The organism is Burkholderia torrens, from assembly GCF_984668525.1.
Genome location: NZ_OZ480212.1, coordinates 3,139,769 through 3,192,903, shown reverse-complemented (window position 1 = coordinate 3,192,903; position 53,135 = coordinate 3,139,769). Strand labels below are relative to the sequence as shown.

At 66.9% G+C, this 53,135-nt stretch carries 59 protein-coding genes (2 of these 59 running past the window's edge); 23 read left to right on the top strand and 36 right to left on the bottom strand.

From position 1 onward, the window contains the following. On the bottom strand, positions 1-397 hold the 5' portion of the coding sequence (locus AC5LXX_RS30580; RefSeq protein WP_493404352.1) for a helix-turn-helix domain-containing protein. Its footprint begins 215 nt before the window's first position; the window shows 397 of its 612 coding nt (coding positions 1-397); its start codon is at positions 395-397; the stop codon falls past the left edge of the window. 161 nt (positions 398-558) lie between these two features. On the opposite strand from AC5LXX_RS30580, the gene AC5LXX_RS30575 reads away from it, so the two are divergent. Beyond that, positions 559-1,758, top strand: coding sequence for a glycine C-acetyltransferase (locus AC5LXX_RS30575; RefSeq protein WP_124450682.1), 1,200 nt, complete (start codon positions 559-561; stop codon positions 1,756-1,758). A gap of 13 nt (positions 1,759-1,771) precedes the next feature. Then, a complete protein-coding gene (gene tdh / locus AC5LXX_RS30570; RefSeq protein ID WP_047902093.1) occupies positions 1,772-2,800 on the top strand; it encodes an L-threonine 3-dehydrogenase in 1,029 nt (342 codons plus the stop codon). A 383-nt stretch (positions 2,801-3,183) separates the two neighbouring features. On the opposite strand, the gene AC5LXX_RS30565 is transcribed toward tdh, so the two are convergent. Together AC5LXX_RS30565 and AC5LXX_RS30560 are read right to left on the bottom strand one after the other, a co-directional pair. Next, the gene (locus tag AC5LXX_RS30565; protein ID WP_493412253.1) at positions 3,184-3,600 is read right to left on the bottom strand and encodes a hypothetical protein; all 417 of its coding nucleotides are present in this window, start codon (positions 3,598-3,600) and stop codon (positions 3,184-3,186) included. Further along, on the bottom strand, positions 3,597-4,235 hold the full coding sequence (locus tag AC5LXX_RS30560) for a GNAT family N-acetyltransferase (RefSeq protein WP_493412252.1): 639 nt from the start codon (positions 4,233-4,235) through the stop codon (positions 3,597-3,599). The genes AC5LXX_RS30565 and AC5LXX_RS30560 overlap by 4 nt, the downstream gene beginning before the upstream one ends. Positions 4,236-4,403: 168 nt before the next feature. On the opposite strand from AC5LXX_RS30560, the gene AC5LXX_RS30555 reads away from it, so the two are divergent. Together AC5LXX_RS30555 and AC5LXX_RS30550 are read left to right on the top strand one after the other, a co-directional pair. After that, the gene (locus AC5LXX_RS30555; RefSeq protein ID WP_322081882.1) at positions 4,404-5,009 is read left to right on the top strand and encodes a TetR/AcrR family transcriptional regulator; all 606 of its coding nucleotides are present in this window, start codon (positions 4,404-4,406) and stop codon (positions 5,007-5,009) included. Between the two features lie 63 nt (positions 5,010-5,072). After that, positions 5,073-5,552: a nuclear transport factor 2 family protein gene (locus AC5LXX_RS30550; RefSeq protein ID WP_124450672.1), complete on the top strand. Its 480-nt coding sequence runs from the start codon at positions 5,073-5,075 to the stop codon at positions 5,550-5,552. Positions 5,553-5,947: 395 nt separating this feature from the next. Here the strand turns inward: AC5LXX_RS30550 and AC5LXX_RS30545 are convergent, their stop codons facing one another. Beyond that, a complete protein-coding gene (locus AC5LXX_RS30545) occupies positions 5,948-7,033 on the bottom strand; it encodes a tartrate dehydrogenase (protein ID WP_493412251.1) in 1,086 nt (361 codons plus the stop codon). A 115-nt stretch (positions 7,034-7,148) separates the two neighbouring features. On the opposite strand from AC5LXX_RS30545, the gene AC5LXX_RS30540 reads away from it, so the two are divergent. Continuing rightward, positions 7,149-8,072 (top strand): LysR substrate-binding domain-containing protein, encoded by a 924-nt coding sequence (locus tag AC5LXX_RS30540; protein ID WP_493412250.1) that lies wholly within the window; start codon positions 7,149-7,151, stop codon positions 8,070-8,072. A gap of 111 nt (positions 8,073-8,183) precedes the next feature. Here AC5LXX_RS30540 and argC read toward each other — a convergent pair whose 3' ends face one another. Continuing rightward, positions 8,184-9,125, bottom strand: coding sequence for an N-acetyl-gamma-glutamyl-phosphate reductase (argC, locus tag AC5LXX_RS30535; protein ID WP_493412249.1), 942 nt, complete (start codon positions 9,123-9,125; stop codon positions 8,184-8,186). A gap of 121 nt (positions 9,126-9,246) precedes the next feature. On the opposite strand from argC, the gene AC5LXX_RS30530 reads away from it, so the two are divergent. After that, on the top strand, positions 9,247-10,125 hold the full coding sequence (locus AC5LXX_RS30530) for a LysR family transcriptional regulator (protein ID WP_124450664.1): 879 nt from the start codon (positions 9,247-9,249) through the stop codon (positions 10,123-10,125). 43 nt (positions 10,126-10,168) lie between these two features. Here the strand turns inward: AC5LXX_RS30530 and AC5LXX_RS30525 are convergent, their stop codons facing one another. The 4 genes from AC5LXX_RS30525 to AC5LXX_RS30510 are packed head-to-tail and all read right to left on the bottom strand — an operon-like array spanning position 10,169 to position 13,486. Beyond that, positions 10,169-10,633 (bottom strand): signal peptide protein, encoded by a 465-nt coding sequence (locus AC5LXX_RS30525; RefSeq protein WP_493412248.1) that lies wholly within the window; start codon positions 10,631-10,633, stop codon positions 10,169-10,171. Between the two features lie 60 nt (positions 10,634-10,693). After that, on the bottom strand, positions 10,694-11,911 hold the full coding sequence (locus AC5LXX_RS30520; RefSeq protein ID WP_493412247.1) for a patatin-like phospholipase family protein: 1,218 nt from the start codon (positions 11,909-11,911) through the stop codon (positions 10,694-10,696). Then, entirely contained in the window at positions 11,908-12,693 is a 786-nt protein-coding gene (locus tag AC5LXX_RS30515; RefSeq protein WP_174433619.1) for a 3-hydroxybutyrate dehydrogenase, read from the bottom strand. Before AC5LXX_RS30515 ends, AC5LXX_RS30520 begins: the two co-directional genes overlap by 4 nt. A 52-nt stretch (positions 12,694-12,745) precedes the next feature. Continuing rightward, the gene (locus tag AC5LXX_RS30510) at positions 12,746-13,486 is read right to left on the bottom strand and encodes an acetoacetate decarboxylase (RefSeq protein WP_124456771.1); all 741 of its coding nucleotides are present in this window, start codon (positions 13,484-13,486) and stop codon (positions 12,746-12,748) included. A gap of 426 nt (positions 13,487-13,912) precedes the next feature. Here AC5LXX_RS30510 and AC5LXX_RS30505 point away from each other — a divergent pair, with 426 nt between their 5' ends. Next, a complete protein-coding gene (locus AC5LXX_RS30505; protein WP_493412246.1) occupies positions 13,913-14,494 on the top strand; it encodes an undecaprenyl-diphosphatase in 582 nt (193 codons plus the stop codon). Positions 14,495-14,520: 26 nt separating this feature from the next. On the opposite strand, the gene AC5LXX_RS30500 is transcribed toward AC5LXX_RS30505, so the two are convergent. The 3 genes from AC5LXX_RS30500 to AC5LXX_RS30490 all read right to left on the bottom strand — a co-directional run bounded on the left by AC5LXX_RS30500 (position 14,521) and on the right by AC5LXX_RS30490 (position 16,498). Next, the gene (locus AC5LXX_RS30500; RefSeq protein ID WP_493412245.1) at positions 14,521-14,745 is read right to left on the bottom strand and encodes a hypothetical protein; all 225 of its coding nucleotides are present in this window, start codon (positions 14,743-14,745) and stop codon (positions 14,521-14,523) included. A gap of 182 nt (positions 14,746-14,927) precedes the next feature. After that, positions 14,928-15,749 (bottom strand): siderophore-interacting protein, encoded by an 822-nt coding sequence (locus tag AC5LXX_RS30495; protein WP_493412244.1) that lies wholly within the window; start codon positions 15,747-15,749, stop codon positions 14,928-14,930. Positions 15,750-15,787: 38 nt separating this feature from the next. Beyond that, positions 15,788-16,498, bottom strand: coding sequence for a PadR family transcriptional regulator (locus AC5LXX_RS30490; protein WP_034189770.1), 711 nt, complete (start codon positions 16,496-16,498; stop codon positions 15,788-15,790). Positions 16,499-16,787: 289 nt separating this feature from the next. On the opposite strand from AC5LXX_RS30490, the gene AC5LXX_RS30485 reads away from it, so the two are divergent. After that, entirely contained in the window at positions 16,788-16,991 is a 204-nt protein-coding gene (locus AC5LXX_RS30485; protein WP_493412243.1) for a hypothetical protein, read from the top strand. A 13-nt stretch (positions 16,992-17,004) separates the two neighbouring features. Beyond that, the gene (locus tag AC5LXX_RS30480) at positions 17,005-17,493 is read left to right on the top strand and encodes a hypothetical protein (RefSeq protein ID WP_493412242.1); all 489 of its coding nucleotides are present in this window, start codon (positions 17,005-17,007) and stop codon (positions 17,491-17,493) included. A gap of 46 nt (positions 17,494-17,539) precedes the next feature. Here the strand turns inward: AC5LXX_RS30480 and AC5LXX_RS30475 are convergent, their stop codons facing one another. From AC5LXX_RS30475 to AC5LXX_RS30450, 6 genes are all read right to left on the bottom strand, one after another. Further along, on the bottom strand, positions 17,540-18,079 hold the full coding sequence (locus AC5LXX_RS30475; protein WP_493412241.1) for a cytochrome b: 540 nt from the start codon (positions 18,077-18,079) through the stop codon (positions 17,540-17,542). A 208-nt stretch (positions 18,080-18,287) separates the two neighbouring features. Continuing rightward, complete coding sequence (locus AC5LXX_RS30470) at positions 18,288-19,382, bottom strand: porin (protein WP_493412240.1); 1,095 nt, start codon at positions 19,380-19,382, stop codon at positions 18,288-18,290. Positions 19,383-19,560: 178 nt separating this feature from the next. Beyond that, positions 19,561-20,283: an SDR family NAD(P)-dependent oxidoreductase gene (locus AC5LXX_RS30465; RefSeq protein ID WP_493412239.1), complete on the bottom strand. Its 723-nt coding sequence runs from the start codon at positions 20,281-20,283 to the stop codon at positions 19,561-19,563. After that, positions 20,261-21,382 (bottom strand): 2,3-butanediol dehydrogenase, encoded by a 1,122-nt coding sequence (locus AC5LXX_RS30460; RefSeq protein ID WP_493412238.1) that lies wholly within the window; start codon positions 21,380-21,382, stop codon positions 20,261-20,263. The genes AC5LXX_RS30465 and AC5LXX_RS30460 overlap by 23 nt, the downstream gene beginning before the upstream one ends. Before the next feature lies 1 nt (position 21,383). Then, positions 21,384-22,691 (bottom strand): MFS transporter, encoded by a 1,308-nt coding sequence (locus AC5LXX_RS30455; protein WP_493412237.1) that lies wholly within the window; start codon positions 22,689-22,691, stop codon positions 21,384-21,386. A gap of 18 nt (positions 22,692-22,709) precedes the next feature. Continuing rightward, on the bottom strand, positions 22,710-23,243 hold the full coding sequence (locus tag AC5LXX_RS30450; protein WP_124456759.1) for a 2,4'-dihydroxyacetophenone dioxygenase family protein: 534 nt from the start codon (positions 23,241-23,243) through the stop codon (positions 22,710-22,712). A gap of 176 nt (positions 23,244-23,419) precedes the next feature. Here AC5LXX_RS30450 and AC5LXX_RS30445 point away from each other — a divergent pair, with 176 nt between their 5' ends. Then, positions 23,420-24,400, top strand: a complete 981-nt coding sequence (locus tag AC5LXX_RS30445) for a helix-turn-helix domain-containing protein (protein WP_493412236.1) — start codon at positions 23,420-23,422, stop codon at positions 24,398-24,400. Positions 24,401-24,486: 86 nt separating this feature from the next. On the opposite strand, the gene AC5LXX_RS30440 is transcribed toward AC5LXX_RS30445, so the two are convergent. From AC5LXX_RS30440 to AC5LXX_RS30420, 5 genes are all read right to left on the bottom strand, one after another. Beyond that, positions 24,487-26,052 carry a GMC family oxidoreductase gene (locus AC5LXX_RS30440; protein WP_493412235.1) on the bottom strand — a complete coding sequence of 522 codons (1,566 nt, stop codon included), beginning with the start codon at positions 26,050-26,052 and terminating at the stop codon, positions 24,487-24,489. 149 nt (positions 26,053-26,201) lie between these two features. Beyond that, entirely contained in the window at positions 26,202-27,170 is a 969-nt protein-coding gene (locus AC5LXX_RS30435) for a helix-turn-helix domain-containing protein (protein WP_493412234.1), read from the bottom strand. Between the two features lie 203 nt (positions 27,171-27,373). Next, the gene (locus AC5LXX_RS30430; protein ID WP_493412233.1) at positions 27,374-28,162 is read right to left on the bottom strand and encodes a hypothetical protein; all 789 of its coding nucleotides are present in this window, start codon (positions 28,160-28,162) and stop codon (positions 27,374-27,376) included. A 183-nt stretch (positions 28,163-28,345) separates the two neighbouring features. Then, the gene (locus AC5LXX_RS30425; RefSeq protein WP_493412232.1) at positions 28,346-29,293 is read right to left on the bottom strand and encodes an aldo/keto reductase; all 948 of its coding nucleotides are present in this window, start codon (positions 29,291-29,293) and stop codon (positions 28,346-28,348) included. Positions 29,294-29,639: 346 nt separating this feature from the next. After that, the gene (locus AC5LXX_RS30420; protein WP_124456754.1) at positions 29,640-30,260 is read right to left on the bottom strand and encodes a LysE/ArgO family amino acid transporter; all 621 of its coding nucleotides are present in this window, start codon (positions 30,258-30,260) and stop codon (positions 29,640-29,642) included. Between the two features lie 110 nt (positions 30,261-30,370). On the opposite strand from AC5LXX_RS30420, the gene AC5LXX_RS30415 reads away from it, so the two are divergent. After that, on the top strand, positions 30,371-31,264 hold the full coding sequence (locus AC5LXX_RS30415; RefSeq protein WP_085038216.1) for a LysR family transcriptional regulator ArgP: 894 nt from the start codon (positions 30,371-30,373) through the stop codon (positions 31,262-31,264). A 48-nt stretch (positions 31,265-31,312) separates the two neighbouring features. Here the strand turns inward: AC5LXX_RS30415 and fnr are convergent, their stop codons facing one another. The 3 genes from fnr to AC5LXX_RS30400 form a co-directional block, all read right to left on the bottom strand. Further along, the gene (fnr, locus tag AC5LXX_RS30410; protein WP_493412231.1) at positions 31,313-32,059 is read right to left on the bottom strand and encodes a fumarate/nitrate reduction transcriptional regulator Fnr; all 747 of its coding nucleotides are present in this window, start codon (positions 32,057-32,059) and stop codon (positions 31,313-31,315) included. A gap of 102 nt (positions 32,060-32,161) precedes the next feature. After that, the gene (locus tag AC5LXX_RS30405; protein ID WP_493404314.1) at positions 32,162-32,629 is read right to left on the bottom strand and encodes a universal stress protein; all 468 of its coding nucleotides are present in this window, start codon (positions 32,627-32,629) and stop codon (positions 32,162-32,164) included. Between the two features lie 462 nt (positions 32,630-33,091). Continuing rightward, positions 33,092-33,499 (bottom strand): DUF3005 domain-containing protein, encoded by a 408-nt coding sequence (locus tag AC5LXX_RS30400; RefSeq protein WP_493412230.1) that lies wholly within the window; start codon positions 33,497-33,499, stop codon positions 33,092-33,094. A gap of 279 nt (positions 33,500-33,778) precedes the next feature. Here AC5LXX_RS30400 and AC5LXX_RS30395 point away from each other — a divergent pair, with 279 nt between their 5' ends. Further along, positions 33,779-34,012, top strand: a complete 234-nt coding sequence (locus AC5LXX_RS30395) for a hypothetical protein (RefSeq protein ID WP_059238184.1) — start codon at positions 33,779-33,781, stop codon at positions 34,010-34,012. Between the two features lie 137 nt (positions 34,013-34,149). Next, positions 34,150-35,070: a serine O-acetyltransferase EpsC gene (gene epsC, locus AC5LXX_RS30390; protein ID WP_124456750.1), complete on the top strand. Its 921-nt coding sequence runs from the start codon at positions 34,150-34,152 to the stop codon at positions 35,068-35,070. Positions 35,071-35,119: 49 nt separating this feature from the next. Here epsC and AC5LXX_RS30385 read toward each other — a convergent pair whose 3' ends face one another. From AC5LXX_RS30385 to AC5LXX_RS30375, 3 genes are all read right to left on the bottom strand, one after another. After that, a complete protein-coding gene (locus AC5LXX_RS30385; RefSeq protein ID WP_493412229.1) occupies positions 35,120-35,923 on the bottom strand; it encodes an SDR family oxidoreductase in 804 nt (267 codons plus the stop codon). Further along, a complete protein-coding gene (gene folE / locus AC5LXX_RS30380) occupies positions 35,923-36,558 on the bottom strand; it encodes a GTP cyclohydrolase I FolE (protein ID WP_493412228.1) in 636 nt (211 codons plus the stop codon). Before folE ends, AC5LXX_RS30385 begins: the two co-directional genes overlap by 1 nt. 96 nt (positions 36,559-36,654) lie before the next feature. Continuing rightward, positions 36,655-37,581: a LysR family transcriptional regulator gene (locus AC5LXX_RS30375; RefSeq protein WP_493412227.1), complete on the bottom strand. Its 927-nt coding sequence runs from the start codon at positions 37,579-37,581 to the stop codon at positions 36,655-36,657. Between the two features lie 117 nt (positions 37,582-37,698). On the opposite strand from AC5LXX_RS30375, the gene pobA reads away from it, so the two are divergent. The 7 genes from pobA to AC5LXX_RS30340 all read left to right on the top strand — a co-directional run bounded on the left by pobA (position 37,699) and on the right by AC5LXX_RS30340 (position 44,667). Further along, the gene (gene pobA / locus AC5LXX_RS30370) at positions 37,699-38,931 is read left to right on the top strand and encodes a 4-hydroxybenzoate 3-monooxygenase (protein ID WP_124456746.1); all 1,233 of its coding nucleotides are present in this window, start codon (positions 37,699-37,701) and stop codon (positions 38,929-38,931) included. A 145-nt stretch (positions 38,932-39,076) separates the two neighbouring features. After that, positions 39,077-39,793 carry a 3-oxoacid CoA-transferase subunit A gene (locus tag AC5LXX_RS30365; RefSeq protein ID WP_493412226.1) on the top strand — a complete coding sequence of 239 codons (717 nt, stop codon included), beginning with the start codon at positions 39,077-39,079 and terminating at the stop codon, positions 39,791-39,793. Between the two features lie 19 nt (positions 39,794-39,812). After that, positions 39,813-40,469: a CoA transferase subunit B gene (locus AC5LXX_RS30360; RefSeq protein ID WP_124456744.1), complete on the top strand. Its 657-nt coding sequence runs from the start codon at positions 39,813-39,815 to the stop codon at positions 40,467-40,469. 88 nt (positions 40,470-40,557) lie between these two features. Continuing rightward, positions 40,558-41,931 (top strand): 3-carboxy-cis,cis-muconate cycloisomerase, encoded by a 1,374-nt coding sequence (locus AC5LXX_RS30355; RefSeq protein WP_493412225.1) that lies wholly within the window; start codon positions 40,558-40,560, stop codon positions 41,929-41,931. Next, positions 41,931-42,716 carry a 3-oxoadipate enol-lactonase gene (pcaD, locus tag AC5LXX_RS30350; protein ID WP_059556389.1) on the top strand — a complete coding sequence of 262 codons (786 nt, stop codon included), beginning with the start codon at positions 41,931-41,933 and terminating at the stop codon, positions 42,714-42,716. Before AC5LXX_RS30355 ends, pcaD begins: the two co-directional genes overlap by 1 nt. Positions 42,717-42,726: 10 nt before the next feature. Continuing rightward, entirely contained in the window at positions 42,727-43,113 is a 387-nt protein-coding gene (gene pcaC / locus AC5LXX_RS30345; protein WP_006480129.1) for a 4-carboxymuconolactone decarboxylase, read from the top strand. 195 nt (positions 43,114-43,308) lie between these two features. Continuing rightward, entirely contained in the window at positions 43,309-44,667 is a 1,359-nt protein-coding gene (locus tag AC5LXX_RS30340) for an MFS transporter (protein ID WP_493412224.1), read from the top strand. 57 nt (positions 44,668-44,724) lie between these two features. Here the strand turns inward: AC5LXX_RS30340 and AC5LXX_RS30335 are convergent, their stop codons facing one another. The 7 genes from AC5LXX_RS30335 to AC5LXX_RS30305 form a co-directional block, all read right to left on the bottom strand. After that, positions 44,725-44,973, bottom strand: coding sequence for a hypothetical protein (locus tag AC5LXX_RS30335; RefSeq protein ID WP_493412223.1), 249 nt, complete (start codon positions 44,971-44,973; stop codon positions 44,725-44,727). 110 nt (positions 44,974-45,083) lie between these two features. Beyond that, positions 45,084-45,701, bottom strand: a complete 618-nt coding sequence (locus AC5LXX_RS30330; RefSeq protein ID WP_124456739.1) for a LysE family translocator — start codon at positions 45,699-45,701, stop codon at positions 45,084-45,086. Positions 45,702-45,996: 295 nt separating this feature from the next. Beyond that, the gene (locus AC5LXX_RS30325; RefSeq protein WP_493412222.1) at positions 45,997-47,016 is read right to left on the bottom strand and encodes a CDP-6-deoxy-delta-3,4-glucoseen reductase; all 1,020 of its coding nucleotides are present in this window, start codon (positions 47,014-47,016) and stop codon (positions 45,997-45,999) included. 74 nt (positions 47,017-47,090) lie between these two features. Beyond that, positions 47,091-47,597 carry a disulfide bond formation protein B gene (locus AC5LXX_RS30320; protein ID WP_493412221.1) on the bottom strand — a complete coding sequence of 169 codons (507 nt, stop codon included), beginning with the start codon at positions 47,595-47,597 and terminating at the stop codon, positions 47,091-47,093. Beyond that, positions 47,594-48,994 carry a pyridoxal phosphate-dependent decarboxylase family protein gene (locus tag AC5LXX_RS30315; protein WP_493412220.1) on the bottom strand — a complete coding sequence of 467 codons (1,401 nt, stop codon included), beginning with the start codon at positions 48,992-48,994 and terminating at the stop codon, positions 47,594-47,596. Before AC5LXX_RS30315 ends, AC5LXX_RS30320 begins: the two co-directional genes overlap by 4 nt. A 37-nt stretch (positions 48,995-49,031) precedes the next feature. Beyond that, positions 49,032-50,258 (bottom strand): MFS transporter, encoded by a 1,227-nt coding sequence (locus AC5LXX_RS30310; RefSeq protein WP_493412219.1) that lies wholly within the window; start codon positions 50,256-50,258, stop codon positions 49,032-49,034. Positions 50,259-50,370: 112 nt separating this feature from the next. Further along, positions 50,371-51,324: an iron-containing redox enzyme family protein gene (locus AC5LXX_RS30305; RefSeq protein WP_493412218.1), complete on the bottom strand. Its 954-nt coding sequence runs from the start codon at positions 51,322-51,324 to the stop codon at positions 50,371-50,373. A 343-nt stretch (positions 51,325-51,667) separates the two neighbouring features. Here AC5LXX_RS30305 and AC5LXX_RS30300 point away from each other — a divergent pair, with 343 nt between their 5' ends. The 3 genes in view from AC5LXX_RS30300 to AC5LXX_RS30290 are tightly spaced (at most 55 nt apart) and all read left to right on the top strand, a layout consistent with a single transcriptional unit that may run on beyond the window. Then, complete coding sequence (locus AC5LXX_RS30300; RefSeq protein ID WP_493412217.1) at positions 51,668-51,955, top strand: 2Fe-2S iron-sulfur cluster-binding protein; 288 nt, start codon at positions 51,668-51,670, stop codon at positions 51,953-51,955. Positions 51,956-52,010: 55 nt separating this feature from the next. Continuing rightward, a complete protein-coding gene (locus AC5LXX_RS30295) occupies positions 52,011-52,763 on the top strand; it encodes a hypothetical protein (RefSeq protein ID WP_493404292.1) in 753 nt (250 codons plus the stop codon). 13 nt (positions 52,764-52,776) lie between these two features. After that, positions 52,777-53,135, top strand: the 5' end (the start) of a protein-coding gene (locus tag AC5LXX_RS30290; protein ID WP_493412216.1) for an ATP-grasp domain-containing protein. It continues 967 nt past the right edge of the window; the window shows 359 of its 1,326 coding nt (coding positions 1-359); it begins with the start codon at positions 52,777-52,779; its stop codon lies beyond the right edge, outside the window.

Here is a 53,135-nt window from a genome sequence, read left to right as displayed (position 1 = left end):
GCGTCAGTTCGTACCATTCGAACTTGCCGGCGAGGTCGATCGGGCCCCATACGCGCAACTGGTACCGGCCGTCGTGGCCGGCGAGCGTCGGGATGTCGTGCGGGCCGTCCACCCGGATCGTCTCGGGCGCCTTCGGCTGCGAAAACAGCTCGTCGAGCGTGATGCCGAGCGCATTCGTCAGCCGCCACGCAACGGCGATCGTCGGGTTGGCCTTGTCGCGTTCGATCTCGGAGAGCATCGATTTCGATACGCCGGCCGCGCGCGACAGGTCGTCGAGCGTCAGCTTGCGCTCGTTGCGCAGCCGCTGGATCTGCTCGCCCACACGCGGCGGTGTGATGGCCGGCGGCTGCGGCGCGGCGCCGGCAGGCGTGCGCCGCGGCCCGGAGGAACTTGCCATTTGGATTCCGTTCGCTTAGAGTTGTTCGATATTTCGAATTCTAGTTCGGAATATCGGATAAATGCGGTCAACCGAACGACCGACTATAACAGTAGCAGGCCGTTGCGCCGCCGCCACGAGCGGTGCGCCGCGGAATGCGAATCCCTGTCAGGAGCTTTGCGATGCGTGATGCCTTTCTCGCCCAGGTGCGCGGGACGCTCGACCAGATCCGCGCGGACGGTTTTTACAAGACCGAGCGCGAGATCGCGAGTCCCCAGGCGGCAGCCGTGCGGCTCGCCGGCGGTGCCGGCGTGCTCAATTTCTGCGCGAACAACTATCTGGGTCTGGCGAACGATTCGCGCCTGATCGCGGCGGCGAAGGCCGGCCTCGACCAGGACGGCTTCGGCATGGCATCGGTCCGCTTCATCTGCGGCACGCAAACCGTCCACAAGCAACTGGAAAGCGCGCTGGCCGCGTTTCTCGGCACCGAGGACAGCATCCTCTATTCGAGCTGCTTCGACGCGAACGGCGGGCTGTTCGAGACGCTGCTCGACGAGAACGACGCGATCATCAGCGACGAGCTGAACCACGCGAGCATCATCGACGGCATTCGCCTCTGCAAGGCGAAGCGCTTCCGCTACAAGAACAACGACCTGGCCGACCTCGAGGCGAAGCTCAAGGAAGCCGATGCGGCGGGCGCGCGTCACAAGCTGATCGCGACCGACGGCGTGTTCTCGATGGACGGCATCATCGCCGACCTGAAAGGCATCTGCGATCTCGCCGATCGCTACGGCGCGCTCGTGATGGTCGACGATTCGCACGCGGTCGGCTTCATCGGCACGCACGGTCGCGGCACGCCGGAGTACTGCGGCGTCGAAGGCCGCGTCGACATCATCACGGGCACGCTCGGGAAGGCGCTCGGCGGTGCATCGGGCGGCTATGTCGCCGCGCGTCGCGAGGTGATCGAGCTGCTGCGCCAGCGCTCGCGCCCGTATCTGTTCTCGAACACGCTCACACCGAGCATCGCCGCGGCATCGCTGAAGGTGCTGGAACTGCTCGGCAGCGACGAAGGCGCGAAGCTGCGCGAGCGCGTGCGCGAGAACGGCGCGCGGTTCCGCCAGCAGATGACCGAAGCCGGCTTCACGCTCGTGCCCGGCGCACACCCGATCATCCCGGTGATGCTCGGCGACGCGCAGCTCGCGACGAACATGGCCGACAAGCTGCTCGGCGAAGGCGTCTACGTGATCGGCTTCTCGTTCCCCGTCGTGCCGCGCGGCCGCGCGCGCATCCGCACGCAGATGAGCGCCGCGCATACGCCCGAGCAGATCGACCAGACGGTCGCCGCGTTCGTGCGCGTCGGCAAGTCGCTCGGCATCATCTGACGGAGGCGCGACCATGAAAGCACTGGCAAAGCTCGAACGCGGCCCCGGCCTGACGCTCACGCGCGTGAAGCGTCCCGAAGTCGGCCACAACGACGTGCTGATCAAGATCCGCCGCACGGCGATCTGCGGCACCGACATCCATATCTGGAAGTGGGACGACTGGGCGCAGAAGACGATTCCCGTGCCGATGCACGTCGGTCACGAATATGTCGGCGAGATCGTCGAGATGGGGCAGGAAGTGCGCGGCTTCGCGATCGGCGATCGCGTGTCCGGCGAAGGCCACATCACGTGCGGTTTCTGCCGCAACTGCCGCGCGGGGCGCCGGCATCTATGCCGCAACACGGTCGGCGTCGGCGTGAACCGCGAAGGCGCGTTCGCCGAGTATCTGGCGATCCCGGCGTTCAACGCGTTCAAGATTCCGCCGGAGATCTCCGACGATCTCGCGTCGATCTTCGACCCGTTCGGCAACGCGACGCACACGGCGCTGTCGTTCAACCTCGTCGGCGAGGACGTGCTGATCACTGGCGCGGGTCCGATCGGCATCATGGCCGTCGCGATCGCGAAGCACGTCGGCGCGCGCAACGTCGTGATCACCGACATCAACGACTACCGGCTCGAGCTCGCGCGCAAGATGGGCGCGACGCGCGCGGTCAACGTCGCACGCGAGTCGCTGCGCGACGTGATGGCCGACCTGCACATGACCGAAGGCTTCGACGTCGGTCTCGAGATGTCGGGCGTACCGAGCGCGTTCACGAGCATGCTCGAGGCGATGAACCACGGCGGCAAGGTCGCGCTGCTCGGCATCCCGCCCGCGCAGACGGCGATCGACTGGAACCAGGTGATCTTCAAGGGGCTCGAGATCAAGGGCATCTACGGCCGCGAGATGTTCGAGACCTGGTACAAGATGGTCGCGATGCTGCAGAGCGGTCTCGACCTGTCGCCGATCATCACGCATCGCTTCGCGGCCGACGATTACGAGAAAGGCTTCGCCGCGATGCTGTCCGGCGAAAGCGGCAAGGTGATTCTCGACTGGACGGCCTGAGTCGAGTGTCGAGACGGGGCAGCGCGGCACGTTGGCCGCCTGCCCCGCTTTCGTTTACGTGCGTACCGTCGCACCGAAGCGCGTGATTCAACGCTTGAGGTGAGATTATTCGGGAGCTGTGTTTGCGCGCCGAATCGCGACGCGATTCCGCATCGGTGAACTGCAATCGCACGTTCGCTTCACCTGTCTGCCTTTGCTTCGCATAGTCCCTTCCGCACCCTTCCACGCTCTTCCACATGCATCGCTACTTCGCTGGCCAGGCGATCGTTCGCGACGCACCGCACGCGACGCCGAGCTGAATCGGAACATCAACCGTGAGCCCGCGAACCTCGTTGCGACTCACTCGTGCGCATGACGCACTTCGTCCAACGGTGCGCGGATCGCTACTTGCTCCGTTCACCCTTCATCCATCGCGGTTCGAGCTGAAGATTCAACACGACGAGCCAGCGCTTCGGGCACTGCGGCACAACGTCGACCGGATCGCCATGCGTGCCGGGAATCGTGATGAACCCGTGCTGCGCCGCGTGCTGATACGCACGCAATGCATCGGCCTGCAGCCAGAAGCTGACGAGCGCACACGTCACGAAGCGGAACAGCAGCACCGCCGCGGCGTCCGGCGCGAATCCGGCCGCGACCAGCAGGCTTTCGAACGCGAACGCCAGCGCCTGCGCGACCGCAATCGTGACGATCGTCAGCTTCATCACGCCGCGCAGCCGCAGTGCGGCACGCACGCGGGCCTGCCGGGCGTCGAGCCGGGCGCGGTCGCCGTCGTTGTCGCGCTTCGGCACCTCGTGTCTCATGACGCCGCACCGGCTTGCCGTGCGACCTCGATCTGCACCGTGCCGACCGCGCGCACGCGGTCGTTCGCGATGCTGACGGCCTTGCACAGGATCGCGCTGTCGTAGTTGTGTCCCGGAAAACGCATCACGTCGACCGACTGAAATCCTTCGCGGCGATAGAAATCGATGAGCCGGACCGCCGCATGCGGCGCGTCGAGCGCCAGGTGCGTCGCGCCGCGCGCGGCGGCCCGATGTTGTGCAAACGCGAGCAGTGAACGACCGATGCCGCGGTCCTGCCAGACGGGATCGACGGCCAGCTGGCCGAGCGTCGCGACGCGCCGGCTGCGATACGGATCGCAGCGGGAATCGGGATCGTGCGACTGCAGCGTCATCGTCGCGACCAGATGCGCGTTGCCGAGCGCGACGAAGCACTCGCCGGTGAGCATGCGTTCGCGCGTCGCCGACGCCGGCTGATCGACGCCCGGGCAATTGAAGCCCAGTGCGCCGAGCGGCGCGAACGCGCGATGCAGCAGCGCGGTCAGTGCGTCGTACGAATCGCTGCGCGGATCGAAGCGCCGCACGACGACGCGGCCGTCGAGCCGCTTCGCATAAGCCGCATAGGCGCGCGCGGGGCGCGCGGATTCCGGTCGCTGCATGATGTCCTTGTGCACAGACAGGGTGACCGAAGTGTAGTGAGCGTCCCGTATCGGCTTCAAGAAAAAATGTCGTAAACGTGCGCCGCCAGGCCGCGCTTCAGCCCTCTCGCCGACAGGGTTTTTCACATGGGTATTGACGACGGAGAACGATCGTTCTACCGTAAACCCATGAATACACCTCACGACTCCTCCGGCGAACCGGGCGTTCGCGACCGGCTGCTCGACGCGGCCGAAGCGCTGATCTATTCGGGCGGCATCCATGCAACGGGTGTCGATGCGATCGTCAAGCGCTCCGGTGCGGCACGAAAGAGCTTTTATTCGCACTTCGAATCGAAAGAGGCGCTGGTGGTCGCCGCGCTCGAACGTCGCGACGAACGCTGGATGCGCTGGTTCGTCGACGCCACGCTGGCGCGCGGCAAGGCGCCGCGCACGCAGCTGCTCGGCATGTTCGACGTGCTGCGCGACTGGTTCGGGCAGCCCGATTTTCACGGCTGCGCGTTCCTGAACGCATCGGGCGAGATCCCCGACGCCGACGATCCCGTGCGTGTCGTCGCGCGCGAACACAAGGCACGGTTGCTGGCGTTCGTGCGCGAGCGCTTCGATGCGTATGCCGACGAAGCCGGCATCGAGCGTCGTGGGCTTGCGCGCATCGCACGCCAGTGGCTCGTGCTGATCGACGGCGCGATCGGCGTGGCGCTTGTCAGCGGCGATGCAAACGCCGCGCGCGATGCGCGCGCGACGGCCGAACTGCTGCTCGATACCGTGTCGCGGTAGCCGACGCAGCGAATCCGAACCGGCCGCGTTCATTCGCGGCCAGAACCTGAACAGGAGCAACTCATGTCCGATTCCCCCGAAGTCCGCCCACCCGTTCCGCCCTTCACGCTCGAAACGGCGCGCCAGAAGGTGCGCGCCGCCGAGGACGGGTGGAACACGCGCGACCCGCAGCGCGTGTCGCTCGCCTATACGCCGCAGAGCCGGTGGCGCAATCGTGCCGAGTTCGTGACGGGCCGCGACGAGATCGTCGGGCTGCTGCAGCGCAAGTGGGCGCGCGAGCTCGACTACCGTCTGATCAAGGAGCTGTGGGCGTTCGACGGCAATCGCATCGCGGTGCGCTTTGCGTACGAATGGCATGACGATGCGGGCAACTGGTTCCGCTCGTACGGCAACGAGAACTGGGAGTTCGACGAAAACGGCCTGATGGCGCATCGTCACGCGAGCATCAATGATCTGCCGATTCGCGAGGCCGACCGTCTTTATCACTGGCCGCTCGGTCGTCGTCCGGACGATCATCCGGGGCTGTCCGACCTCGGGCTGTGAGGTTCACGTCGATTCAGCGGCGCGGCGAACGCATCACCGCGGTCCAATGGTGAGGAAATTCGGGAGTCGCTGCGCTGAGGTGAGATTTTTCGGGACGCGGTGAAATGGCGTGTCGGACTGTGTGCTTCGAGCAGATCGACGCGGCATCGCACGGGTAAAGCAGGCATGTTGACGTGCAGCGGTGTGCTTCATCGTGTGATGCATCTCACCGATCGCATCGGTGAAGCGTCGACGATCGGTGTGTGCGCGCATGACATGCAACTCACCGATCGGATCGACTTCACCACGCAGGCTTCCGAGGAATCTGCACGAGTGCGCAAACGCATCGTGCGTTGCTCACCGCCGACCGATTCATGAAGTGATGCCCGGCGCGCGCCGAGCATCACCCTCGCGCTTCAGCCCGCGATCCGCGCGGTGACTGCCTCGCCCACTTCCTGCGTGCCAGCGTTGCCGCCGAGATCGCGCGTATGCGGCCCCGTGCGCAGCACGTCCTCGATCGCGGCGATCATCGTGTCGTGCGCTTCACGTTCGCGGCCCGCGCCGTTGCCGAGGAAGTCGACCATCATCGCCGCCGACCAGATCATCGCGATCGGGTTCGCGATGTATTGCCCCGCGATGTCGGGTGCCGAACCGTGCACAGGCTCGAACAGCGACGGGAACGTGCGGTCGGGGTTCAGGTTCGCCGACGGCGCGATGCCGATCGTGCCCGTGCAGGCCGGCCCGAGATCCGACAGGATGTCGCCGAACAGGTTCGACGCGACGACGACGTCGAAGCGGTCCGGCTGCAGCACGAAGCGCGCGCACAGGATGTCGATGTGCTGCTTGTCGACGGCGATCTCCGGATAGCGTTCGGCCATGTCGGCCGCACGCGCATCCCACCACGGCATGCTGATCGCGATGCCGTTGCTCTTCGTCGCGACGGTGACGCGCTTCGCGCGCCGCTGTGCGAGCTCGAACGCGAATTTCAGCACGCGCTCGGTGCCGTGCCGCGTGAAGATCGACTGTTGCATCACGACTTCGCGATCGGTGCCTTCGAACATCGTGCCGCCCACCGACGAATATTCGCCCTCGGTGTTCTCGCGCACGATCATGAAGTCGATGTCGCCCGCGCGGCGGCCGGCGAGCGGCGATGGCACGCCGTCGAACAGGCGCGCGGGCCGCAGGTTGATGTACTGGTCGAATTCGCGGCGGAATTTCAGCAGCGAGCCCCACAGCGAGATGTGATCGGGCACCGTCGCGGGCCAGCCGACCGCGCCGAACAGGATCGCGTCCATGCCCGACAGTTGCGCCTTCCAGTCGTCCGGCATCATCTTGCCGTGCTGCGCGTAGTAGTCGCAGCTCGCCCAGTCGATCTCGACGAAATCGAAGCGGATGCCGAAGCGCGCGGTCACGGCGGCGAGTGCGCGCAGGCCCTCGGGCATCACTTCGCGGCCGATCCCGTCGCCGGGGATCACGGCAATCCTGTAGGTCTTGTCGGTCATGCAAATCTCCTTGGCTGGTTGGCCGGCTGCGGGGAGGCAACGGCCTGTCACACCATTCTATTTATTTCCATCTGGATTAAAATCGCACGAAAGGTTAATCGACTTTCCACGAATCGTGAATAAATCGCCGAATCTCGACGACCTGCGCGTGTTCAGCCTGGTCGTCCGCCTGACGAGCTTCAGCGCGGCCGCCGAGCAGCTCGCGGTGTCGCCCGCGTACGTCAGCAAGCGCATCGCGCTGCTCGAGGCGCAGCTCGGGACGCGCCTGCTGCATCGTTCGACGCGCCGCGTCACCGTCACGGAGGCCGGCGAACGCGTGTTCGCGCGTGCCGAGAAGATTCTCGACGACGTCGATCACCTCGTCGAGGACGTGTCGACCACCCGCACGGTGCCGCGCGGCACGCTGCGCATCTCCAGCAGCTTCGGCTTCGGCCGGCACGTCGTCGCGCCGGCGCTGCTCGACTTCAGCGCGCGCTACCCGCAACTGAACGTGCGGCTCGATCTGTTCGACCGGCTCGTCGACGTCGCGGGCGAAGGCTACGACCTCGACGTGCGCATCGGCGACGAGATCGCCGATCATCTGATCGCACGCCGCCTCGCCGCGAACCATCGTGTGCTGTGCGCGTCGCCCGACTATCTCGCACGACGCGGCACGCCGCGCTCGCTCGCGGATCTTGCCTCGCACGATTGTCTTGCAATCAAGGAGCGCGACCATCCGTTCGGTGTATGGCGGCTGAACGTGCGCGGCGAGACGGTCACGGTGAAGGTCGGCGGCGCGCTGTCGACGAACCATGGCGAGGTGGCCGTGCAATGGGCACTGGCCGGACGCGGGATCGTGTTGCGTTCGATCTGGGAGGCTGCGCCGCTGATCGAGCGCGGTGAACTGTGCCGCGTGCTGCCGGACGCGATCCAGCCCGCGAACATCTGGGCCGTGTATCCGGAACGCGTCGCGGCGTCGGCGAAGGTGCGCGTGTGCGTGGACTTTCTGGCGGAGACGCTCGCCACCCTGGATGCCGCAGCGGGTGACGATACGGCCTGAATTCGGCTAAAGGTGAGCTTTTGCGGGAGGCGTGCGCAGGCATCGACGCAGCGCTGGATGCGACCGCCGATCCGCTTGCCGGACCGGCCTTCGACGATGCCTGCGGAAGACTCACGCCACGCTGGGCGCACCGAGCATCAGGTCGAGATTCTGCACGGCTGCGCCCGATGCGCCTTTGCCGAGATTGTCGAACACGGCGGACAGCAGCACCTGGCCGCGCGCTTCGTTGACGAACACGCCGAGCCGCAGGTCATTGGTGCCGTTCAGCGCTTGCGGATCGAGATGTGTGATCGCGTGCGCGTCGGCAAGCGGCGTGACGTCGACGTGACGCGCACCGGCGTAATGGTGCGCGAGACAGGCATGCAGCTGCTCACCGGTCACGCCGGCCGGAAGCAGGCGCAGCTCGATCGGTATGGTGAGCACGATGCCCTGTCGATAGGCACCGTAGGCCGGCACGAAGAACGGGCGGTGCGCGAGCCCGGCGTGCAGCGCGATCTCGGGGGCATGCTTGTGCTCGAGTGCGAGGCCGTACACCTGCAGCGGCAGCGCGCGTGCGTCGGCGTCAGCCGATTCGAATGCGTCGACGGCCGCCCTTCCGCCCCCCGAGTAGCCGGAGATCGCATGGATGCTCACCGGGTAGTCGCGCGGCAGCAAGCCGGCCTGTTGCAGAGGGCGAAGCAGGCCGATCGCACCCGTCGGGTAGCAGCCCGGATTGGTGACGCGCTTTGCGTGCGCGATGTTCCGCGCGTGTCCGTCGGCCATCTCGGGAAAGCCATAGACCCATTCAGGCTGCGTGCGGTGAGCGGAACTCGCATCGATCACGCGCACCGCCGGGTTCCGGATGAAGTCGACCGCTTCGCGCGCGGCCGCATCGGGCAGGCACAGGATCGCGATATCGCATGCGTTGAGCGCGTCGGCACGCCGCGCGGGGTCCTTGCGTTCGGCAGCCGGAAGCGTGAGCAGCCGCACGTCGGTGCGGTCGCGCAGGCGCTCGTGAATCAGCAGTCCGGTCGTGCCCTGGTCGCCGTCGATGAAGACAGTGGGGAAGCTCATGATGGTCGTGTTCCTCGCGTTCGGTCGTCGGGGGAAAGCCGTATCGTCCGCCGGCGCATAGAATAGGAAAAGTTGAATTTACTGACCATCTGATTCAACTTTCCTGAACGAGAGGTGTTTGATGCGCGAGATCAGTCTCGACCGCCTGCGTACGCTGGTCGCGATCGCGGACCACGGATCCTTTGTCGCGGCGGCGCAATGGCTGCATCTCGCGCCGCCGACCGTCAGTCTTCATATTGCCGAACTGGAAAGCCGCGTCGGCGCGCCGCTGCTGTCCCGCACGCGCGGAAACGTGCGGCCGTCGACGATCGGCGAAGTGCTGGTTGAACGGGCGCGGCGCCTGCTGGCCGAGGTCGAATCCACGCTCGACGACGTGCAGCGGCAGGTGCAGGGGTTGACCGGACGGGTGCGCCTCGGCGCGTCGACCGGGGCGATCGCACACCTGCTGCCGCAGGCGGTGGCGCGGCTGCGCGAACAGCATCCGGATATCGATGTGCAGATCGCGGTGCTCACGTCGCAGGACACGCTGGCGCGCATTGCGCAGGGCACGCTCGACGTCGGGCTGGTCGCGCTGCCGCAGGCGCCGGTCGCGGGGCTGTCGATCCGCGCATGGCGGCGCGATCCGGTGATGGCTTTCCTGCCCGCCGACTGGCGGCTTCCGGCGCGCGTGACGCCGGCCTATCTGGCTGCGCGTCCGCTGATTCTCAACGACGCGACGACGCGCCTGTCACGGCTCACGACGGAATGGTTCGCGCTCGGCGGCCACCGGCCCGAGCCGCGGATCGAGCTCAACTACAACGATGCGATCAAGAGCCTGGTCGCCGCAGGCTACGGTGCGACGCTGCTGCCGCACGAGGCCGGTGCGCCGCTGCCGGATGCGCGCATCGTCATGCGGCCGCTACGCCCGGCGTTGTGGCGCGAGCTGGGTATTGCCCATCGCGCCGGCCCGGTCGAACGGGCGACGCAGCACGTGCTCGATGCGCTGCTCGGCGCGCGATAGCGGATCGCGGCGCGGTGGCCCGTGCGGGCCGGACGCGCGTTGTTCAGAGCCGGTTGTCCTTCGCGAGCGTGAGCACGCGCGCCCAGCGTTGCGCGTCGCGCTTGTCGGTCATCGGCAGCTTCCATTCGCTGCGTACGGCGTCGCGCACGCGCACGACGAGATGCCAACGGCCGCCGATCGGCGCGGCCTGGCAGCCGTCGAGCTGCGACAGCGTATAGCGGCCGTCGGCGCCGTCATGCGACAGCCACAGCAGCCCTTGCGTCGCGGAAAGCCGCACCTCGCCCCACGCGCGATGCACGATGTGCGTCCAGCCGTCTTCCTTCGTATTCGGTGCGATGTCGCGGCGGCGCTTGATCCACCACGCGACCAGTGCGATCACGATGGCGGCGGCGAGCACGGCGGCCGCGATTGCGACCGGCTGGCCGAACTGCGCGGCGATGACGTGAAACAGGTGAACCGCGCCCCATCCAATTGCGATGAGCGCGAATAGCGCAATGAAAATCGGCATGTCGAATCGGAAAAGAGAACGGCCCGGCGCATGCATCGCGCCGGGCCGCCGGACACGGCATTACCGGCGGCGGTGAATGTCGTGGGTGACGAAGCCCGCGTCGTTGTTGGGCAGCGCGAGGCCGTCCTTCACTGCGAGCGTCTTGCGGATGTCGTCGAGACCCGCGGACCAGTGGTCGCGCATCGTCGACAGACCGAACTGATAGTCCTTGTAGTGGTGCTCGTACGCCTTCTGCTGATAGATCAGGTGCTGGATGTTGTACTTCTTCCCGCTCGACATCGCGTCGGCCTCGACGCACCACGGGTCGTTCTTGCGCTGCTCTTCCGGCACCTGTTCGAGCACGTGGCGCAGCACGTTGCGGTAGCGCTGTTCGCGCTGCAGCGTGTCGGTGACGAAACGCGTGCGGCTCGAATACTGAACGTCCTTCGTGCGCTCGGCCACGTCGGCCATCGTGCGCGGCAGCGGCCCGCGCGCGCTCCACAGATCGACCTGGAACGCGAGCGTATCGCGGCGCGGCCGGGCGCGGAGCACTTCCATCAGCGGCGTATTCGACACGACACCGCCGTCCCAGTAATACTCGCCGTCGATCTCGACGGGCGGGAACGCGGGCGGCAACGCACCGGACGCCATGAAATGCTCGGGCTCGAGACGGATGCGCGAGTTGTCGAAGTACACGAAGTTGCCGGTGCCGACGTTGACTGCGCCGACCGACACGCGCGTCTCGCCCGAATTGATCCGGTCGAAATCGCACAGCTTCAGCAGCGTCGCGCGCAGTTGCGACGTGTCGTACCAGCTGATCTTTTCCGGATGATCGGCCACGCCCGGCAGCGGCGGCGGAAAGCGCGGCACGAAGAATCCTTGCTGGCCTTGCATCATCGCGCTGGCTGCCTGCGACGCGGTGAAGAACGTGCGGACCTGGTCGATGCTGTTGAACAGCGCGAATTCGAACGCGGCCGGAATCGCGGGAAAGAACGCCGGCTGGCAGATCGTTTCCCAGAATTCACGCAGGCGCTCGACGCGATGCTCGGGCGCATTGCCGGCGATCAGCGCGGTGTTGAGCGCGCCGATCGAGATGCCCGCGATCCAGTCGAGCGGAACGCCCGCCTCGTGCAGCCCTTCGAACACGCCGGCCTGATACGCGCCGAGCGCGCCGCCGCCCTGCAGGACGAGCGCGATCGTTTCGTACGGCAGCGACCGCGCGGGGGCCGGTGCGCCGGCTTCGTGTTGCAGGTCCGCCGCATCGACGGCCTGCTTTTCGGTGCGGGCGTGCGGCTTCATTGCATGAACCAGCCGTGGCTGACGATGAACGACTGGCCCGTGAGCGCGGCGCTCGGGAACGCCGACAGGAACAGCACCGTCTGCGCGACGTCCTGCACCGTCGTGAACACGCCGTCGACCGTGTTGCCGAGCATCACTTTCTTGATCACTTCCTCTTCGCTGATGCCGAGCTCCTTCGCCTGCTCCGGAATCTGCTTGTCGACCAGCGGCGTGCGCACGAAGCCCGGACACACGACGTGCGAGCGCACGTTGTGCTTCGCGCCTTCCTTCGCCAGCACGCGGGCGAGGCCGAGCAGGCCGTGCTTGGCCGTCACGTATGCCGACTTCAGCGGCGACGCCTCGTGCGAGTGCACCGAACCCATGTAGATCACGACGCCGCCGCGATCGTCCTTGTACATGTGCTTGAGCGCGGCCTTCGTCGTCAGGAATGCGCCGTCGACGTGGATCGCCTGCATCTTCTTCCAGTCGGAGAACGAATAGTTCTCGATCGGATTGACGATCTGGATGCCGGCGTTCGACACGAGGATGTCGACCGAGCCGAATGCTTCGGCAACCTTGTCGATGCCGCTGTTCACGGCTTCCTCGTTCGTTACGTCCATCGCGACGCCGATCGCCTTGCCGCCTGCCTTGTTGATCTCGTCGGCGACCGCGTTCGCGCCGTCCTGATTCAGGTCGGCGATCGCGACGGCCGCGCCCGCCTTGGCGAGCTCGAGTGCGATTTCCTTGCCGATGCCGCTTGCGGCGCCCGTGACGACTGCGGTCTTGCCATTCAGGTTGCTCATGTTCGAATTCCCGTGGTGAAAGGATTGACAGGGAGAAAGGACTGCGGACGTGTTACTGAGCCAGGTAATCGTAGACGACTTCGCCGAGGCCCAACGTCAAATCTGCGACCAGGTGCCGGGCTTCGACGATTTCGAGCACGGGCAGGTCGGCCACCGGCGCCAGTGCGTGCGGAGCCAGTTCGAGCGACGCCGGGCCCGTCCATGCGCCCTTCATCTTGATGTCCTGCATGTAATAGCGCACCAGTTCGCACACGCGCGCGGTGCCGTCGACGTGCGGGATGATCTTCAGCAGGAAATTGGGGCCGGCGAGACGCTTCGTCTGCTCGTCGATGTCGAGCTCCTTGTGCTTGTAGCCCATCGTGCCGGTGGCGACGCGCACCTTGCCGTAGTCGAGCGTGCCGAGGATGTGATCGGTGTTCACGTGCAGCGTGGGCGACGCGAGCTTCTTCGGGAAGCCCCACAGCTCGCGGCCGCCGGCGATCGGCGGGTGATCGTCGAGATACATCGCGAGCGTATAGCCGCCCGGCTGGCCGTTGTATTCGACGGGGATGACCTGGCCGCTTTCGGTGTAGTCGCCGAAGCCGGTCGAATCGGCCATGCGAATGAATTCGTAATGCACGAGCGGCTCGGTGACCTGCAGCGGCTCGGGGACAATTTCGCGGAGACGGTCCGGATCGGTGCGATACGTGATGATCAGAAACTCACGATCGACGAAACGGTACGGGCCCATCGGGAAGGCAGGGCTGGTCAACGGCATCGCAAACGCTTTCGATCGGACATCGCTGGCTTTCATGCGGACTCCTTGTTGTTGATCGCTTCGTGGATGAGTGCTCGTAATCGTATGCCTGTGCGTTGCCGTTGTGCGATGCCGCATATGGAATTAATTGTTGCCGATTTCGAATAATTTGCGGCGTAAATATTGAGATGAATGATGCAAACGGCAGGGAGGGCGCCCGGCGGCCCGATGGTCGCATGCGTCGATGACGCCACGATGTGAAAAAGGTGAGCCTTTACGGGAGACGGTCGCGCGGGAATATGACAATTGTGTGAACTTGTGTTGCGGTGCAGGCTCTAAGTGCGTTCGCCGCAGCGGGCTTCGCCGGCCGCGGCGGCGGCCGCCGCCGCCGTATTAAGCATCGCTTAAGCGGGCGCGCCCTAGCATCGTTCGTATCAGGCCGGGCAACCGGTCGATTTTTTACGCCCCCACGCAACCGGATTCATGCAGAACCTCAATCTCACCCTCTTTTCCGCTATCAACGCCGGGGTTGCGCCGCAGCCGGGCGTCGCCCGTCTCGCCATCTTCGCCGCCGACTGGCTCGTCTACGCACTGCCGGCGATGCTGCTGCTGACCTGGATCTTCGGTGCGCGCCCGACACGGCGCCAGGCGATCGAAGCCGGCGTCGGCGTATGCGCGGCGCTCGTGCTCGCGCAAGTGATCGGGCATTTCTGGTTCTCGCCGCGCCCGTTCATGGCCGGCGTCGGCGCGCAGCTGATTCCGCATGCGCCGGACAGCTCGTTTCCGAGCGATCACATGACGTTCTCGTGGAGCATGGCGGTCGGCCTGATGCTCGGCGGCACGACTCGCGTGACCGGGTTCGTGATGGCCGCGCTGGCCGTGGCGATTGCATGGGGGCGCATCTATGCGGGCGTGCACTGGCCGTTCGACATGGCGGGCGGCGTGCTGGTCGGCACGGCCGGCGCACTGGCCGCGCACCTGTGCGGGCAACGCGTGATCGCGCTGCTCGAACGGATCGGCGATTCGGTGCACGCGGTCGTGATGGGGCGCCGGCACGCGCCCTGAGTGAAAGGCAATCGGGCAGGACGCCGTCAGCCGGGTGTCTTGGCCGATTCGGCCGATGCGGATGGGCCACCGCCCGCATCGTGCAGTTCAGCCGTATCGGCCGGGTGCTGAGCGGCATCGCGATCGAGGGCGCTTTCCTTCAGGATCGCGCACATCGCGACGAACAGCGCGAGCACCACCGCGGCGAGGCCGCAATAGCCGACGATCTTAAGGTTGCGAAGGAAAGGCGAAGCGTGGCTTTCTTTTGTCATGACCGGGCGCTCCTGGGCGGGCTGCGGCGGCTGTCGCCCGACAGCGGCGTCGCACACACAGATATATACCAGCCGCGATGCCGGTGCCAAGCCCGCTGGTGCGCGGACGCCACGATTGTGTCATCCGCCGGTCGACCGGGCGCCCCGTTGCCGGGCACGCCTATATCGGGCGTCCGTATCCGTCAGTCTTCCAGCGTTTCGTGCACGGCCGCCGCGCCGCGCTTCCAGTAGGCCGCCGCGCGAATGCGCGATTTGTCGACGCCGCGCTCGCCGGTCAGGTGCTGGCGGACCGCACGCATCGACAGCGCTTCGCCGGCCGCCCACACGTAGCCGTCCCCGGACGGCGGCAACGGCAGGTCGCGGACGGCATTCAGCAGCGCATCGCCCTCTGCCGCGTCGGCTTCGGCGCGGAAGCGCCAGACTTCATGCACGTCGGCGCGCGTGTCGAACGCGATCTGCGCGGCACGATCGGCCACTTCCAGCACGACGGCCGCACGCGCACCGGCCGGCAATTCCTCGAGACGCCGCGCGACGGCCGGCAGCGCCGTATCGTCGCCGATCAGCAGATGCCAGTCGAAACCGGTCGGGACGACGAACGAACCGCGCGGGCCGCCGATGCCGAGCCATTGGCCGACCCGTGCCTGCGCCGCCCATTGCGACGCGGGGCCCGGATGGTTCAGCACGAATTCCAGATCGAGTTCGCAGGAAGCGCGGTCGAAGCGGCGCGGCGTGAAGTCGCGCGCGACCGGCTTCGGTTCGCCTTCCGGAAACTCGGGGCCGTTCGCGCCGAGCGTCGGCATCGCGGGCCGTTCGGCGCCGGGCGGCGGGAAAAACACCTTCACGTGATCGTCGAACGACGCGGATTCGAAATCCGCGAGATCGGGGCCGCCGAGCGTGACGCGCAGCAGGTGCGGCGTCACGGCATGCACGCGCAGGACCTGCAGCAGGCGGAACTTGAGGGTATGGCGCACGCGGGTCACGGTGCGCTCGGATGTGTTCTGCATCGATCCGTTCTCCTTGAGGTTTGACGGGGCGGCGCGGATCACGCGCCGGAGCCGCCTTCGATTTCGGCCGTCGCGCGGCGCATGATGGCCGCGATGCGGCGTTGTTCGTCGGCATCGGCGGCGCTCTTGTGCAGCAGCGCGCGCTTGAGCGCGAGGCGCGCCTCGACGAACTCCGGCAGCCAGCCGGCCTGCGATTCGTCCGGTGCTTCGTTGCCTGCCGATTCCCCGGCGAACGCGCGGCGCATGAACTCCATCTTGCGGGCGAGGTGCGTGAGGCGGGCGAACAGCGTGTCGACGCGTTCGCGCTGCGCATCGAGATGCGCGCGGCCGGCGTCGGTCAGCGCATAGCGCTTGCGGTTGCCTTCCGCCTGCGACGCGACGAAGCCGACTTCTTCCAGATACGTGAGTGCCGGATACACCATGCCGGGGCTCGGGCTGTAGAAACCGTTCGAACGCGTGTCGAGCGCCTTGATCAGCTCGTAGCCGTGACTCGGCTGCTCGGCGACCAGCGCGAGCAGCAGCAACTGGAGATCGTCGGAGCTGAACTGGCGGCCTCGCGGCATGCCGTCGTCGCCGAAATCGCCAAAGCCGCCGCGCCCGCCCCGGCCGCCGAACGGGCCGCCACCGAACATGTCGTGGCCGCGGCGGTGGCGGCCGATCGCGTACCAGAGACCGGCGAACCAGTCGGGGCGGGCATGCGCACCATGACCGTCGCAACGGTCATGGCCGCGGAAGTGATTGTGTCGCATGATCCTGTCCTATATGTCGAAAAACATATCTAAAGATATATATCGAAAGATAGGGCGTCAAGGGGATTTATTTGGGGTTGGATGGTGGTGAGATGGCTGATGCCGTGCATCGCGCGACGACTTCGCGCGTCGCAGCCCATGTCAACAATGGTCAATTCCCCTGCCGGCGTGTTGTGGTCCGCGCACCCAGTGGCGACAATCGGCCCGCTCGCCCGGGCGAGCGCGCTTCAGAAGCGGTTCGAAAAGCCGCTGGACGCGGTTCTCGCTTTTCGCGCCTTGGAAAATTCGAATGACGTTCATCCTGCCGCACAATCCCCGCCAAGACCGGCGTCAACGCGCCGATGCGCTGCTTCTCGAAGCGACGACGGATGATGGATTCGTCCGCGAATCGCTGCGTATCGTCGCCGAGGCCCGGCAACGCATCGAGGATTCGCGCGGATTGACAACCGATGCTGGACGGCTTGACATGCACGATGTCGCCGATACTGCGTAAGAGGTCACCGACCATGGGATCCAAAACCGTGAGCCGTACATGGAAGGTCGCACTGGCGCTGGTCGCGCTGACGGGCGTCGCATTGTTCGCGCTCGGCACGCGCATTCATTTCGGCTACTACGCCGACGATCGGCAGGCCGCGCTTCGGGCGGAAGCGTTGGTCGTGCAGCGCTTCAACACACAGGCGTTCGACGCGATCTACGACGATGCGGCTGACGCGATGCACGCCACCGTGTCACGAACGCAGGCTGTCGACGCGATGCGTGCGACGCTGAAAGCGTACGGGACCATCGTCGAGGACAACGAAGGCGCGACGACCTGCTTCCCGGATCAGGTCCGCATGGTGCGCTGGCTGAAGTCGTCGAACGGGACGGACCTGACGCAGATGAGCCTGTGGTCGACGCCGGGCGGCGAGGCGAAACTGGTGATGATGCGGATTTCGCCGGGGCATGCGAGCGTCGACCCCGAGATCGTCCACCGGAATCGCTGCGGTTCGCGGTGAGTCCCGATGAAGGACGCGCCGCGTGCCGCGCGTGTTCCCGTTTCCTTCAGATCCCCATCCGCTCTGCCACGCCGTCGCGATCGACGAACTTGTGTTTCACCGCGGCGCCGACGTGCAGGGCCAGCAGTAGGCCGAGCGTCAGCACCAGCGCGCGATGCAGCGTATCCGTCAGGAGTCGCAACGGTTCGTCGCGACCGACGAGCACCGGCAGTTCCGTGAGGCCGAAGAAGCTGACCGCGTGCGCGCCTGCGAGGCGGTGCACGTAGCCGGTCAGCGGCACGAGAAACAGCAGCAGGTACAGCACGCCGTGCAACGCGCCGGCGATCCGCGCCTGCCAGGCCGGGATGCTGTCCGGCAGCGGCGGCGGCGTGTGCGTCGCGCGCCAGACGAGGCGCGGCACGGTCAGCATGAAGATCAGGCTGCCGATCGACGCGTGATAGAACAGGATGCCGTTGAACTGCGACGAGTTGTGCGGATACGTATCCATGTAGAGCCCGATCGACAGGTTCAACAGGATCAGAATCGCGATCGACCAGTGCATGGCGATCGCGAAGCGTGCGTAGGCGGTGTGGTTGGGCTGTGACATGAGCGATCTCGCTGATTCGGGTGGGGTGCCGCGCACCCGCGCGTCCGGTGCGGCGAACGGCGTGGCGACACCCGATGTACCGGTGCCGCGCCGGATTTATTCCCGATGCATGCGCCGCTTCAACGATCTCGCGAAGGCGCTGCGCCACGTCGCGCGTATCGAGGCCGGCATCGGCCGCGATACCGCGGCCGGCGCCTGCTTTTCACCGTCAGAACCGCGTACTGAACCCGATCCGCGCAATCGACTGCAGTACGCCGCTTGATGCACCGTTGGCATCCATCACGCCGTTGATCTGCGCGTTGCTGCCGTGACCGGTGCGCTGATGCACGCCGGCGACGTACACCATCGTGCGTTTCGACAGCCAGTACTGGACTGCGGCCAGGAATTGATGTGCATGCGCGTTGTCGAGCGTGTCGTTACCCAACATGTACGTGTAGCTCGCGCCGATTACCCATACCGGCGACGGCCGCCACGCCGCACCGGCTTCGGCCGACCACGCGCCCGCGCCGTTCCGCGCGTTGTGCACGGTCGTGAAGAGCGCCTTCCCCGTGACCGTGCCGACCGTGTAGTGCACGCCCGCGCCCCAGTTGCGCACGCTGGTGGGCGGCAGTCCGCCGGCCGCGCCGTATTTCTGGTTCGTATAGGCCGCACCTGCGCCGAACGGGCCGTTTTCGTAGCTCGCGCCGACGCTGACCGTGTCGTTCGCGCCGACCGACCCGGCGACGTTCCCGAAGCCGTACAGCGCGCCGAACGTGAGGCCCGACAGCGACGGGCTCGTGTACTTGATCGAATTCGCGACGCGATTGCTGCCGGCGACGCGGTCCCAGTCGAATGCGCCCGTCGGGTTGTTCGGCAGCGCGAGCTTGTCGAACGGTCCGTTGCGGAAGCCGTACAAGCCGACGAGATCCTGCGCGATCTCGTTGCCGCTCGCCGCCAGCGAATCGACCATGAACTCGTACTGGTTGCCGAGCGTCAGCGTGCCGTACCGGTCGTTCTGCAGCCCGACGTAGGCCGTGCGCGCGAACAACCCGCCGCCGATGATCGAGCCTTTGCCGAGCGAGTACTGGTTCACGAGCCGGAAGATCGCGCGCGTACCCGCGCCGAGATCTTCCTTGCCCTCGAAGCCGAGCAGGTTCGGAAAGAAGATGTTGTCGTCGAATTTCGCGGCGCCGTGGCCGCTCTGGTTGCTGACATAGCTGATGCCAGCATCCATCAGCCCGAACATCGTCACGCTGCTCTGTGCAAACGCCGCAGCCGGAATCGTGCCGGCCGCCGCAAGTGCCAGTAGGGTCTTTTTCGTCATATCAAAAGTGCTCCTCACATGTTTCCGATCGGATCGGATATTTTTGATTGGACTACTGATTGATGTGAAAAAATGCGATCCGAGTGAATCCCGGATCAGGGGGCAGCAGAAAGGGACCGAGCTGCGCAACGGGCATCGGCGGGTGTCGTGAACCTGCCGATGCCCTGCGCGCCGTGGGCTAGACCGTCGAGTACCCGCCGTCCACCGGCACGACCGCGCCCGTCACGAACGACGCGCCGGGCGAGCACAGGAACAGGATCACGTCCGCGACCTCGTCGGCCGTGCCCCAGCGCCCGAGCGGCGTGCGATCGAGGATGCGGCGCGACGCCAGGGCGTCGGCCATCAGCCCGGTACTGAGCGGCGTGTCGATCCAGCCGGGCGCGACCGCGTTCACGCGGATGCCGCGATCGGCCCATGCCTGTGCGAGCGAGCGCGTGAGCTGCGCGATGCCGCCCTTGCTCGCGCTGTACGCGGGCCGGTCCTTGCTGCCGAAGTACGTGTACATAGACGCGACATTGACGATGCTGCCGCCGTGTGCCGACAGCGCCGGCCGTGCGGCATCGGACGCGCGCATCACCGACGTCAGGTTCACGTTCAGCACGAGTTCGAACTGGTCCATCCGGTATTCGTCCGCGTGCCGGCTGATGCCGACGCCGTTGACGAGCACGTCGAGCCGCGGCAGCGCCGCGATCGTGCGCGTCAGCGCGTCGCTGTCGGTCACGTCAAGCTCCACGCAGCGGATGCCCGCATGTACGGGCGCGTGCGGGCCGGCGGCGTCGAGCCCGAGCGCGACGACCGACGCGCCCGCTTCCGCGAACCGCAGCGCGGTGCGCGCGCCGATGCCCGACGTGCCGCCCGTCACGACGACGGACTTGCGTTCAAACGCCCACTGACGACTCATGCTCGACACTCCCGGTGGTTGGTGCGCGACGGGCCGGCCGCTGCGCGGGTGAAACGAGGATCTTGATCTGCGTGCGGTCGGCGAGCAGCGCGTCGAAGCCGTCGGCGACGGCGTCTTCAAGCGACACGGTGCGCGTGACGATCGACGTGAGGTCGAGCGCGCCCGACGCGACGATCCGCAGCAGGTCTTCGTAGGCATGCCGGTAGCCGACGCTCGCCGTGAACGTCAGCTCGTCGTTGACCGCGCGGAACGCGTCGAAGCCCGCATGCGGCATCAGGCCGACCATCACGAGCCGGCCGCCCTTGCGCAGCGCCTGCATCGCCGATTCGAACGTGGCCGGCAACCCGGCCGCTTCGAACCCCGCATCGACGCCGAGCCCGCCCGTGGCCGCACGGATCGCGTCCTGTAGCGCGATCGCACCGAACGCTCGCGCGTCGAACGCATGCGTCGCGCCAAAGCGCGTGGCGGCCGCGAGCCGTTCGGGCGATACGTCGATCGCCACGATCGTCGTCGCGCCCTGCAGCTTCGCGAGCATGATCAGCAGCAGGCCGATCGGGCCGAGCCCGAACACCGCGCAGGTCTCGCCGAGCCGCAGTTCGCCGCGCCGCAGCGCGTGCAGCGCGACGGCGGCGGGCTCCATCACGGCCGCCTGTTCGAGGCTCACGCCGTCGGGCAGGCGATGCAGCATGTAAGCGGGCACGACCGCGAAGTCGGCCATCCCGCCGTCGCCCATCAGTCCGGCGAAACCCATCGACACGCACAGGTTGTACGATCCGGCGCGGCAGTATGCGCACTGGCTGCAGCGGTATTCGGGCTCGACCGCGACGCGGTCGCCCGCGCGCAGCGTCGTCACGCCTTCGCCGACTTCGACGACGGTTCCGCAGAATTCGTGGCCGAGCGTCAGCGGCGCGGTGCGGCGCGACAGCGGGTGCGGAGTGTCGACCGGAATCGCATGCGGGCCGTCTGCATATTCGTGCAGGTCGCTGCCGCAGATCCCGCAATACGCGACCGCGATGCGCACGTCGCCGGGACCGACGCGCGGCGTGTCGATGTCCACGAGGCGAACGTCGCGCGGGCCATGCCATTGAAGTGCCCGCATGTCAGCGTCCTCCGAGGTTTTGCGTATCGAGGCGGCCGGCGGCAGCACCGGCGAGCGCGCGCTTGCGCAGCACGGCGGGCGCGGTTTCGACGAGGCCGAACGACAGCACGCACGCGAGGATCGCGCCGGCGGTCGACGTCCACATCGCGAACTGCAGGCCGTACTTGTCGGCCGCGAAGCCGGCGACGGTCGGCGCGACGAAGCCGCCGATCAGCTCGCCCGCGCCCATGATCAGCCCGAGCGCGCTGGCGATCGCGCGCGGCGGCACCGTTTCGGCCGGGATCGTCGCCATGAACAGCGTGAAGCAGCCGAGTCCCGTGTACGTGGCGAACACGAGCGCGCCGAGCGCCCAGACCGAGCCGACGTGGATCAGCACGACCGGGCACACGGCCGCGATCAGCGCGAACACGATCATCGTCGGCTTGCGGCCGATCCGGTCGGAGATCGCCGGCACCGCGAAGCCCCAGAACACCCACGCGGCACCGAGGCAGGTCATCACGACGCCCATGCCGGACGGCGACAGGTGACGGCTTTCCACGAGGAACACCGGTGCGAACGAGATGATCACGACGAACCACGTGAGGAAGAAGCAACTGATCAGCACGCACAGCAGGATGTTGCGTTCCTTCAGCAGCGCCCAGCGGTTGACCTCGGCACCGCCGCTTGCGGCCGGTACCGCGGCGGTATCGGCCTGCGCGTGCCGCACGCCGCCGGGCGGCACTTCGCGCACCCAGCGCCAGATACAGAACGCGATCAGGAAGCCCGGGATGCACGATACGTAGAACGCCTCGCGCCAGCCGTACGTGGTCGCGATGCCGATCACGACCGGCGGCCCGATCATCGCGCCGAGCAGGCCGGCGGCCGAGCCCTGCAGCAGGCCCATGTTCAATCCGCGACGACTCGGTGTCGAGCTTTCGACCATCAGCGATTGCGACAGCGGCAGCACGGGGCCTTCGGCGATGCCCATCAGCGCGCGGAATGCGATCAGGCTCGCGAAGCCGCCGACGAGCCCGGACAATGCCGAGCACACGGAAAACCCGAGCACGGCCGCGATCAGCAGCGGCTTGCGCGTGCCGCGCGCATCGGACCACGCGCCGGTCGCGGCGCCCGACAGCGCCCACGTGAGCGCGAGCGCGGACGACACCATGCCGAGCTGCGTGTTCGTCAGGTGCAGCTCGGCCGACATGAACGGGAACAGGAACGACAGCGCGAGGCGGTCGAAGAACACGAAGCCGAACGTCATGAACAGGATCAGCAGCAGCCTGTTCTCGTACGTCCAGGCGGATCCGGATGAGGAGGGGGATGTCATGGGAGGCCTCGTCGCGCGTCAGCGGAACAGCTTCTCGATCGCTTGCGCGCCGAGGCCGACCTTCTCGTAGTGTGCCTTGCACATCGCGATGTACGAGTGCACGTCGAAGTAGCCGTCGGGGTTGCCTGCTTCGTCGAGCCAGATCAGCGGCCCCTTGACGATGAAGAACGCGCGCATCGGCTCGGGGTGATCGAACGCGACCAGCGTGTGGCCTTCGCCGGGCGTCTCGTACACGAAGTCGCCGCGCGTCGCGGTCCATTCATGCTCCAGGTAGCCCCATTTCCCCGACAGCGTGTACGCGAACACCTCGTGCGGGTGATAGTGCCGGTTCACGAGCCCGGCTTCCTTCGCCATCAGGATGTCGCACCATTTGTTCTGCGACGGCGAGATCCACAGCGGCCGCGACGAAACCGTTTCGGTGAACGGAACGTAATAGCGCTCGTCGTCGGTGGCCGCGTTCGGGATGTACGCCTCGGGCAGCGCATCGGGCTTGAACGGATTGGCAATCGCCGGGATGTCTTGCCAGAATTCGGATACGGCTTTGTCGACCACGGCTTGTCTCCTTGTGTGGGTTGTCGTGGGCTCGACTTTAGCCAGCCGGTGCGCGCCGCTCTTGACTGGGCTGGACGAATTGCTTGACCGCGCCGGACATTGCACCGCACCAAAATCCAGACGAACCATCCCCCAATCCGTGCCGATCCGCACGACAGGCGCCCGCAGGAGGTGACGTGACGAATTCGACCGTTCTTTCATGCACGCGAGGCTCGACGGCCGACGTGCCGGCGCGCGACAGGATGGCGTACTGGGATGCGTTCAATGCGGCGACGCTGGTCGGGCTGCGCTGCTCGTCGCTGTCGCCGGCCGGGCTCGAGGTCGAGAAGACCGACATCGCGCTGCCGGGCCTCGGCATCGCCGACATCAGCGGCCAGGATCACGTGATCGAACGCGGCCCCGCACTGGTGCGCCAGCTGCCGAAGGAGTCGCTGTTTGCGTGCCAGATCGTGAGCGGACGCGCGTATTTCATCCAGCGCGACCGGTGCCTGCTCGCGGAGGCCGGGGATGTGGTCGTCTACGACACGCGCGTGCCTTATCTGTTCGGATTCCTGACGCCGATGCGGCAGCTGCTGATCGACATTCCGGTCACGTCGTTCGACGACCGGCTCGATGCGGAGCTGGCTGCGCTGCCGCTGCGGATCGCGCCGAAACCGGGCGCGGGCGCGATGCTCGGCGCGACGTTGCGCGCGAGCGTCGAGCGGTTCATGAAGGATCCGGTCGAGCGCGATGCCGCGCGGTTTGCCGAACACACGCGCACGCTGATCGCGGAACTCATCGACACGGAAGTGAACGGCGCGGGTGCGTCGCGCGCGTCGCTGTCGTACCTGCTGACCGCGAAGCAGTACATTGCGACGCATCTCGGCGAGCCGGAGCTCGCGCCGCAGGCCGTCGCCGATGCGGTCGGGCTGTCGCTGCGGCACCTGGGCAGGCTCTTCGCGGCCGAAGGCGAGTCGATCACGCAGCACATCTGGTCGGAGCGGCTGTCGCATGCGCATCGCGAGCTGACCGATGCGCGGCTGCGCAAGACGAGCATTGGCGAGATCGCGTTTCGTTGGGGATTCTCGAGCCAGGCGCACTTCAGCCGCGCGATTCGCGAGCGCTACGGTGCGTCGCCGATGGCGCTGCGCGATGCGGCGCATGCGGGCGCGGGCTGACACAGGTTTTCTGACAGGCCGGCGGCGCGTGTGTCACGCGCCGCTTTCGTTTCCATGACGCACCAGGCCGCAATACGTGCGCCGCGTCACTCCGTCAGCATGAACTCCGCGCAGCGCTCCGCGATCATGATCGTCGGCGCGTTCGTGTTGCCGGACACGATGCGCGGCATCACCGATGCGTCGCAGATCCGCAATCTGTCGACGCCTTGCACGTCGAGGCGCGGCGTGACGACCGCGTCCGCATCGTTGCCCATGCGGCACGTGCCGGCCGGGTGATAGACGGTTTTCGCGCGGTGCCGCACGTAATCGGCGAGTGTCGCGTCGGTCAACGTCTCCGCTTCGCGGACGATGCGTGCGAGCGAAGGCGCGCGGATGATCTGCCGCGCGAGCGCGACGCCGCGCACGAGGCCGTCGACGTCGGCCGGATCGGACAGCGCGCCGCTGTCGAACCGGATCGGCGCGGCCGGGTCCTTGCCGCGCAGTTGCACGGAGCCGCGCGAGCGCGGCCTGAGCAGGCACGGGTTGATCGACAGGCCGTGGCCGGGCAGCGGCGCGCGATCGACGTCGCCGACGAGCGTCGGCAGCACGTGGAACTGGATGTCCGGGCGGCCGCTGCCGGTCGTGTCGACGAACGCGCCCGATTCGACGACGTTCGACGTCAGCAGGCCCGTGCGGCACAGCATCCACTGCAGCCCGTGCCGCAGCGCCTTCAGCCCGCGATCCTCGCCGAGCAGGCTGACCGGCGTCTGGCTGCGGCCGTAGATCGATACCTCGAGATGGTCCTGGTAGTTCGCGCCGACTTCACGGCTGTCGTGCAGCACGTCGATGCCGTGCGCATGCAGGTGCGCGCCCGGCCCGATGCCCGACAGCATCAGCAGCTTCGGCGTGCTCAGCGCGCCGGCCGCGAGCACGACGCCGGCGCGCGCGGCGGCCGACCCCGTTGCGCCGCTTTCGGTGCGCCAGTCGACGCCCGTTGCACGCCGCCCGTCGAACCGGATGCGCGTCACGCGGCAGCCGGTCAGCACGCGCAGGTTCGGATGGGCGATCGCGTCGGCCAGATAGGTGGCCGCGGTGCTGCCGCGCTGCCCGTCGAAGATCGTCGTGTGATAGAAGCCGACGCCGTGCTGCGCGGCGCCGTTGAAGTCGTCGTTGTACGGAATGCCGGTTTCCTGCGCGGCCTTCACGAACGCGAGGCTCAGCGGATGCCGGAAGCGTGTGTCGCCGACCTTCAACGGCCCGTCGGTGCCGTGGAACGGCTCGGACAGCCGCAAGTGCGATTCGGCGCGCTTGAACACCGGCAGCACGTCGTCCCAGCCCCACCCCGTGCAGCCGAGCGCGGCCCAGTCGTCATAGTCGTCGCGCGTGCCGCGCACGTACAGCATCGCGTTGACCGAACTGCCGCCGCCGAGCGTGCGGCCCTGCGGCACGTAGGTCTTGCGGCCCGCCGCACCGGGCTGCGGCTCGCTCTCGAACGTGACCGTGCGCTGCGTGCCGAGCACCCGGATGAACGTTGCCGGAATCCGGACGAACAGGCTGTCGTCCTTCGGACCGTCCTCGAGCAGCAGTACACGCCTGCCGGCCTTCACCAGCCGATGTGCGACCGTACAGCCGGCCGAACCGCCACCGACGACGATATGGTCGTACGTCTCCATCCCGCTTCTCCTCCTTGCTGTCGGGCGGCGAAACGAGTGCCGCCGCACAGGAAGCCAGCTTAGCGAGCGGGTTGCGGCCCCTTTTGACCGGGACGGACGCCGTGCTTGTCTCGCCGGGACACGGCGACGGATGGCGGAGCGAACAGGCCCTAGCGCGTGTCGGCCGGCACGCGCGTGTCGCTCGGCGTCTCGCCGAACCGCGCGCGATAGCTGCGGCTGAAGTGCGCGCTGTTGTTGAAGCCCCAGCGGAACGCGATTTCGCTGACCGTCAGGTGCTTGAGCGACCGGTCACGCAAGTCGGCGCGGCAGCGTTCGAGCCGCCGCGCGAGGATGTAGCGCGTGAGCGGCATCCCCTCGATCTCGAACACGCGCGCGAGCTGGCGCGGCGACAGGTTGATCGCGCGGCTCACCGACTGGCTGTCGAGATCGTCGTCGGCGAGATGGCTGTCGATGAACGCCTTCGCGCGCGACAGTGTGTGGACCGTCGACTTCGTCGGCGACGCATCGCCGTCACGCAGCCGCAGCATCGACTGCACGAGATCGAGGATCGCGGCGGCGCGTCGTTCGCTCGCGTCGGGCGTCGGTTCCTGCGGCGCGGCGAGCAGCGCGTACACCTGCCGCACGGCCCACGACGTCACGCCGTCGTCGCGATCGATCTTGACGAGGCTGCGGTAGCGCCACGGGCCGACGCGTGCTTCGAACACGTCGCGCGGCACGTCGAGCACGGTCATCGCCATGTCGGCCGGAAAGCCGTGACCGTACGGCATCGACGTGTCGTACAGCACGAGGTCGCCGGGCGCGTGCTGCATGCAGTCGACGTCCTGGAACGTATAGCCGCGCCCCTCGTGCATCAGGCAGATGAACACGGCGTCGCGCTGGTCCGCGTGAATGTTGTGCGGCGTGCGCACGACCGCATGCCGGTTCGCGACGATGTCGCATGCGCTGAACAGCCCGAGATCGCGCTTGCGCATCGATGCGTCGATCCCTTCGGACGACTTGCCGCTGCATTCGATACGAACGAGCGTGCGCGCGACATGGTCGACCCAGAAGTCGACGCGCTCGGCGCCGCGTACGGCGCGCGTCGAGACCGTGGCGATCTCCGTGCTGGTGTCCGGCATGACGTTCTCCCAATGGCCGCCTGAGCGGCGCAGTCTCGGGCACGCCGAATGGCGCGGTCAATCCGTGAAAGACCCGGGGCCGGCGTGTGACGCGCTTGCCGCGGGGCGCTGCGGGCGGACGCGCGATCGATGTCCGGCCGAGTCAACGGAAGCGGCCGTGCGAGTCAAAACGTCAGCACGATTTTCGGATAGGCGATACGTGTTTACTTCGACGAAGACGATGGCAGCCCGAGCGACACGTCCTGCTCGTAACCCATCTTGCCGTCACGGAACTCGACGCTCACGTAGCCGGCCCGCTGTGCGTTGGCGACGTTCGCGTAGATCGACGTCATCACCATCCCCGCGTCGCAGCCCAGCGCGATCGTGCGGTCGACGCGGCCTGTCGCGATGTTCACGGCGCGCAGCGACTGCATCGCGATACCGCACTTGTCGGACAGCGCATAGGTGCCGACCAGCATGTGCGTCTTCGTGCGGTACCACATCGGAATATCGACGGTGCCGTCGAGCTGGAAGTGATCCTGGTCGTTGTCGTTCAGTCGCCCGACTTCGTTCAGCGTGATCGGGAGCGTGTTGCGGCCGTCGTCCCAGGTACCGGTTGCCGTTTTACCGGCGACCGTCAGCGCAATCGGGCAAGGCTGCGGCCGTGCTGGCGATGCAGCCGGCACGACCGGCGAATCGGCGTTCGACGCGGGCGATGAGGCTTCGCACAGCGTCATGCGGCCGTCGGGCTCGCGATGGCCCCGCAACGGGATCGGCTTGCGATGCGCGTCGTAGTAATAGCTGCCGTCGACGCGCCAGCGGCCCGCGTCGTGGCGGTTGATTGCGTCGTAGGTCTGCAGCGACACGTGAATGGGTGCATTGCCGATCGTGCCGGTGTAGTTCGCGATTTCGTACCAGCCTGCCAAGGACGCGGCCGGCGCGCAGGCGAGCAGTGCGGCAACCGTTGCGGAGAACGGGCGGGAGAATCGGGCGCGGCGCGTGATTCGGGTCATCGGCGGTCGGTGTGCGTGGGTGGGATCGGGCGCGAAGGATGCTCGCATTGTATCCATCCGTCATTTCCGACCTTTCCGCCTCCGCACACACGGCGAAACCGAAGCACTTACGACACAGGCCGGTCGCGAAACCGCGCGGATTGCGCGACTCCACCGACCGGCCTGCTGCCGCCGCCGCGATTGTCAGGTCGCGCTGGCCTCGTCGATCTGGCGGATGTCGTCCTGATCGAGCTGAATGCGGATCGCTTCGCCGAGCAGCTCGAGCTGCGCGAGCGACGTCGCGCTGGCGATCGGCGCGGTGATCGTCGGCCGCGCGATCTGCCACGCGAGCGCGATCGCGGCCGGCTGCGTGCGGTGTTTCGCCGACACGGCGTCGAGTGCCGCCAGGATGCGCAGCCCGCGTTCGTTGAGATAGCCGGCGACGCGATCGCCGCGCACGCTCTTCTTCAGGTCGGCCTCGCTGCGGTACTTGCCCGACAGGAAGCCGCTCGCGAGCGCGTAGTAGTTGACGACGCCGAGCTTCAGGTCGCGCACGACCGGCTCGAGATCGCGCTCGTAGCCGGCGCGGTCGACCAGGTTGTACTCGGGCTGGATGACCTGGTACGCGGGCAGCCCGTCGCGCTGGCTGATGGCGGCGGCTTCGCGCAGGCGCGCGCCGCTGTAGTTCGACGCGCCGATGATGCGCACCTTGCCGGCTTCGATCAGCGTCTGATACGCGCCGAGCGTTTCTTCGAGTGGGGCCGTGTCGGCGAGATCGCGGTGCGAGAAATACAGGTCGATGTAGTCGGTCTGCAGGCGGCCGAGCGACTCGTCGACGGCCTTCAGGATGTTGTCCTTCGTCAGCCCCGCGCGTGCGCCCAGCAGGCCGACCTTGGTCGCGATCACGACCTGCTCGCGCTTGCCGGAGCGCTTGAGCCACTTGCCGATGATCGTTTCCGATTCGCCGCCGCTGTTGCCGGGTACCCAGGCCGAATAGACGTCGGCCGTGTCGATGAAGTTGATGCCGGTATCGGCGAGTGCGTCGAGCAGCGAAAACGACGCGTTCTCGTCGACGGTCCAGCCGAAGACGTTGCCGCCGAACGCGAGCGGCGAAACCTGGATGGTCGATGTGCCGAGGGTGCGATGTGCCATGTTCCTCTCCGATAACTGCGGGTAACGGGATTGAACTGCGGGATGGGGCGTTGCGAATGCGGCGGGACGGCGAAGTGCGTGGTGCGCATCCACCGTTGTCGCGGGACACAGGACATTCTCGCCGATCGCTTCGGTTCGTGCAGCCGGCGCGTGGCCGCGATGGCGCGCGACTTGCAGCAGATGGCGGACGCTTCGTCCGTTACGTTAGTGTTTCGTATGGCTGCGTTCGATCGGGCGCGATTTTTTGCAGCGGGGAGCGCGAAGAGGGGTGGTGGTTGCCCCGGCGTTGCGCCGGCGCGGAAGGAGAGATGGGCGGCAGTCGGCCGCCCGTGCGAGATGAATTCGGTCAGCGCAACTGCACGGCCGCGAGAAACAGCACCATGCTGCCGATCGCGCCATCCAGCACGCGCCACGCGACGGCCTTGCGGAACCACGGTGCCAGCAGTCGCGCGCCGTAGCCGAGCCCGAGGAACCACACGACGCTGACCGTCATCGCGCCGATCGCGAACGCGAGCCGCGCGCCTTCCGGCTCGCGTGCGCCGGCCGTGCCGATCAGCAGGAACGTGTCGAGATACACGTGCGGATTGAGCCAGGTGAACGCGAGCGTCATCAGCACGATCGAGAGCGCGCCTTGCGATGGCGGCGCGACCGCGTCGCCGCGCACGTCGAGCGTTGCGTGACCCGGCTTGAACGCGCGGCGCAGCGCGTTGATGCCGAACCAGGCGAGATACGCGAGGCCGACGTACAGCACCGCATGAACGAAGGTCGGATAGCGTTCGACGAGCACCGACGCGCCGCCGACGCCCGCGCCGATCAGGATCATGTCGGACACCGCGCACAGCAGCACGATCTTGCCGACATGCGCGCGCATGATGCCTTGGCGGAGGACGAACGCGTTCTGTGCGCCGATGGTGACGATGAGCGAACCGCACAGGGCGGCGCCGTGGGAAAAAGCGAGCCAGTTCATGATGATGGGCAGCGGTGGAAGCAGTAGACGAATGAATCGGGTAGCGCTAGTCTGCGGTCAGCATGAGAATAAGAGAAGCTAATTCACCTAATGCGGATTAAGGAAATCTAATGCTCGACTACGCGTTGCTCGATGCCCTCGCGGCCGTGATCCGGCACGGTTCGTTCGAGCGGGCGGCCAAGGAGCTGAATGTCACGCCGTCGGCCGTGTCGCAGCGCGTGAAGCTGCTGGAGGAGCGCGTCGGCAGCGTGCTCGTCAAGCGCGGGCAGCCGTGCGTCGCGACGACGTCGGGTGCGCTGCTGTGCCGGCATACCGAGCGCGTGCAGTTGCTCGAAGCCGAACTGGGCGGCCGGATGCCGGCGCTGCCGGGCCAGATCGCGAGCGCGTGGCCGACGTTGCGCGTGGCCGTCAACGACGACAGCGTCGCGACGTGGTTCATCGACGCGGTCGGGCCGTTCTGCACGGAGCGCGAGACGTTGCTCGACCTCGTGATCGACGACCAGGATTACACGGCGTCGCGCATTCGCGACGGCAGCGTGCAGGGCGCCGTGACCGCGCAGGCCGAGCCGATCCAGGGATGCCGCTCCGAGCGGCTCGGGCGCATCCGCTATCGCGCGGTGTGCTCGCCGGTGTTTTACGAACGCTATTTCGGTGCGGGCATCACGCGCGACGCGCTGCGCCGCGCGCCGTGCGTGATGTTCAATCCGAAGGACGGGCTGCAGGCGCGTTTCATCCGGCGCGTGACACGCGCGGATCTCGATCCGCCGCAGCACTGGATACCGCACGTCGCGGGTTATCTGCGCGCATGCGAAACGGGATTGGGATGGGGGATGTGCCCGGACCGGATGGTCGATCGCCAACTGGCGGCGGGCGAGCTGGTGGACATGTCGCGCGGGCGGACCGTCGACATCGATCTCTACTGGCAGAGCTGGCGTCTGTCGATCGGCTGGCTCGACGACTTCAGCGCGGCGCTGAAGGCGCGCGCCGCGCTGTTTCTCGATTGATTCGGGGTGCGATGCAGGCGGCGCGCGAGCCGTGCGCGCCGCGCGGGATCAGACGTGCTGCAGGCCGTCGAAGTCGACGATCTGCACGTGGCGGCCCTGCATTTCGATCAGGCCGCGCTTCTGGAACTTCGACAGCGTGCGGCTGACCGTTTCGAGCGTCATGCCGAGATAGCTGCCGATGTCTTCGCGCGTCATCCGCAGGTTGAATTCCGACGGCGAGTAACCGCGCTTCAGGTAGCGCGACGACACGTCGAGCAGGAAAGCGGCGACGCGCTCCTCGGCATTCAGCGAACCGAGCAGCATCGTTTGCGACGTTTCGCGCACGATCTGTTCGCTCATCAGCTTGTGCATGCGCAGCTGCATCGAGCCGGCTTCGGAGCACAGGGTCTTCAGCGCGCTGTACGGGATCACGCAGACGGAGCTGTCTTCCAGCGCGACCGCGGTGCGCGGGTGGGTGTCGTCGCAGATACCGTCGAGGCCGAGCGCTTCACCGGCGAGATGCAGGCCCGTGACCTGTTCGCGGCCGTCATGGCGCGTCGCGACGGTTTTCAGCGAACCCGAGCGCACGGCGTACAGGTTGTCGAATGCGTCGCCTTCGCGGAACAGCGCTTCGCCGCGCTTGACGGGGCGAGCCGCGCAGATGACCGACTCGAGGCGGTTGAGTGCTTCGGGTGCCAGGCCCTGCGGCATGCACAGGTGCCGCATTGCGCATGACGAGCAGTGCGCGGCCTGGCGAGGCGCCCAGCTACCGGCATGAGGCGTGGCGGCGGGACGTGTGGCGACGGGCGTCAGCATGATCGTTTACTCCGGCGTTGAATCGACGGAATCATTGTCCCACCGCAAGTTGCCGCTGTCGGGTGACAAAACGTCGCGACCGGCGGCGCATGCCGGATGCCGTCAGGCGGCGGGTTCGTCGACGTTGGCGGCCGCCGGAATCAGCAGCACGGGCAGCGTGGCGTGCCGCACGCATTGCTCGGCGATGCTGCCGAGCACGAGGCGGCGGAACCCGCGGCGGCCGTGCGTGCCGAGCACGAGGAGATCGGCGCCGAACGCCTTCGCGCCGTCGAGGATCAGCGACGACACATCGTTGATCGACGTCGCTTCGTTCAGCCGCGTTTCGCCTTTCACGCCGGCGGCCTGCATCAGCTTCGTGAAATCCTGCGCGAGTTCGTTGCCCTGCGCGACGAGCTGATCGCGCAGCACGGACGGATCGTAGCCGGGCACGTTGTAGTAGATCGCGGCGTTCTCGACGACGTAGAACGGCTGCAGTTCTGCGCCGTGCGCTTTCGCGAGCGCCAGCGCGGCATCGAACGCGTGGCGGGACGTGTCGCTGCCGTCGACGGCAACCAGAATACGCTTGTACATAGTGTCTCCGAGTGGCGAGTTGAAACGAAGTCGGCCGGATGGCCGATCAGGCTGGGCAATGCGCGATGCTGCGAGGCAGAGTAAACCAACGGCGGGGACTTTGCAGTGAGGTACTCGTCGGGGCGCGTGGCTGCGTCGCGCGACGTGCGGTGCGTGGCTCGGTCGTGGTCGCCGTTCGCGTCGGCGGGCGGGAACGCATGAGCAGGCAGCGGCATGACGCGTTGCATGGGTACGCGCATCGATGCACCGCACGTATCGCCATTCAATCGCAATCGCGCCGTTTCGGCATGACTTCGATCAACGCATGTGCATCGGCACGATTCGCGGCGTGCATGAAGCCGCCGATGCCGATGCGTGAAATCGTTCACTCGAGCATCGGTCGATCGCGCACGCCGATCCATCGGCATCGGTTGCCGCCGGTGCCGGCACGCGAACGAACGATCGATTCAAACGCCGCGCCGGCTACCTCGGCACGGCGGTCAGCTCGATGATGCGTTCCGGCCGCCGTCCGTGGCCGGGCCAGTACGTGCTGCCGTACATCCTGTGAACGGGACCGAACAGCGCGTTGCCCGGCGCCGGCGCGTCGAAGCCTTTCTCGATCACCATGTAGCCCGCGCGCAGGGCGAACGCCGGATGGTTGCCGCCGGGTCGGCTGTCGAAGCCGGCGAAGCCGTCGCCGGCTTCCGGCATCGCATTGACGAGCGACGCGTTGCTGCGCGTGATCTGGTCGGGCGAGATCGGCCCGCCGCCGGCGAGGTGCGACGCCTCGCGGTTCTTGCCGTCGGTGTCGACTGTGCTGTCGTGCGTGTCGTCGTTGTCGAGCTCGACGCTGCGCGGATGCACACGACCTGTTTGACCGGATGATTCCATCGCGGCTCTCCTGGCGGCGAAAACGCTCCGGATCGAAGCAAATCCCGTTCCGGGCACGACGGGAAAAGGCGCGCGGGCGATCGCCGCGGTCGCGCGACGCGCACTGATTTGTCATGATTTATTTCAGCTAGAAGACGCGTTTTCTACAGAGTATGATTCTTTTCCTGCGAAGCGGCGACAGGGGATGCAGTCTCGCCGCCTCTGCCCGCGCCGGGGCGCCGCAGCACCCTTAAAGACGGGTAGTGAACAACAAAGCAAGGGACTAGAGGTGGCGGATTCATGCAAGCGACTACTGCCTTCACGCACCGCGGTTATCTGTTGAACTGCGCGCCCGCGCGCGCCAGCGATGGTTCGTTCAAGCCCTACGTCGTGATCTCCCGATCGAGCGACGGGGAGCTCGTTGCGAACCGTTTTTTTCCGATCGAGCTCCAGTTCAACGACGAAGGCGACGCGATCGCGCACGCGCGCGACTGGGCCGTGCGATGGATCGACGCGAGCAGTATCACGATGTGACGCCGCCGTGCTCGCGCCACGCCGGCCGTCCGGCCGATCCCCGGTGTACCGCCCGCGAGCAAAAAACGCGGTAATCTTGTGGAACCCGTCACTTTATTAGCGGCCGTGCGACCAAGCGCGGCCGCCCGCATTGGCATATGTCGACATCACCCGCCCGTCAGTGGGGCCTCGAAGAAATCGTCGCCGGCTTGCGCGAGTCGCGCGAGGAACTCCATCGCACGCGCCATCCGCGCGGTATCCGTGAACTGCCGTCGCGCGATGCGATCTGCAAGATTGTGACCGGCCTGCGCGCGTCGATGTTTCCGACGCACTACGGCGCGCCGGACCTGACGGACGAAAGCGTCGACTACTACGTCGGCCACACGCTCGAAAGCACGCTGCGCATCCTGTCCGAGCAGATTCGCCGTGCGCTGCCGTTCCTGCCCGAGCATGCCGATACGCCGTTCGCCGAGCTCGACGAACGCGCGTTCGAGATCGCGCGCGAATTCGGCCGGCAGTTGCCGGCGGTGCGCGCGCTGCTCGTCAGCGATATCCAGGCCGCGTACGCGGGCGATCCGGCCGCGCAACACATCACCGAGATCCTGCTCTGCTACCCCGGCGTGCTGGCGATGATGCACCATCGCCTTGCCCACGCGCTGCACCGGCTCGGTGTGCCGCTGCTCGCGCGATTCATCAATGAAATCGCCCACTCGGCCACCGGCATCGACATCCACCCGGGTGCGCAGATCGGCCCGAGCTTCTTCATCGACCACGGCACCGGTGTCGTGATCGGCGAAACCGCGATCATCGGCGAGCGCGTGCGCGTGTACCAGGCCGTCACGCTCGGTGCGAAGAGTTTCCCGGCGGATGGCGAAGGCGCGCTGGTCAAGGGCAATGCGCGCCACCCGATCGTCGAGGACGACGTGGTGATCTACGCGGGCGCGACGATTCTCGGCCGCGTGACGATCGGGCGCGGCTCGGTGATCGGCGGCAACGTGTGGCTCACGCACAGCGTGCCGCCGGGCACGAGCGTCGCGCAGGGCAAGGTTCGCGAAGGCGGGAGCGCCGAGAAGCCGTAACGCGGCGCGCGGCGGCGCACCCCGTTCGCACGGGCGCGCGCCGTGCGCGTCAGTGCTTGCCGTCCGGCGAGCGGTGCTTGTACAGCACGTCCTGGTCGACGCGGATCAGGTTCTGCCCCGCATCGACGACGAAATCCACGCCGTTGTACGCATTGCCGGTCAGCAGCAGAATCGCGCTCGCGACGTCGTCTGGGCCGGCGATGCGCGCGAGCGGTGTCGACGCGCGGCTCGCGTGTTCGAAGTCGGCCTGCGTCTGGTCGTCGCTCGGCAGCATCAGCCCGGGGAACACGGCATTCACGCGCAGCACCGGCGCGGACGACAGCGCGAGCATCTGCGTGAGGTTGCCGAGCGCGGCCTTGGCGACCGTGTAGCTGAAGTGGTCGCGGTGAAAGTTTTCCTTGATCTTCTGGTCGACCACGTTCACGACGACGCCCTGCGTGCCGGCCGCACGCGCCCGTTCGTAGAACGCGCGCGTGAGCAGGATCGGCGCTCGGCAGTTGACGGCCCACGCCTGGTCGAACGCCGCGAGGTCGAAGCTCGGGAAATGGTCCTGCCAGAACACCGACGCATTGTTGACCAGCACGTCAAGACGCCCGAAGCGCGCATACACCTGGTCGATCAGCGCGGTGATCTGTGCGGCATCCGACAGGTCGGCCCGCAGCGCCGCCGAATCGTGCCCGCGCTCGGCGATCGAACGGGCGGCCGCTTGCGCGGCATCGGCCGAACGGTCGTAGTGCACCGCGGTGCGATAGCCATGCTTCGCGAAATACTCGGCGAACGCGCGCCCGGCCCGGCGCGCGGCGCCGGTCACGAGCACGACGGGCGCGTGCGCCGTTTGCTTCGTCTGCTCCATCAGGTATTCGTCAGGTTGACTGAAGAAGGATTGGCGACGATCGACAGGAATTCGCGCCGCGTCGACGGATCGGTGCGGAACGTGCCGAGCATGCGCGACGTGACCATCTCGACGCCCGGCTTGTGCACGCCGCGCGTCGAGATGCACTGGTGCGCGGCTTCGAGGATCACGCCGACGCCCTTCGGCTGCAGCACGTCGAACAGCGTGTCGGCGATCTGCACGGTCATCTTTTCCTGGATCTGCAGGCGCTTCGCGAATGCGTCGACGAGGCGCGCGAGCTTCGAGATGCCGACCACGCGATGGTTCGGCAGATACGCGACGTGCGCGCGGCCGATGATCGGCACCATGTGGTGCTCGCAGTAGCTCTCGAAGCGGATGTCCTTCAGCACGATCATCTCGTCGTAACCGTCGACTTCGCTGAACGTGCGCGCGAGGATGTCGCGCGGCTCCAGCGCATAGCCGGCGAAGAACTGCTCGTACGCGCGCACGACGCGGGCGGGCGTATCGATCAGCCCTTCGCGTGCGGGATCGTCGCCGGCCCAGCGCAACAGCACGCGGACGGCGTCTTCCGCTTCTTCACGGCTCGGCCGGGACGCGGTCGGCTCGGGCTGCGCGGTTTTCTTTCCTTTACCCATGTAGTGGCTCCATCGAAGGCCGTCAGCGGCGGCCGATATCCGGCCATTGTTTCATGCTTTCGCGGGTCGTGCGTGCGGCCTGCCGCTCGTGCTTCGTCACTTCGGCCATTCGTCCTGCTCGTCGTTGAACAGCGATGCGACGACGCCGCGCAGCCACGCGGTGCGCGGATCGTTGTGGTACTTGCGGTGCCAGTGCTGCTTCAGGTCGAAGCGCGGCAGTGCGAGCGGCGGCTCGACCGGCACGATGAACGCGTGCTCGGCCGCATACGCATAGCCGATCGCGTGCGGCACCGTCGCGATCAGGTCGGTACGGCTCAGGATGAACGGCAGGCTCATGAAGTGCGGCGTCTCGAGCACCGCGCGGCGCTGCATGCGCTGCTTCGCGAGATATTTCTCGAGCACCTCCTGGCTGCGGCCTTCGGCGCGCACCACCGCGTGCCCGCACGCGAGGAACTGCTCGACCGTGAACGGCGATGCCTGCTCGAACGGATGGCCGCGCCGCATGAGGCAGACGAACCGGTGCGTGAACAACCGCTGCTGGAAGAAGTTGTTGCCGTCGAGATCCGGGAAGTAGCCCACCGCGAGATCGATCGAACCGGCTTCGAGCCCACGCCCGACTTCGTCATGCGCGAGCGAGACCGAGCGCAGGTTCGCGTGCGGCGCGCGCGTCGCGAACGCCTGCAGCAGCTTCGGCAGGAACACGATCTCGCCGACGTCCGACAGCGCGATCGAGAACGTATGCGTGCTCGCGGCTGGGTCGAAGTCGTGCGGCGCGACGAGGCCGCGCTCGATCTGCGCGAGCGCGTCGCGGGCGGCCGGCAGCAGCGCGAGCGCGCGCGGCGTCGGCTCCATCCCGCGCGACGTGCGCACGAACAACGGATCGCCGAAGTATTCGCGCAGCCGGCCGAGCGCCGTGCTCACACGCGGCTGGCTCACGCCGAGCAGGTCGCCCGCACGGCTCACGTTGCGCGTGTCGTCGAGGGCGACGAGGTAGGGAATCAGGTTCAGATCGAGCGCTTCCATCGCCGGGGCCGGTATCTCCAAAACGTATACAACATATCTCCTGAATCGCGTTGCCGCATAGTCGGGAAAGCGCTCAAATGTGTTCCATTACTCGAACCAAAGTTCTGGAGACGAACAATGCGCACCCAAGTCGCCATCATCGGCGCCGGTCCGTCCGGCCTTTTGCTTTCCCATCTGCTGCGCCTGCAAGGCGTCGATTCCATCCTCGTCGAAGCGCGTTCGCGCGAATACTGCGAGAACCGCATCCGCGCCGGCGTACTGGAGCAGGGCACGGTCGACACGCTGAACGAAGCCGGCCTCGGCGACCGGATGCGCCGCGAAGGGCTCGAACATCACGGCATCGAGCTGCTGTTCCACGGCCAGCGTCACCGTATCGACCTGTCCGAACTGACCGGCGGGCGCGCGATCACCGTCTACAGCCAGCACGAAGTCGTGCGCGACCTGATCGCGGCCGGCGTCGAGCACGGCCACCAGATGCATTTCGAAGTCAGCGACGTTGCGCTGCACGACGTTGAAAGCGAACACCCGTTCGTCACGTTCAAGCATGCGGACGGCCGTGCGGACCGTATCGACTGCGACTACATCGCCGGCTGCGACGGCTTCCACGGCATCGCGCGGCAGACGATTCCCGCCGAGCGGCTGAATACGTTCGAGCGCGTCTACCCGTTCGCGTGGCTCGGCATCCTCGCCGACGCGGCGCCGTCGCTCGACGAACTCGTCTACGCGCACCACGACAACGGTTTCGCGCTGTTCTCGATGCGTTCGCCGACGGTCACGCGCCTGTACCTGCAATGCAAGCCCGACGAAGACCTCGCCGAATGGTCCGACACGCGGATCTGGGACGAACTGCACACGCGCTTCTCGAACGACACCGGCTGGACGCCGACCGAGGGCCGGATCACGCAGAAGAGCGTGACGCCGATGCGCAGCTTCGTGTCGGAGACGATGCAGCACGGTCGCCTGTTCCTCGCCGGCGACGCCGCGCACATCGTGCCGCCGACCGGTGCGAAGGGGATGAACCTTGCGGTGGCCGACGTCCGCGCGCTGTCCCGCGCGCTCGGCGCACGCTACCGGACGGGCGACGCGACGCCGCTCGACACCTATTCGGCGACCTGCCTCGAACGCGTGTGGCGCGCCGAGCACTTCTCATACTTCATGACGAACATGCTGCATTCGTCGCCGGATGACTCGCCGTTCGTCAATCGGCTGAAGTTTGCCGAGCTGAAATACGTGACGCGCTCGCGCGCCGCCGCGCAGTCGCTCGCCGAAAACTATGTCGGCTTGCCGTTCGACGATGCGACGGCCCCCGAGGGAACCCGCCTTGACAACGCGCTGTGCGCGACCCTATGATCGGCCCATCGTTCGCTAATCGAATCTAGGTTCGAATAGCGAACAAAAGCCGAGGGTCGACGAAGGCCTCCGGCGCGGCACGCGGCACGCGCGTGTCCCCTCGACAGGCCGCGCATCGAGCCGCGGGTTCGTATCAGGAAGAGACATGGTCAACAAGATTTTCGAATCGCTTCAGTCGGCGGTTGCCGACATTCACGATGGCGCGACAATCATGATCGGCGGCTTCGGCACGGCCGGCATGCCGTCCGAGCTGATCGACGCGCTGATCGAACAGGGCGCGCGCGACCTGACGATCGTCAACAACAACGCGGGCAACGGCGAGACGGGCCTCGCGGCGCTGCTGAAGGCGAAGCAGGTGCGCAAGATCATCTGCTCGTTCCCGCGCCAGAGCGATTCGCAGGTGTTCGACGGGCTGTACCGCGCGGGCGAGATCGAGCTGGAGCTCGTGCCCCAGGGCAACCTCGCGGAGCGCATCCGCGCGGCGGGCGCCGGCATTGGCGGCTTCTTCACGCCGACGGGCTACGGCACCAAGCTTGCGGAAGGCAAGGAAACGCGCGTGATCGACGGCAAGCAGTATGTGTTCGAGACGCCGATTCACGCCGATTTCGCGCTCGTGAAGGCATTCAAGGGCGATCGCTGGGGCAACCTCGTGTATCGCAAGACCGCGCGCAACTTCGGGCCGATCATGGCCAGCGCCGCGAAGGTCGCGATCGTGCAGGTGTCGGAAGTCGTGCCGCTCGGCGCGCTGAACCCGGAACACATCGTGACGCCGGGCATTTTCGTCCAGCGCGTCGTCGAGGTGCCGCAGGCCGCGCACGCGGCCGAGCTGGCCGCCGAACACGCTGCATCGCAAGCCGCCTGACCGCCTGAGGAGACCCGACATGAAACGACTGACCCGCGATGAAATGGCCAAGCGCGTCGCCCAGGACATCCCCGAAGGCGCGTACGTGAACCTCGGCATCGGCGTGCCGACGCTGGTGGCGAACCACCTCGACCCGAGCAAGGAGATCTTCCTGCACAGCGAGAACGGCCTGCTCGGCATGGGCCCGGCGCCCGCGCCCGGCGAGGAAGACGACGAACTGATCAATGCCGGCAAGCAGCACGTGACGCTGCTCACCGGCGGCGCGTATTTCCACCACTCGGATTCGTTCGCGATGATGCGCGGCGGCCATCTCGACTACTGCGTGCTCGGCGCGTTCCAGGTGTCGGCGACCGGCGACCTCGCGAACTGGCATACGGGCGCACCCGACGCGATTCCGGCGGTCGGCGGCGCGATGGATCTCGCGATCGGCGCGAAGCAGGTGTTCGTGATGATGGAGCACCTGACGAAGCAGGGCGAAAGCAAGATCGTCGCGCAGTGCTCGTACCCCGTCACTGGCGTGCAATGCGTGAGCCGCATCTATACGGATCTCGCGGTGCTCGACGTGACGGCCGACGGCCTCGCGGTGAGCGAGATCTTCACCGACCTGTCGTTCGACGAACTGCAGAAGCTGACCGGCGTGCCGCTGATCGACGCGACGCAGAAGGCCGCTGCCTGAACCGCAGGCGTGCCGGCACGTGCGCTCGCGCGCAGGCCGGCGCGCTTGGGTGGACAATAGGCGCACGCCGTTTCCCCTATCTGATGCCATGCTCGAAGACAGCGCCCGCCTGACCTCCCTCATCTGCGGCACCGAGCCGCTCAACCGGATCTGGTCGCCGCGCGCGACGATCCAGCGGATGCTCGACGTCGAGGCCGCGCTCGCGCGCGCGCTCGTCGCGCGGCAGGTGATTCCCGCCGCCGCGGTCGCGCCGATCGAGCGTGCATGCGACGCCGGCCGGCTCGACGCCGACGCGCTCGCGCACGGCGCGGCGCTCGGCGGCAATCTCGCGATTCCGCTCGTCAAGCAGCTCACCGCGCAGGTAAAGGCCGACGACCCCGAAGCCGCGAAGTTCGTGCACTGGGGCGCGACGAGCCAGGACATCATCGATACCGCGACCGTGCTGCAGTTGCGCGACACGCTCGACGTGCTGGAGCCGATGCTCGACGAAGCGTGCGCGTCGCTCGCGGCGCTCGCGCGCACGCATCGCGCGACGCCGATGATCGGCCGCACGTGGTTGCAGCAGGCGCTGCCGATCACGCTCGGCCTGAAATTTGCCCAATGGCTCGATGCGCTGCTGCGCCATCGCGTGCGCTTCGCCGAATTGCGCGAGCGTGCGCTGGTGCTGCAGTTCGGCGGTGCGGCCGGCACGCTCGCGAGCCTGCGCGAGCAGGCGGCGGGCGTCACGGCCGCGCTCGCGGCCGACCTGAAGCTCGCGGTGCCGGCGGTGCCGTGGCACACGCAGCGCGACCGCATCGCGGAAGCCGCGTCCTGCTTCGGCATGCTGACGGGTACGCTCGGCAAGATCGCGCGCGACGTGTCGCTGCAGATGCAGACCGAAGTCGGCGAGCTCGGCGAACCGGCCGCTGCCGGCAAGGGCGGTTCGTCGACGATGCCGCACAAGCGCAACCCGGTCGGCTGCGCGGCCGTGCTGACCGCCGCGGTGCGCGCGCCGAACCTCGTCGCGACCGTGTTCGCGGGGATGGTGCAGGAACACGAGCGCGCGCTCGGCGGCTGGCAGGCCGAATGGGATGCGCTGCCCGACCTCGCACGCCTGACGGGCGGCGCGCTCGCGCAGATCGCCCAGATCGTCGCGGGCCTCGACGTCAATACCGAACGCCTCGCCGCAAACCTCGACCTGACGCATGGGCTGATTCTCGGCGAAGCCGTGATGCTCGCGCTCGGCGACCGCATCGGCCGGCTCGATGCGCACCATGTCGTCGAGCACGCGTCGAAGGAAGCCGTGCGCACCGGTGCGACGCTGTTCGACGTGCTCGCCGCCGATGCGACCGTGTCGGCCCACCTGTCGCGCGACGCACTCGCGCGGCTGCTCGATCCCGCACATTACGTCGGCGAGGCGCAGGCCTACGTCGACGCCGTGCTCGCGCTGCATGCGGGCACGATCCAACCAGGAGAACATTGATGCCTTTCGCCACTGTCAACGGCGTGAAACTGCATTACCGGATCGACCGTGCCGCGCGTGCCGACGCGCCGTGGCTCGTCTTCTCGAACTCGCTCGGCGCCGACCTGCAGATGTGGGCGCCGCAGATTCGTCCGCTCACGCAGCACTTCAACATCCTGCGCTACGACACGCGCGGCCACGGCCATTCCGACGCGCCGGCCGGTTCGTACACGATCGAGCAGCTCGCGGGCGACGTGATCGGCCTGCTCGACCACGTCGGCATCGATTGCGCGCATTTCTGCGGGATCTCGATGGGCGGGCTGACGGGCGCGGCCCTCGCCGCGCGCTACCCGTCGCGCATCGTACGTGCGGTGCTGTCGAATACCGCCGCGAAGATCGGCTCGCCGGAAGTGTGGGTGCCGCGTGCGCAGAAGGCGCGCGCCGAAGGGATGGCTGCGCTCGCCGACGCCGTGCTGCCGCGCTGGTTCACGGACGCGTTCGTCGAACGCGAGCCGCGCCTGTTCGACGCGATCCGCGATACGTTCGTGCATACCGACAAGGACGGCTATGCGGCGAACTGCGACGCGCTGAATGCGGCCGACTTGCGCGAGGAAGTGAAGGGCATCACGCTGCCGGTGCTCGTCGTGACCGGCGCGAAGGACATGTCGACGCCGCCCGACCAGGGCCGCGCGCTCGCTGCCGCGATTCCCGGCGCGCTGCACGTCGAATTCGACGCCGCGCACATTTCGAACATCGAGTGCACCGACGGCTTCAACCGTGCGCTGCTCGATTTCTTGAACGCGTGAGGCAATGGCGATGGACGACCAGGAACGTTACGAAGCAGGGATGAAGGTGCGCCGCGCGGTGCTCGGCGACGCGCACGTCGATCGTTCGATCGAGAACCGAACCGAGGTGACCGATGAATTCCAGAACCTGATCACGCGCTATGCGTGGGGCGAGATCTGGACGCGCGACGGCCTGCCGCGCCATACGCGCAGCCTGCTGACCATCGCGATGATGGTCGCGCTGAACCGTGGCGAGGAACTGGCGCTGCACCTGCGCGCCGCGCGCAACAACGGCGTGACGCGCGACGAGATCAAGGAAGTGCTGCTGCAGACCGCGATCTATTGCGGCGTGCCGGCTGCGAATTCCGCATTCCATCTCGCGGACAAGATTTTCAAGGAACAGGATGCGGCCGGTTAAGCGCCGGCGGTGATCCGATCGCGCGGCCCGCTGATACTGGCGGGCGGTTGACGATGAACGAGCGCGCCGGCAGCGAATCGGTGCGTGAACGAAGGAAGGGCGCGGCCACGAGGCCGCGCTTGTTGCATATATCAATGTTGGATACGACCGGAACCCGCGCGGAAGCGCCCGTTTCGGCCGACAAGGAGACTAGCGATGAATCGCACACCCGTGGTCGATGTCCAGACCTTCATCAACGAGCAGCCGTTCGGCGGCTTTCAATGGCTCGTGTTCCTCATGTGTTTCGTGATCGTGCTGCTCGACGGCTTCGATACGGCCGCGATCGGCTTCATCGCGCCGTCGCTGCTCGGCGAATGGAACCTGACCAAGCCCGATCTCGCGCCGGTACTCAGCGCCGCGCTGTTCGGCCTCGCGTGCGGCGCGCTCGTGTCGGGCCCGCTGTCCGACCGGCTCGGCCGCCGTTCGCTGCTGCTCGGCTCGGTGTTCCTGTTCGGTGTCGCATGCCTGATGTCCGCCTTCTCGAACACCATCGGACACCTGACGATCCTGCGCTTCATCACCGGCGTCGGGCTCGGCGCGGCCATGCCGAACGCGGTCACGATGATGGGCGAGTTCTGCCCGGACAAGCGCCGTGCGACCGTCATCAACCTGATGTTCTGCGGCTTTCCGCTTGGCGCGGCGTTCGGCGGTTTCCTGGCCGCGTGGATGATTCCGCATTTCGGCTGGCGCAGCGTGCTGGTGCTCGGCGGCGTGACGCCGCTGCTGCTCGGCGTGCTGTTGCTGCTGAAGATGCCGGAATCGGTACGCTTCATGGTCGCGAGCGGCCAGCAGGTCGACAAGATCCGCGCCACGCTCGCGCGCATTTCGCGCGACGCGCTGAACGCCGGCTCGTTCGCGATGACCGAAGCCGCGCCGCAGACCGGCAGCAAGGGCCTCGGCGTCGTGCTGTCGCGCTCGTACATCGTCGGCTCGGTGATGCTGTGGCTCGCGTACTTCATGGGCCTCGTGATCTTCTACGCGTCGATCAACTGGATGCCGATCCTGCTGAAGGATGCGGGGCTGACGCCGAAGAGCGCGACGCTGATCTCGGCGCTGTTCCCGCTCGGCGGCGTGGGCGCCGTGCTGTGCGGCGTGCTGATGGACCGTTTCAACGCGAACCGCGTGATCGCCGTGTGCTACGCGCTGACGGCGGTGAGCGTGTATGCGATCGGGCAGGCGGCCGGCAACGTCGGGCTGCTCGTGCTGGTCGTGTTCGTGGCCGGCGTGCTGATGAATACGGCGCAATCGTCGATGCCGGCGCTGGCCGCCGCGTTCTATCCGACCGAAGGGCGCGGCACGGGTGTCGCGTGGATGCTCGGCGTCGGCCGCTTCGGCGGGATCGCGGGGTCGTTCCTCGTCGCGGAACTGACGCGCCGGCACTTCACGTTCGCGGGCGTGTTCGCGACGATCGCCGTCGCGGGCGTGCTCGCGTGCATCGCATTGCTGATCAAGCAGATGGCGCGGCCGCATGGCGCCGCGCAGCCGGCAGGCAAGATCGAGTCGCTCGGGCATTGAGCGACGTTCGGGCCGGTGCGTTGCGCCGGTCCGACGTGAGCGGCGTCGTTCGGGCCGCTATTCTTCCGCGTCGTGTTCCTTGACGAAATTGCGCAGATACGCGCGCAGCGCGGCCTCCCGGCGGCGATGATCGTCGTGGTTCTCGGCGCCCATTTCCTCCTCGTCGCCGAACAGCGTCGGCGGCGCGCAGTAAGTGCCGACTTCGATGTTCTCGCGCAGCACGCGGATATCGTGCGTGAGCGGGTGATACTCGGCGATCCAGTGCATGCCTTCGATGTGCTCGCCCGCTCTCAGCATTGGCTTCATCAGCAACCTCCATGCAGAGCAGCGGTGCAACCGCCGAAGCGGTTGCACGCGCCCGTACCGAAAGGGTACGCCTGCATCACGTGAAGCTCAACGGGCGCGCTTGTGAGCGCTTACTGCGGCAGCAGATGGGCGACGAGCGGGTACAGCGACAGGATCAGCAGCACGGCCATCGTTACGTTGAAGATGCGCAGCGCGCGCGGATTCGACAGGAAGCGGCGCAGGCCGAGGCCGAACGCGGCCCACAGGCAGATGCACGGGAAGCCGATCAGGATGAACACGACGGACATCCACGCGGCGTTCATCCCGTAGTCGGCGGACAGGCGGACCGTCGTCGCGGCGGTCAGCACCATCATCCACGCCTTCGGGTTGACCCACTGGAACGCGGCGGCTTCGACGAACGTCATCGGCCGCGGCTTGGCGCCGTGCGCCTTCACTTCGCCCGACGTGCCGATGCGCCACGCGAGGTACAGCAGGTACACGACGCTTGCGGTTTCGAGGATCGTGTACAGCAACGGCAGGCGCTTGAACGCTTCGCCGAGGCCGAAGCCGACGCACAGCATCAGGATCGCGACGCCGATGCTGATGCCGAACAGGTGCGGCATCGTGCGGCGGAACCCGAAGTTGACGCCGGACGCGAGCAGCATCGTGTTGTTCGGGCCGGGGGTGATCGACGTGACGAGCGCGAACAGCATGCCGGCAGGCAACGCGCTGAGGGTGAGGAATTCCATCGCGGATTCTCCGTTCAGTTCTAGGCTGGGATGGAGATCAGTTTAGCGACGGTTCTCTGTACAGTACCGGTACAGTTGGTTTGACGAATGCCGGTACGGGGGAGGGGTGGGGTTCGCTCGCTTGGTTACTTGTTTGTTGTTTCTCAGAAAAGATGTCCGCGGTCTCAATATGTTGTCTTTGAATAAAAGGCGACATATCGGCGGCTGGCACCGCCACATTACTTCGAACGCTCGGCTGCCCACCTCTTCATCAATCCGGTTCGCCACGCTGACCGATACTTCAAACACATCGCAGTCACATCGGCATCGATGTCGTGAACGCGTCCGCCAGAAACTCGCCGTCCGCCAGTCGATGGTGCCGAATGAAATCGCGCTGCGCGGATTCGACCATCACCGGCGCGCCGCACGCGTACACCTGGTGGCCCGACAGATCGGGCAGGTCCTCGATCACCGCGCGATGGACGAAGCCCGTGCGGCCCGTCCATTGATCGCCGGCATCCGGCTCGGAGAGCACCGGCACGTACTTGAAGTTCGGAATCTCGCGTGCCCACTGCTCGGCGAGTTCGGCGAGGTAGATGTCCTTCTTGCGGCGAGCGCCCCAGTAGAGCGTCATCGGGCGCGTGATGCCCGAGTGCTTCACGTGCTCGATGATCGCCTTGATCGGCGCGAAGCCCGTGCCCGACGCGAGCAGCACGATCGGCTTGTCGGAATCCTCGCGCAGGAAGAATGTGCCGAGCGGGCCTTCGAAGCGCAGGATGTCGCGCTCCTTCATCGCGCCGAACACGTGGTCGGTGAACTTGCCGCCCGGCATGTGGCGGATGTGCAGCTCGATCGGGCCTTCCTCGTGCGGCGCGTTCGCCATCGAGTAGCTGCGGCGCGAGCCGTCCTTCAGGATGAACTCGACGTACTGGCCCGCGAGGTACTGCAAGCGCTCGTTGGCGGGCAGCTGCAGCTTCACGACCATCACGTCGTCGGCCTTGCGCTCGAGCGCGGCGATCCGGCACGGCAGCTTCTTGACCTGCACGCCGTCGACGCCGGCGATTTCACGCACGTCGATTTCGAGATCGCACTGGGCCTTCGAGCAGCACAGCAGCGCGAGGCCGCGCGTGCGTTCGTCGTTGGACAGTGCCGACGCGGCGTGCGGGCCCTGTTCGATCTGGCCCGACACGATCTGGCCCTTGCACGAGCCGCATGCGCCGTTCTTGCAGCCATACGGCAGATGGACGTTCTGGCGCAGCGCGGCGGCCAGCACGGTTTCGTCCGGCTCGACCTGGAATTGCTGGCCGCTTTGTGTAAGCGCGACTTTGAATGTCATGGTGTCCTGGACGGCGGTGTGCGGACACGGGTGTTGCTCGACGACACCACGCGTCCACACGTCAGAGGGAGGAGTCAGGCGGTGCGGATGACCGCCTGCGTGCGTATCCGCCAGCCGAGTGCTGCCGCAATCGCGGCAAACCCCACCAGCGCCCACATCGGCAACGACAGCCCGAGAATCGGGGGATACAGCGTTTCGCACAATCCGCCCACCTTGAAGACCAGCGGCAGCCAGTGCGCCGGCGGCAGGCTGTCGACCACCGGCTGCAATGCATCGAAGCCGCAACTGAACCCCGGGTGAGCCTGCACGTATATGTGCCGGATGGCGACCGCCGCGCCGGCTAGTGCCGTGGCCAGCGAGAGTACGCGCAGCAACGCGGCGCGGCGCCCGCCCGCCGCGGCCATGAACGCGAACAGGGCGATCAGCAGGAACAGATAGCGCTGGATGATGCACAGCGGACATGGATCCTCCTGCCACGCCAGCTGGATCCACAGTGCGCCCGCGACGAGCGCGAGGCTGGCCACGCCAATCGCCAGCAGGGTCCACCGTTCCGCCCGCGTGGCGTCGATCGAGGTGCTCATCGCAGTGCTCCGAGTGCGCTGACCAGCGACGCGAACACGCGGTCGACATCGCGCTCGTCGGTACGCCAGTTGCAGAACGCGGCGCGCAAGCCCCAGGTGCCGGCGTGGACTGTCGTCGTGATGAATACGTCGCCGAGATCGCGCACCGCGCGCATGTACGCGTTGATGCGTGCCTCGTCAGGCTGCTCGGCGAGCGTGAAGCAGACGACGTTGACGCGGGTCGGTGCGAGCAACGCAAGGCCCGGCTGTTCGGCAATCTGCCTGCCGAGCCGATGCGCGAGCGCGATGTTGCGCCGGACGATTTCCGCATGGCCGTCACGGCCGTATGCGGCAAGCGCGAACCAGGTCGACAGCGCGCGTAGCCGGCGCGAATTCTCCGGCGTCAGGTGGACGAAGTCCGGGTTGTCGGTCGGCACGCCCAGGTACGCGGAGCTGTTCTGGAAGACTCGCACCTGCAGGTCGCGCCGGCGGCTGAATTGCACCGCGGCGTCGTACGGCACGTTCAGCCACTTGTGCAGGTCGATGCAGATCGAATCGGCGTCGTCGAGGCCGCGCACGAGCGCGGCATGATCGGGCGACAGCGCGGCGAACGCGCCGAACGCCGCATCGACGTGCAGCCAGAACGGATAGCGCGAACGGAGCGCACCGATCGCCTGCAACGCGTCGTAGTCGACGGTATTGACGGTGCCGGAGTTCGCGACGACGATCACCGGCTCGCCCTCGAAGCGCTGCAACGCGGCTTCGAGCGCGTCGACGTCGATCGCCTCGCGCTCCTTCAGCGTCGGAATCTTCTGTACCGCGCGACGCCCGATGCCGAGCACGGAAAGCGCCTTGTAGATGCTCGAGTGCGGGGTGCCGGACAGCACGCGGATCGGCGGCAGCATGCCCACGCCATCCTCCGCGATGTCGACATGCTCCGGGCATCGTTCGCCGAGCCATTCGCGGCCGATGGCGAGCCCGACCAGGTTCGACATCGTCGCGCCGCTGACGAGCACGCCCTGCTGGGCATCCGACAATCCGAACAGATCACGCAGCCGTGCGACGGTTTCGCGCTCGAGATCGGGCGCCGAGCTGTCGATGCCCGCCGTCGGGTTCTGGTCATACACGCTCGTCAGCCAGTCGCCGGCGAGCGCGGCGGGCGTTGCGCCGCCGGTCACGAAGCCCAGGTAGCGCGCGCCGGCGCTCCCGGAGAAACCGGGCGCCCAGCGCGCCAGGAAATCGTCGAGTGCCGCGTCGAAACCGGGACCCTGGGCCGGTAGCGGGTGCGGCACGGCAGCGGGCGGCGCGAGCGCGGCCGGGCGCTCGTCGATGCGGTCCAGCACGTCGAGCGCGTGATCGAGGGTACGCTGCAGAACCGCTTCGATGCCGACGAGGTCGTGTGAGAGTTTGGCGTCCATGCTGTCAGTGGGAGTGGGTGGAGGAACGAAACGGACATCACGCGCGCGGGCGCAACGTCGCATACCAGAACAGCAGCGCGGTCGCGCTGAACGCGGCGCCGAGCGTACAGACGCCGGTCCAGCCGAAGCGCGCATACACGTAGGTCGACGCGATCGAGCCGGACGCGCAGCCGGCGGCGTAGAGCAGCATGTAGCCGGCCGTCAGGCGGCTGCGTGCGTCGGGGCGCACGCCGTAGATCAGGCTCTGGTTGGTCACGTGCACCGCTTGCAGGCCGAGGTCGAACGCAACGACGCCCACGACGAGTGCCAAGAGCGAATGCATCATGAGTGCCGTGGGCAGCCATGACACGAGCATCAGCGCGAGCCCGATACCGGACGTCCATTGCGCAAAGCCGCGATCGGCGAGACGGCCGGCGCGTGCGGCGCCGAGCGCGCCGGCCGCGCCCGCGAGCCCGAACAGCCCGATCTCCGTATGTGACAGCGACAGCGGCGGCGCGCTGAGCGGCAGCACCATCGGGGTCCACAGTGTCATCGCGGCCGCGAAATGCAGGAAGGCGATGCAGGCGCGCACGCGCAGCACGCGCTCCTGCGCGAAGAGTACGAATACCGACGCGATCAGGCGCGGATACGGCTCGGCGACCCCCGGAAGGCGATGGTGCGGGAGGACGCGCGACAGGACGACGGCGAGCAGCAGCATGACGCCGGCCGACGTGAAATACACCGCGCGCCATCCCGCGAGGTCGGCGATCGCGCCCGAAAACGTGCGCGCGAGCAGGATGCCGAGCACGATGCCGCTCGTTACCGTGCCGACGACCTGGCCGCGTTCCGCCGGTTCGGCGAGCCCTGCCGCGAACGACACGAGCACCTGGGTGACGACGCTCAGAAAACCGATCAGCGCCATGCCCGCGAATAGCACGGATGCGCGCGTGGCGATGGCGATCGACAGCAGCGCGAGCGCGCAGACGACCGACTGGATCAGGATCATCCGGCGCCGATCCCACAAATCGCCGAGCGGAACGAGTAGCAGGAGGCCGAGCCCGTAGCAGATGCTCGTGATCGTCATGACGCCGCCGATGGCAGCGCGCGAGATGTCGAACTGGTGCGCGAGGGTGTCGAGCAACGGCTGCGCGTAGTAGACGTTGGCGACGGCGAATCCCGCCGTCGTCGCGAACAGCAGCGTGACGGGGCGCGTCAGCGTGGCGTGGGCGGGTGCTGTGTGGGTCTGCGGGCCGCGCGGTAGCGAAGACAGTTGTTCGAGGCTCATGATGGTGACGGGTAGCGAACCGGCATGAAGAAGGCAGGCGGGGCGGCACGCGCTGGTCGCGCGGACCGCCCCGGGAAACGGCAAGGCGCGTGGGGTAGCCCGCGCTGCCGCGTCACTGCAGCGACTGGCGCATGTTCTCCATCACCTGGCCGGCGCCTTCGTAGTAGTCCTTCTCGACGTTGAAGCGGATCAGGCAACCGATGCAGATGTCCCGGATCGCGGCCGGGTTTTGCGTCGCGAGCGGCAGCAGTACGCGCTTCACCAGGCTATTGCCGTGCACCACGTCGATCTTCGTGTGCAGCACGTGGTAGGCGATGACTTCCTCGGGCACCTGGTGGCGGCGCATGCCCTTCACCATCTTCGAGAAGCGGTACGGCACCGTGTCCTCGAGCAGCGTCAGCGTGCCGAGCAGACGGACCACGTACCAGCGACGCAGTGCGTACATCGACAGCAGGTTGCCGTTCTTCAGCGCGAGGGCCGACGACAGGATCGACGGATCGAAGCGTTGCAGGTACTGCCGGAAATGCGGCTCGGCCTTGCCGAACAGCAACGTGTGCATGCCTTCCAGCTCGCCGAGCCCCATTTCGTCCCAGAAGTTCTCCGCGACCGCGAGCTTCATGTCGCCCAGCATGCCGATCTGCGACAGCGCGATCGTGTCGTCGAAGCGTCCGTCGACCTGGGCTTCGAGGCAGACGTAGAACGCGAGCTGCTCGAGCGATGCGTCCTCGGCGAGAAAGCGGAAGAACGGCGCGACGGCTTCGCGATTCGTGCGACGCAGCGTGTAGTACCACTCTTCGAGTTGCTCGGCGTTCTCGGGCAGTCCGGACAGGTCGAGACGCGATTCCTCGTGGAGATTCCACTCGCTTTCCAGCGCCAGGATCTCGTCGTATTCCGCCGGTTGCGGAATCGTGTCGTATGCGCTCGGCGGCGCGAGTTCGCGCAGGTAGAACGCGTTCAGGCGCTTCTGCGCGTCGAGCGTATTGCAGCGGGGAGCATCGGCCGTTTCGGGGCCGTGTGCCGCGCGGATCAGGTGCTGCGTTGCTTCTTGAATCGCTTGCGTGGACATGCTTGTCGCTCCAGTCTCGGGATGGGAGGGATTGCGGACCATACGGCTCCGCTGATGGCGGATACCGGCGCAAGGCCGTGCTGCGAAGCCGACGATGATGGGAAATGTACTGAACGCGATGCGCGACGGTTAGCCGGCGCGTCTCAATGGATTGACAGTGCGTCCCATCCCGCACGGCATTCGGCGTGGGCGGACGCACTGAAACGAATCGTCGGTTTGTTGGGACAAAAACGCTAACGGTGGCGGCCGCGCTTTTCATACATTACGTGCACCGGGCCCGCTGCTGCGTTCGCAGATGATGGCGGTCCGGATGGACACGGAGGATGAAGCGATGCACAGACTGATGTTGCTGCCGCAGGGTATCGAAGTATGGCTTCCGGATCGCGCCGCGCTGACGGAGCTCGACTTCGAGCTGCACGGACAGGAATCGATTCCGTTCGGCTGCCGGGCAGGTGCGTGCGGTGCCTGTGTCATCGAAGTCCTGGACGGCCTGCCCAATCTCGGCAGCCGGCAAGCGGAAGAGACGGCCTTTCTCCGCACGCTCGGATATCCGGACGAGCGCTTCAGGCTCGCGTGTCAATGCCGGCTGACCGGCGCGGCGACCGTCCAGGTCGCCGCGTCCGGCGGCTGAATCCATCAACGTTGCGTTCCATGCCTGTCTCCACGTCATTTATATAGGATTTCTTATGAGTAATCGTGTGAAAAACGCCGGTCTCGAGCACCGTACGCCGTTCCTGAATGCAGCCGCAGGCGCGCAGTTGCGCAGCGAGATCGACGCGCTGATCGACCGTCAGATCGACACGTGGTACGACACCGTGCCGTACGCCGCGCACCTCGAAGGCAAGTCCGTCGACAGCGAGTACTACCGTCGCCACCTGATCGAAACGGCATGGCGCATCCGGCTGCTGCGCGTGTCCGAATCGAAGGCGCTCGCCGAGATCGCGAAGCGCAGCCCGGAAGCGGCGCAGATCTGGGCGAACTACGAGCGCGAGGAGATGCTGCACGACGACCTGTTCATCCAGGATCTCGAGCGCGCCGGCGTCACGCGCGACGTGTTTCTCGCGACGGAGCCGTACCTGTCGACGAAGCTGCTGACCGGCTACTTCTCGTATCTGCTCGATCACGAGGGCCCGCTCGGCGTCGTTGCGTACTCGTATCTGGTCGAGTACGTGAACGTGAAACTCGAGCCGCGCAAGATCGAGGCGCTGAAGGATTCGGTCGGCGAGCAGAACATCGGCGGTCAAATCGCGCATTCGCACACCGACATCAACGACGACCATCCGGGCGAAGTGTGGGCGGCGATCCGCTACCTGTTGCGCGACGACGATGACATCGCGGCGCTGAAGCGCTATCTGGGCGAACACCAGACGGTTCTCGCGCTGTACTTCAAGGAACTGTACGACGACAAGATTGCGTCGACGCTGAAGGCGGCAGCCTGACGGGAGAGCCGACATGCTGGCTGATGGCGTTCTGATTCTGAGTCACTGCGGTTATTCGTTCGTCGAGGATCTGGTCGCGGCGATCGGCCAGCGGCAATTGCACGCGTACGTCCTGACTTCCCGGCCGCTGCCGGAGCACGCGGGGCGCCTCGACGCGCTGCGCGCGCTGGCGGCCGGCGTTCATGCGGGCGACGCGCACGAGCTGGCGGTGGAGGATGTCGACCGCACGCTCGACGCGTTGCAGGCGCGCGGCGTACGGGTGCGCGCCTGCATTTCGGTTTGGGAAGGCTACCGCGGGCTGATGGCCCATGCGAATGCGCGCCTCGGTGTCGCCGATCTGGCGCCCGCTCGCGTCGAATCGCTGCGCGACAA

What these genes read in the sequence shown, in the direction of transcription:
- AC5LXX_RS30575 (WP_124450682.1), top strand. Translation starts at nt 559, where the DNA reads ATGCGTGATGCCTTTCTCGCCCAGGTGCGCGGGACGCTCGACCAGATC.
- tdh (WP_047902093.1), top strand. Translation starts at nt 1,772, where the DNA reads ATGAAAGCACTGGCAAAGCTCGAACGCGGCCCCGGCCTGACGCTCACG.
- AC5LXX_RS30565 (WP_493412253.1), bottom strand. Translation starts at nt 3,600, where the DNA reads ATGAGACACGAGGTGCCGAAGCGCGACAACGACGGCGACCGCGCCCGG.
- AC5LXX_RS30560 (WP_493412252.1), bottom strand. Translation starts at nt 4,235, where the DNA reads ATGCAGCGACCGGAATCCGCGCGCCCCGCGCGCGCCTATGCGGCTTAT.
- AC5LXX_RS30555 (WP_322081882.1), top strand. Translation starts at nt 4,404, where the DNA reads ATGAATACACCTCACGACTCCTCCGGCGAACCGGGCGTTCGCGACCGG.
- AC5LXX_RS30550 (WP_124450672.1), top strand. Translation starts at nt 5,073, where the DNA reads ATGTCCGATTCCCCCGAAGTCCGCCCACCCGTTCCGCCCTTCACGCTC.
- AC5LXX_RS30545 (WP_493412251.1), bottom strand. Translation starts at nt 7,033, where the DNA reads ATGACCGACAAGACCTACAGGATTGCCGTGATCCCCGGCGACGGGATC.
- argC (WP_493412249.1), bottom strand. Translation starts at nt 9,125, where the DNA reads ATGAGCTTCCCCACTGTCTTCATCGACGGCGACCAGGGCACGACCGGA.
- AC5LXX_RS30530 (WP_124450664.1), top strand. Translation starts at nt 9,247, where the DNA reads ATGCGCGAGATCAGTCTCGACCGCCTGCGTACGCTGGTCGCGATCGCG.
- AC5LXX_RS30525 (WP_493412248.1), bottom strand. Translation starts at nt 10,633, where the DNA reads ATGCCGATTTTCATTGCGCTATTCGCGCTCATCGCAATTGGATGGGGC.
- AC5LXX_RS30520 (WP_493412247.1), bottom strand. Translation starts at nt 11,911, where the DNA reads ATGAAGCCGCACGCCCGCACCGAAAAGCAGGCCGTCGATGCGGCGGAC.
- AC5LXX_RS30515 (WP_174433619.1), bottom strand. Translation starts at nt 12,693, where the DNA reads ATGAGCAACCTGAATGGCAAGACCGCAGTCGTCACGGGCGCCGCAAGC.
- AC5LXX_RS30510 (WP_124456771.1), bottom strand. Translation starts at nt 13,486, where the DNA reads ATGAAAGCCAGCGATGTCCGATCGAAAGCGTTTGCGATGCCGTTGACC.
- AC5LXX_RS30505 (WP_493412246.1), top strand. Translation starts at nt 13,913, where the DNA reads ATGCAGAACCTCAATCTCACCCTCTTTTCCGCTATCAACGCCGGGGTT.
- AC5LXX_RS30500 (WP_493412245.1), bottom strand. Translation starts at nt 14,745, where the DNA reads ATGACAAAAGAAAGCCACGCTTCGCCTTTCCTTCGCAACCTTAAGATC.
- AC5LXX_RS30495 (WP_493412244.1), bottom strand. Translation starts at nt 15,749, where the DNA reads ATGCAGAACACATCCGAGCGCACCGTGACCCGCGTGCGCCATACCCTC.
- AC5LXX_RS30490 (WP_034189770.1), bottom strand. Translation starts at nt 16,498, where the DNA reads ATGCGACACAATCACTTCCGCGGCCATGACCGTTGCGACGGTCATGGT.
- AC5LXX_RS30485 (WP_493412243.1), top strand. Translation starts at nt 16,788, where the DNA reads ATGACGTTCATCCTGCCGCACAATCCCCGCCAAGACCGGCGTCAACGC.
- AC5LXX_RS30480 (WP_493412242.1), top strand. Translation starts at nt 17,005, where the DNA reads ATGGGATCCAAAACCGTGAGCCGTACATGGAAGGTCGCACTGGCGCTG.
- AC5LXX_RS30475 (WP_493412241.1), bottom strand. Translation starts at nt 18,079, where the DNA reads ATGTCACAGCCCAACCACACCGCCTACGCACGCTTCGCGATCGCCATG.
- AC5LXX_RS30470 (WP_493412240.1), bottom strand. Translation starts at nt 19,382, where the DNA reads ATGACGAAAAAGACCCTACTGGCACTTGCGGCGGCCGGCACGATTCCG.
- AC5LXX_RS30465 (WP_493412239.1), bottom strand. Translation starts at nt 20,283, where the DNA reads ATGAGTCGTCAGTGGGCGTTTGAACGCAAGTCCGTCGTCGTGACGGGC.
- AC5LXX_RS30460 (WP_493412238.1), bottom strand. Translation starts at nt 21,382, where the DNA reads ATGCGGGCACTTCAATGGCATGGCCCGCGCGACGTTCGCCTCGTGGAC.
- AC5LXX_RS30455 (WP_493412237.1), bottom strand. Translation starts at nt 22,691, where the DNA reads ATGACATCCCCCTCCTCATCCGGATCCGCCTGGACGTACGAGAACAGG.
- AC5LXX_RS30440 (WP_493412235.1), bottom strand. Translation starts at nt 26,052, where the DNA reads ATGGAGACGTACGACCATATCGTCGTCGGTGGCGGTTCGGCCGGCTGT.
- AC5LXX_RS30435 (WP_493412234.1), bottom strand. Translation starts at nt 27,170, where the DNA reads ATGCCGGACACCAGCACGGAGATCGCCACGGTCTCGACGCGCGCCGTA.
- AC5LXX_RS30430 (WP_493412233.1), bottom strand. Translation starts at nt 28,162, where the DNA reads ATGACCCGAATCACGCGCCGCGCCCGATTCTCCCGCCCGTTCTCCGCA.
- AC5LXX_RS30425 (WP_493412232.1), bottom strand. Translation starts at nt 29,293, where the DNA reads ATGGCACATCGCACCCTCGGCACATCGACCATCCAGGTTTCGCCGCTC.
- AC5LXX_RS30420 (WP_124456754.1), bottom strand. Translation starts at nt 30,260, where the DNA reads ATGAACTGGCTCGCTTTTTCCCACGGCGCCGCCCTGTGCGGTTCGCTC.
- AC5LXX_RS30415 (WP_085038216.1), top strand. Translation starts at nt 30,371, where the DNA reads ATGCTCGACTACGCGTTGCTCGATGCCCTCGCGGCCGTGATCCGGCAC.
- fnr (WP_493412231.1), bottom strand. Translation starts at nt 32,059, where the DNA reads ATGCTGACGCCCGTCGCCACACGTCCCGCCGCCACGCCTCATGCCGGT.
- AC5LXX_RS30405 (WP_493404314.1), bottom strand. Translation starts at nt 32,629, where the DNA reads ATGTACAAGCGTATTCTGGTTGCCGTCGACGGCAGCGACACGTCCCGC.
- AC5LXX_RS30400 (WP_493412230.1), bottom strand. Translation starts at nt 33,499, where the DNA reads ATGGAATCATCCGGTCAAACAGGTCGTGTGCATCCGCGCAGCGTCGAG.
- AC5LXX_RS30395 (WP_059238184.1), top strand. Translation starts at nt 33,779, where the DNA reads ATGCAAGCGACTACTGCCTTCACGCACCGCGGTTATCTGTTGAACTGC.
- epsC (WP_124456750.1), top strand. Translation starts at nt 34,150, where the DNA reads ATGTCGACATCACCCGCCCGTCAGTGGGGCCTCGAAGAAATCGTCGCC.
- AC5LXX_RS30385 (WP_493412229.1), bottom strand. Translation starts at nt 35,923, where the DNA reads ATGGAGCAGACGAAGCAAACGGCGCACGCGCCCGTCGTGCTCGTGACC.
- folE (WP_493412228.1), bottom strand. Translation starts at nt 36,558, where the DNA reads ATGGGTAAAGGAAAGAAAACCGCGCAGCCCGAGCCGACCGCGTCCCGG.
- AC5LXX_RS30375 (WP_493412227.1), bottom strand. Translation starts at nt 37,581, where the DNA reads ATGGAAGCGCTCGATCTGAACCTGATTCCCTACCTCGTCGCCCTCGAC.
- pobA (WP_124456746.1), top strand. Translation starts at nt 37,699, where the DNA reads ATGCGCACCCAAGTCGCCATCATCGGCGCCGGTCCGTCCGGCCTTTTG.
- AC5LXX_RS30365 (WP_493412226.1), top strand. Translation starts at nt 39,077, where the DNA reads ATGGTCAACAAGATTTTCGAATCGCTTCAGTCGGCGGTTGCCGACATT.
- AC5LXX_RS30360 (WP_124456744.1), top strand. Translation starts at nt 39,813, where the DNA reads ATGAAACGACTGACCCGCGATGAAATGGCCAAGCGCGTCGCCCAGGAC.
- AC5LXX_RS30355 (WP_493412225.1), top strand. Translation starts at nt 40,558, where the DNA reads ATGCTCGAAGACAGCGCCCGCCTGACCTCCCTCATCTGCGGCACCGAG.
- pcaD (WP_059556389.1), top strand. Translation starts at nt 41,931, where the DNA reads ATGCCTTTCGCCACTGTCAACGGCGTGAAACTGCATTACCGGATCGAC.
- pcaC (WP_006480129.1), top strand. Translation starts at nt 42,727, where the DNA reads ATGGACGACCAGGAACGTTACGAAGCAGGGATGAAGGTGCGCCGCGCG.
- AC5LXX_RS30340 (WP_493412224.1), top strand. Translation starts at nt 43,309, where the DNA reads ATGAATCGCACACCCGTGGTCGATGTCCAGACCTTCATCAACGAGCAG.
- AC5LXX_RS30335 (WP_493412223.1), bottom strand. Translation starts at nt 44,973, where the DNA reads ATGAAGCCAATGCTGAGAGCGGGCGAGCACATCGAAGGCATGCACTGG.
- AC5LXX_RS30330 (WP_124456739.1), bottom strand. Translation starts at nt 45,701, where the DNA reads ATGGAATTCCTCACCCTCAGCGCGTTGCCTGCCGGCATGCTGTTCGCG.
- AC5LXX_RS30325 (WP_493412222.1), bottom strand. Translation starts at nt 47,016, where the DNA reads ATGACATTCAAAGTCGCGCTTACACAAAGCGGCCAGCAATTCCAGGTC.
- AC5LXX_RS30320 (WP_493412221.1), bottom strand. Translation starts at nt 47,597, where the DNA reads ATGAGCACCTCGATCGACGCCACGCGGGCGGAACGGTGGACCCTGCTG.
- AC5LXX_RS30315 (WP_493412220.1), bottom strand. Translation starts at nt 48,994, where the DNA reads ATGGACGCCAAACTCTCACACGACCTCGTCGGCATCGAAGCGGTTCTG.
- AC5LXX_RS30310 (WP_493412219.1), bottom strand. Translation starts at nt 50,258, where the DNA reads ATGAGCCTCGAACAACTGTCTTCGCTACCGCGCGGCCCGCAGACCCAC.
- AC5LXX_RS30305 (WP_493412218.1), bottom strand. Translation starts at nt 51,324, where the DNA reads ATGTCCACGCAAGCGATTCAAGAAGCAACGCAGCACCTGATCCGCGCG.
- AC5LXX_RS30300 (WP_493412217.1), top strand. Translation starts at nt 51,668, where the DNA reads ATGTTGCTGCCGCAGGGTATCGAAGTATGGCTTCCGGATCGCGCCGCG.
- AC5LXX_RS30295 (WP_493404292.1), top strand. Translation starts at nt 52,011, where the DNA reads ATGAGTAATCGTGTGAAAAACGCCGGTCTCGAGCACCGTACGCCGTTC.